Origin of the sequence: Acinetobacter amyesii (assembly GCF_002018365.1) — a bacterium.
GTDB classification, from domain to species: Bacteria; Pseudomonadota; Gammaproteobacteria; order Pseudomonadales; family Moraxellaceae; genus Acinetobacter; species Acinetobacter amyesii.
Genome location: NZ_MVKX01000001.1, coordinates 115,344 through 173,014, shown reverse-complemented (window position 1 = coordinate 173,014; position 57,671 = coordinate 115,344). Strand labels below are relative to the sequence as shown.

The window sequence follows — 57,671 nt, the reverse complement described above, 5'->3', positions numbered from 1 at the left end:
CTTCAGCTTCACGATAGAGCCGAATGCCAATGCCGGGAATATTAGTATTGTAAATAGAGTTGCCAGATGGACTGAGTGTAAAGCCCTGACTTAACACCGCATTGATTGTAGATGCAGTACCGCTATCACATCGGATGGTAGATCCATTTGAAGAAATTGGAAAAGTGGCTTTTCTTAATATTGTACCCACCGCATCACTTGGACGAACAACAACTCGACCGACAGACATACTAACGTCTTGCGATCTGAATCCAGATTGTGGTGTACACGCAGCATAAGCTTCAGACAGACCAGCCGTTCCAGCGAGCAGCAATAAGGTATTAACAATTTTCATTTTCATTGGCATACACCTTCTGTCGTGATCATGGTGAGATTTTTATCTTCTGCTTGTTTTGTCACATCGTATTGAATGCGGCATTGCTCAGTAGCGTCATCGCCCCATTTGATGGTGACAGTATCCGCTGTTTGGTTGGTACGCAAATAAACCATGCTACCTTGTGCAACCATGCCGACATTTTCACCTTGAGAGCTATATGCTTCAGCCGCAAATGGCAGGGTTTGACTTTCTGAGGTTAAACCATGAATATAAATGGCTTTACCGGATTTTGTTGCAAAGCTAACTTGTGAAATTGCACCAGCATACGGCGCGATGCGCTGGCTAGTTTCTTCTAATTCTACATTGGTCGACATATTTTGTGGATCAAGCGTAATGTCATTTAAACGGTATGGTGTTACATATGGAATAACTGCATAGCCTGATTTATTGATACTTAATCCTGTAGCATTATTTACTTTAGCACCTGCTGCTTCAGGTGCGTAAACCAAGACCATGGTTTGTCCTTGGTCTGGGCCAAACAGTACACCTTTGGAATGTGCAACTACATTGCCGCGTGCAGAAAGCATCGCTTGCTGATACTGATCAGAAACACTGTATGAACCACCCACAGTGGCAAAGTTAGTGCGGTACTGAGCGTTGACGTTCATGCTCGGATTACTACCATAAGTATCAGAAACAGAAGTGCCGTAATTGAATCTGTCACCGACCGTACCGCTCATGCCAAAAGTTGTGCTGTCTTGGGTGGTAATTGAATTGAAATTGACAGAATTTTTCTTAAATGTCCAAGGCAAGGACAGCGTCAACATATACTCTGTATCATTGGTGGTGCGCTTGGTTGCTGTATCTTCGACCACACGTTTAATCGCAGATAAGCCATAAGTTAAACTGCTATAAGTATTGCTGTAGCCAATTTGGTATTGGCGAGTTGTTTCCTGACGGTTCCAATAGTCTACCCAAGAGCCAGTGGCATAAACGTTGCCCCATTTGTCTGGCAAGCCTTGGTTTAAAGTAATTTGAAATTCACTTCGCTGCTTACCAACATGGCTTGAACTGATGCCTTTATCGTCCAAATCTTGGATCATTAAAGCATCGCGCAATTTATAAAAGTTTTCAGTCGAGTAGCGGTAAGCGGCTAAAGTTAAATTGGTATTCGTTGGCGTAATCAGTTTACTGTAACTTAAACGGTAACTTTGCCCACTTTCGCTATCACGTTTTTTGAAATCTGCTTGAGAATGGGTCACGTCCAGTGATATTGCACCAACAGGTGTAGCAAAGGCACTGCCCAAGGTCACAGCAGTATAGTCTTCTGCACTTTGTACACCAGTAAATGCCGTAATGTAGTTGTTTAAACCACGCTGATATTTTGCCTGCACAATCCAAGGATCAAGATCAATGTCTTTATCACGGAATTGACCCGCAGTGATCGAATAACGGCTCATGCCCGGGCGCAGCATTTGTACAACAGATGCATAAGGAACGTTAAAACGCTGAATTTCACCGCTAGCTTCCAAGATAGCGACTTCAAGTTCACCGCCAAAACCTGTCGGGTAGAGGTCATTAATTTCAAAGTTGCCCGGCGCTACAGTTGTTTGGTAAATCAACTGACCTTGTTGGCGTACTTCCACTTTTGCATTGGTTTTTGCATTGCCTCGAATACGAGGTGCATAGCCAATCATGCTGTTTGGCAGCATACGGTCATCACTGGAGATATCTACACCGCGATAACCGAATGAATCGAAAATTTCGCCATCAGTATAGCTGTCACCTAAAGTCAGTACGGCTCTATATTTAGGAAATGCGCGTTGTACATAAGTACTGACAGCATCATAACTGCTTTGGCTTTCGGATGGATTTTCGTTGTTACTTTGGTCGCCATCCTGCCATTGCCATTGTCCGTTATGTCGAAATTGCCACCCAGCAAGATTGGCGCCCGCATTTATAGAGGTAAACGCATTTGTGCGTTCTTGACGGCCTTGCATACGGTCAAATGTTTTGTAAGCGCTGGCATTGTATGAAAGAAAAGCAGCATTGATTCCACGATCCCATACACTTGGATCTACATAACCTTGCGCATTTTTTTGCATGGCAATTTGTGGAATTGAAATATCAATACGCAGGCGGGAACTGTCATATTCATAATAGGCATCATCAATCCATTGCTCAATTTTTTGACATGGCGCTACATTCGGAAGTGCATCAGCTTGTTTTTTTAAAGCATCAGGCTTTACGCCATATTGAATCAGGCTATTTTCAGAGAAACAGGTAAAGGCATTTTCTTTATTATCTAAGGCTTTAAAAACGATACGATGCTTGCCAAACCAGTTTCCATTGACATAGACATCAAGATTATATTCGCCGGGCAAAATAGGATTGCCAAATTTAAAACGGTCAACATCGATTTTTTTTGCGTCGCCAATTAAAAAAGCTGAGTCAAACTCTGCTTCTTCAGCAACAGTTGGCTTTTCTTCGGTTTCAGCTGCATGAACAAGAGCAGGCATGCTGAGTGTAATAACGCCGCAAGCAATATAATAGCTGATGTGACGTTTAACCCATTTTAGACTTTGTTGTTTTTTTTGCATGAAACTGTCCGCCTATTCATTGGAAATAGGTGCTTTTAAATGAATTCACTTTTGTTTATTTGAAGCTATTGCACTTTAATTGGTAATTCCACACGTCCACCGTAGTCATTAATACTGGTGAAAACCATTTTTGAAGTATTCGCTGTTTTTAGTGCTACATGGTCTTCAGAAAAAGGTTTAAGCATCAAGCCTTCATTAATTAAATCAATACGTTTACCTGCATTGTCCTGATTAATTGAGGTCAGCGTAATATGAAATGGTGTCGGATTTTTCACATTTAGCTGATTACCTTGTACAGACCATTGAAGCTTAGATGGCGCAGTGCTTACATCATCTTTTAGCTCACTCGGACGGTAAAAGAACTTGATACGTGAACGGATTGCCAGTTGTAAAAAGTTTTCTGGTACATCATTTACATTTTTTGCAGTCGGTTTTGGTGGAATATCTAAAATATTCAACCAATATAAAGTTTCTTGGGTTTTACTTAAGCTGCTTGCTTTAGGTAAGGCAGAAATACGTAAAGTTTGGCCTTTTTGACTATCTACCCGTGAAATAGGTGGAGTAATCATAAAAGGAGCTTGTGATTGGTCAGGCGTACTTGAAGCATTTCCTTCATCAATCCAAGCCTGTACTAGCGAGGGTTTGTTGCCATTGTTACTCACTTGCAAAGTAATTTCACGCGCATCTGAAGGGTAAATGACACGTGTGCCGTGAATAATAATTTCGGCATTTGCAGCAGTAAAAGGGAACAGCCCAGCTAAAAGTGCAGTTTTGAAAAGGGACGGCTTAAAGCGCATAACTTATTCTCACAAAGGGTATTTAATGAGTGAGCTGATGCAGCGAACTGCATCGGCTCTCAGTTGCAATAACGATTATTGGTAAATAATAGTGTATTGAACAGAAGTTGTTACTTTACCAGCAGTAGAAGCGTCAGTTGCGTAGTATTCTGCATAGTAGTTCAAGTCAGCAGAACCTTGGTCAGCAACGTCAACCCATTGTGAGTTTGTTTGCGCGCCATTAGCACCAGCTGCAAGAACTGGAACGAATAGGTTGTTTGAACCTAAAAGTTGTACTTGAACGTTTTTCGCGCCAGCAGCATCTTGGTTGTTTAAGCGACCTGAAGCAAAATCAACAGTTGCACCTGGTTCAAAATACGTTGCAACTTTACCTTCTGAACAGTTTGCTAAGTTGATTGTGAACGGAGTACGGCCAGCAACATCGCCTGCTTTAGCAAGAGTTTGCTTAGACACAGTAGGTAAAGTTACAGTGAAATCTTTACCTTGAGGGGTAACGATGTCACAAGTTTTATCTGTAACTAAACCATTGATAGTGATAGTGCCATCAGCAGCATTTGCAGCGCTGATACCTAGAATTGTTGTAGCAGCAATTAGAACGATCTTTTTCATTTTACTTTTCCCGAAAAAATAGGCTTTGTTTGTCATTGGTGGTGTACCGCTTTGGTAACAGAAGATTAACCGCTGATTTTAAAAATGTAAACCACGTCACATTAAATTTAATTTATGTGTTTTTATTGTTGAATTAAACTACAGTTGTATAGTTAGTTAATTTATAATTTATTATTATTTAAAATAAATGCTTATGAAGCCTTTTAATAAAAATTAAGAGTTTAATTAAGTGAAAAGTAATTTAAAATATTTTTGTAAATTTACAGAGTGAATGGTCAAATCAACAAATTGATGACAGATTTATTAAAGTTTTAATTAATTAAAGTGTTATCGAGAATATGGTTGAATCAAATCTACTTATATGAATGGTGTTCATCATGAGTCGTTACCAAACTTAATTTTCTTTAATAGACTCATAGGGATTGAGTCGTAAAATCATCGTGAGATGGAATAGGGTGTAAATGCATCAAAGTACATGTACAGAAATGTGGATACTGGTTGTTATAAGTTATTAAGCCAAACGTCTTTTATGCATATATCTGCATTTATGATTACATTGTAGTGCTTGATACAATGTGTGCGATAGCGGATTGTTTGAAACAAAAAAGCCGCATTTTATGCGGCTTTTAATTGAGCAAATATATTATGCAGCTTCAGCTTCTAAAATTTCGAAGTCATGGGTAATTTCAACACCACCGTCCATCAGCATTTTACTAGCAGAACAGTATTTTTCAGCAGAAAGTTCAACCGCTTTTGCAACTTGCTTTTCCTTCACGCCATGACCAGTGACTACAAAGTGCAAATGAATTTTAGTGAATACAGCAGGAATAGTGTCGGCACGTTCTGCATTTAATTCACAACGAACATCGGTAATGTCTTGGCGTGCTTTCTTTAAAATCGTCACAATATCGAAAGATGCACAACCACCAAGTCCTGTTAAAATCAGTTCCATTGGGCGCGGACCACGGTTTTCACCGCCATATTCTTGTGATCCATCCATCATAACAGTGTGACCACTTTGAGTTTTTGCTTCAAAAGCAACATTCTCTAGCCAATGAACACTAGTTTGCATTGCAAGTCCCTAAAAAAAGCTATAAATTTACGCAGTACCTGTACACTAACATAAATTGAGTTGATAAGGAATTTCAACTCTTACGTGTGACAAGTTCACTTTAGGTCTTGTGCGATCTATAAATTATCCATATTCGGAAACTGTTAGCATGACTTCAAACTTTTCACAACTTAGCACAGATGCGCTATCTCCGGGGCAGTTACCTGAGTCGGTGAAGGCATTATTAAAACGTGCATATATTAATCGTTACCCAAAACGTACAACAATCGTTGATGCGGGCTCAGAATCTAAATCTTTGTATTTAATTCTTAAGGGTTCAGTATCTATCATTTTACGCGAAGATGATGAGCGTGAAATTGTGGTTGCGTACTTAAATGCGGGTGACTTTTTTGGGGAAATGGGTCTATTCGAAGCAAATGCACAGCGTACTGCAGAAGTGCGTACGCGTGATGTATGTGAAATTGCTGAGATTACCTATGAAAACTTTCATGAATTAAGCAAACAATACCCAGACTTAAGTTATGCGGTATTTGCACAGCTTGTACGCCGTCTTAAAAATACGACGCGTAAAGTAACCGACCTTGCGTTTATTGACGTATCAGGTCGTATTGCACGTTGCTTAATTGATTTATCTTCACAACCAGAAGCAATGATTTTGCCGAATGGTCGTCAGATTCGTATTACTCGTCAAGAGATTGGTCGTATCGTGGGGTGTTCCCGTGAAATGGTTGGTCGTGTTCTAAAAACACTTGAAGAGCAAGGCATGATCGAAACTGATGGTAAAGCGATTCTAATTTTTGATGCATCGCTTGAAGAGAAAAGCCAATTGGCTTCAGATGATTTCGACGACGAAGAATAATCAATCTTCCGAATCTAAAAAAGCAAACTCAGGGGTTTGCTTTTTTTATGTCTATTCATTTCTCACCATTATAGCTGAACAAGCCTTTCTCACATTTTTTGACAAATAAACAGAAAATTATGATTTAAACAAAGCCGATATCTTAGGTAAGCTACTTCGTGACTTATATATTGATATTTAAAATAAAGAGGGAATTAGCGGCATGCAATTTAAACCATTGGCACATACAGGCATATTAGTTCCAGAAATCTGTTTAGGCACCATGACGTTTGGTGAACAAAACACCCAAGCAGAAGCTTTCGAGCAATTGGATTATGCTTTAGAGCGTGGTCTTAACTTTTGGGATACTGCAGAAATGTATCCTGTCCCACCGAAACCTGAATCCCAAGGTTCAACTGAAACTATTATTGGTAACTGGATTGCAGCTCGCGGTGGACGCGATAAATTAATCTTAGCTTCAAAAATTGCAGGTCCGTCACAAGGTGGCAGTCATATTCGAGATGGACAAACCAAATTTATTGCTTCAGAAATTGAGTCTGCATTAGATCAATCTCTTCAGCGCTTACAAACTGATTATCTTGACTTATACCAGCTGCATTGGCCGCAACGTCCTACCAACTTTTTTGGTAAATTGGGTTATGGCAATGCCGAAGCGAACAGTACGCAAACTATTACGGATTTAGAAGAAACATTGGTTGCTTTAAGTCAGGAAGTGAAAAAAGGCCGAATTCGCTCAATTGGACTCTCCAATGAAACGCCATGGGGAACTTTAAAATTCCTACAACTTGCAGAAAAGCATGGTTTAGAAAAAATTGTCAGTGTGCAAAATCCGTATAGTTTATTGAACCGTACATATGAAATTGGTTTATCTGAAATTGCACACTATGAAGGCGTGGGATTATTGGCATATTCACCTTTAGCATTTGGTTATCTAACAGGTAAATTCCGTCATGGTGCTCGTCCTGCCAATGCTCGAGTGACACTATTTTCACGCTTTAGCCGCTATTCAAATGCGGAGAGTGAATGGGCAACAGAACAATATGCACAATTGGCTGAACAGCATGGTTTAACGTTGACACAGTTAGCACTTGCATTTATTAAGCAGCAATTCTTTGTCACCAGTACAATTATTGGTGCGACGAATTTAGACCAACTGAAAGAAAATATTGATGCTTTTGAGGTGAATTTATCAGAAGACATTCTAAAAGGGATTGAAGATATTCATCGCCAACAGCCAAATCCTGCACCTTAAGCTGAACTTTTCAGTGGATTAAGCAAAAGCCTGCATGTAAATGTGGGCTTTTTTGACATTTACGTGATTTAAGCTAGTGGAAAATCATTGAATTTTATTGTCAGAAAGTCAGTTGAGTTGACAAGAAAATCGCCTAAAAATACATTTGTATTTAAATAACATAATAAAGTACTAAATTCTTCAATAAATGACTTGAAAAGTATTCAATTTATACCAATATTATAATTGAGAATTATCTATATCTTAAAATTAACTCATTGAAAAATATTTAAAAAATGTATTTGAAATTTTAAATATGACTCCCATATATGCTTCAAGTACAGAATTTGTTGTGAGGTATAACAAGAATGCGATTTGAAAAATTCACAAACCGTTTGCAGCAAGCATTATCCGATGCACAATCATTAGCAATGGGGAAAGACCATACAGCCATTGAAGGAATCCATATTCTTTCGACATTGCTTGAAGAGCCTTCGAACCAAAGCTTGTTACAACAGGCAGGTGCTAATCTTCCTGAGTTAAAAACCAAGCTTCAGCAAGCCTTACAGGATACTGCCACCATTGCGACGCCTACAGGGGACATCAACCTAAATCCTGAAGCAGTCAAGGCGCTGAATTTAGCCGACAGTTTTGCTCAAAAAGCTGGAGATGAGTTTCTTTCTACAGATTGGGTGATTCTCGGTTTAGCTGAAACGGGTAAAACCAAAACCTTATTAAATAGTGTAGGCGTAACGACAGATAAATTACGCAAAGCGATTGAACAAATACGAGGCGGTGAACAAGTAATGAGTAATAACCACGAAGATCAACGTGATTCACTCAACAAATATACTTTAGACCTTAATGCACGTGCATTAGAAGGTAAGTTAGATCCGGTCATTGGTCGTGACGAAGAGATTCGCCGTACCATTCAGGTTTTATCACGTCGTAGCAAAAACAACCCAGTACTGATTGGTGAGCCGGGTGTGGGTAAAACTGCGATTGTAGAAGGTTTGGCACAGCGTATTGTCAATGGCGAAGTTCCTGAAAGTCTGAAAGGTAAACGTGTACTTTCACTCGACCTTGGTTCATTGCTTGCAGGCGCAAAATACCGTGGTGAATTCGAAGAGAGACTTAAAGCCGTTCTAAAAGATTTAGCCAAATATGATGGCGAGATCATTCTCTTCATTGACGAATTACATACGCTTGTTGGTGCAGGTAAAGGTGATGGTGCAATGGATGCAGGGAATATGCTTAAACCTGCATTAGCGCGTGGTGAGTTACGCTGTGTAGGTGCAACCACTTTAGATGAGTACCGTCAATATATCGAAAAAGATGCGGCATTAGAACGTCGTTTCCAAAAAGTGATCGTTGATGAACCGAGTGTGGAAGACACCATTGCGATTTTACGTGGTCTAAAAGACAAATATGCAACCCATCATGGTGTGCAAATTTTAGACTCAGCGATTATTGCTGCGGCAAAAATGTCGCACCGTTACATCACAGACCGTCAATTGCCGGACAAAGCCATTGATTTGATTGATGAAGCTGCATCACGAATCAAAATGGAAATTGACTCTAAACCAGAGCCACTTGACCGTTTAGATCGCCGTTTAATTCAGTTAAAAATGCAACTTGAAGCCGTAAAAAAAGATGCGGATTCGGTGTCTAAGGCTGAAGTTGAGCACCTAGAGAAGCAAATTGCTGAAGTTCAAAAAGAATATAGCGATTTGGAAGAAGTGTGGATTGCGGAAAAACGTTTGGTTGACGGCACGAATCAGGCTCAAATCGAGTTAGATAAAGCACGTACAGCCTTTGAAAAAGCACAACGTGAAGGTGATTTAGCCGAAGCTAGCCGCTTGCAATATGGTGTTATTCCTGAGTTGCAAAAACGCTTGAATGAAGAAGAAGTCGCCGAGGTGAACGAAGAACCGAAACTGATTCGTACCAAAGTCACTGAAAATGAAATCGCTGAAGTGGTAAGTGCAGCTACGGGTATTCCTGTTGCGAAAATGCTGCAAGGTGAACGTGAAAAACTCTTACACATGGAAGAGTTCTTACATAACCGTGTAGTGGGTCAAGATGAAGCGGTCGTCGCAGTGTCGAATGCGGTGCGTCGTTCTCGTGCGGGATTATCCGATCCAAACCGCCCAAGTGGTTCATTCTTATTCCTTGGGCCAACAGGTGTAGGTAAAACTGAGTTAACTAAAGCACTAGGTAACTTCTTATTTGATAGTGATGATGCGATTATTCGTATCGACATGTCAGAGTTTATGGAAAAGCATTCGGTGAGCCGTTTAGTGGGTGCGCCTCCGGGCTATGTGGGTTATGAAGAAGGCGGTGTATTAACCGAGGCTGTACGTCGTAAACCATATAGTGTGGTGTTGTTTGACGAGGTTGAAAAAGCTCATCCAGACGTTTTTAACATCTTGCTTCAAGTGTTGGATGATGGTCGATTAACAGACTCACAAGGTCGTGTGATTGATTTCAAAAACACCGTGATCGTGATGACTTCGAACTTAGGTTCAACCGATGTTCGTGAATTAGGTGAAAACCCGTCGAAAGACGAAGTTCGTGCTGTAGTTATGGCTGCTGTCTCTGAACATTTCCGTCCTGAATTTGTGAACCGTATTGATGAGCTAGTGGTTTTCCACTCTTTACAAAAAGCGCAAATTCGTGGCATTGCGGATATTCAGTTGGATCGCTTACGTTCACGTTTGGCAGACAAAGACATGAGTTTGGCGGTTGAAGATAGTGCTTTTGAGTTGCTTATCGATGCGGGCTTTGACCCTGTGTATGGTGCACGTCCTCTGAAACGTGCTATCCAACAACAAGTTGAAAATACACTGGCACAGAAAATCTTGTCAGGTGCATTCCAACCGGGCGATACGATTGTCGTTCAAGCGGAAGGAGATCACCTAAGTTTTGACAAGATGAAACTCAACTAATAAACACAAATCTGCTACATCCAGTTGTAAAAACAGAAACCCGGTTTAGGCCGGGTTTTTTTTATTTTACGCTTGTCGTAATTTTCGTTTAAATACGTAAAGTTGATTGCATTTCATCATTTTCACCCACTAATATGACGTCCGCACACATCCAACGAGATGTCTGTGTTCTGTAAAACAAAAACAATATCGCTCGTTCATCATGAATGAATGGCAACAGGGAATTATGATTATGATGGAATTTAAACTGCTTAGGCAGATCAAAAAAGAACCTTATAGTTTATATAAACGTACTGGTGACATCACTGTTCAAGAACTCAAACGCATGTATGGTATTTACCAAAAATATTATGCCAATACCCGTTATGAAATTTTTGAACGCGACTTCTTAGAAAAAACAGGTGTTTTTTTCATTATTGAACCGAAAAATAATCAAATTGTCGGATTCTCGACGGTTATGGAGCGTGACTTTGTTGTTGATGGTAAAGCCCGACATGCTTTTTTTAGTGGTGATACCATTATTGAGAAAGAGTATTGGGGGAATCGTGCATTAACCCGAGCAATGTTCCGTTATATTATTGGTTTTAAATTTCGACATCCAAGAACACCAGTATATTGGATTTTAATCTCTAAAGGCTTTAAAACTTATCTACTCTTAGCCAATAACTACTACAGCTACTATCCACACTATGGTGAGAAAAATGCGCATCTCAAAGACTTTGTCGAATCGTACTGTAAAGAATATTTCTCAGAATACTATAACCATGAAACAGGTCTGCTAAATTTTGGCGAAGACTACCAACCACTCAAAGCAGATGTTGCGCCAATTACCCATGATATGCGCGAAAACAATACCAAGATTGCTTTCTTTGAAGACAAGAACCCAACGTGGGTCGATGGAACAGAACTTCCGTGCATTGGTGAATTACGTTGGAGCGATTTATACCGTTATGTAAATCGATTCTTAACCAAGACCACCAGTGTAAGTAAACATGACAGCAAGTTACGTTATAAGTCACGTACATTGCATATTGCGACAGGTTCTGACTCGAAGGTGGCCTAATGGGATTGCTTCTCACCACAGCACATCAAGTCTTGAATATTGCCTGCCGTAAAGCATTTCAACGCTATACACAGCAGGCAAATCAGCTGGAAAATGTGCAACGTAAAAAATTAAGCCATTTTTTAAAGCAGCACATTTCGCAAAATTTAAGCTATGAGCAATTTGCCAAAAAATATCCGCTTTCGCGTTATAGCAATTGGAAAAGCCAAATTGAACAATCCAGACAAAGTGGCAAAAATTGTTTGGGGCCTGAAAAAATTGTCCGTTTCCAACCGACCAGTGGGTCGAGTGAAGCAATTAAATTCATTCCCTATACTCAGGCTTTTTTAGATGAGCTAGATGAAGCTATTGGGTTATGGCTCACCAATTTATATCGCACTCATCCACAACTGAAAAATTCAACGCATTATTGGTCGGTTTCATGGTTACCTGAAAGCCAGAGAAAGCTTTTAGAAAATAGCAATTTGAATGATGACAGTGCGCTACTTAATGTGTCGAAGCGAGTGCTGAGTAAAATTACCCAATCGGTACCGACTGAAATTGCGATGGCGAATTCAGCCGAAGATGCCATGTTTGCAACCGCGGTGTATCTCGTTGCAGATAAGCATTTAGGCATGATTTCGGTATGGAGTCCTACATTTGCTTTGCAATTGTTGGATATCATTCAAGAACATCAAGCTGAAATTGTGCAGGTCTTAAAAACTGGACAATGGCAACGTGAGGGATTGGGTTTTCTGCAAGTTCCGAAATCTTGTCAACAATGCTATCGACTACAAGACTTGGATTTGACCCAAGCAACGGCGTGGAAAAAACTGTGGCCTAAACTCAGTCTGGTTTCGAGTTGGGATACAGCGAGCGCAGAGCAGTGGGCAGTACAACTCCAGCAACGAATTGCAGGTGTGGCATTTGAAGGTAAAGGTTTATGGGCAACTGAAGGCGTGGTGACGATTCCATTTGCAAACCGTTTTACCTTAAGTTATCAGTCACATTTTTATGAATTTATTTTGCAAGACAGCCAAAAAGTAGTGCCATCGTGGCAACTGAAAAAAGGCGATATCGTTAGTCCTGTGATCACGACAGGTTCAGGATTAATTCGTTATGTGATTGATGATGAATTAGAAGTCACCGACTTTTATCAGCAAGTGCCATGCTTCAAATTTTTAGGTCGCAAAATGACGGTAGATTTGGTCGGAGAAAAGCTCGACCACAATGCTGCAGTTAAAGTCCTTGCAGAGTTTAAACAAGCGGATTATTTGCCGATTAGTATCTTGGGTATCGAACAATGTTCGGTTAAAAAACCGCACTATATATTACTCAGTGAAGGCAATGTAGACAAACAACCATCCGCTCAAGCACTAGACCGTTTGCTTAAACATAATTTTCATTATGAATTGGCACGCGATCTAGGGCAGTTGGATGAACCTGAAGTGGTACATGTACAAGATGCTTGGGACTACTACAAAACATTAGCCATGAACAATGGCATGATTGAAGGGAATATTAAGCCTGAGCCGCTTAAGAAAATGAAAACAAAAATAATTGAGTATTGAGATGGATATCGATGTGTTAGATGCACCGTTCGATGAAACGGCGCTATATCATTCAAAGAATGAGACTAAGTTTGCGGTTCGAAATGCGACGGTAGAAGATGATGAGCAACTAATTAAAATTAGTGCTGAGACTGTGCCAAGTAATGGCATTACCTTATCTTATGAACGTCACCCGAGTTATTTGGCTGCTAGCCATGCACAGTATAATCGACCAGATTTAAAAGTGGTTGTCCCTGTGGATGATCCATCTATTGTGATTGCAATGATGAATTTGGGATGGCGTTATTGTTATATCAATGGTCAGCCTGACCTAATGCGTTATGTTGCCGATTTAAGAATGAATCCAGCGTATCGTGGTGCTAAAGTCATGCGGTTATTAATGGACTATGTCCACGATGAAATCCCACAAGATACGATTTTTGAAAGTGTAGTTTTAAACGCTAATACTGTTGCTGCTAGTATTTTACATCACGAAAGATCAGGTTTTCCGTTGCCATATTTTTATGACGAAATCCGAACCTTTACCGTTTCACAGGCAGTGAAACCAAAAACTTTCAATCAATATCAATTTAAAACGCTGACTGCTGAACGTGTAGATGACGCAAATGATTTCATTTTAAAAATGAAAGACCATTATAATTTTTTACCTAGCTATGATTTTAATGCGTTGGTTGATGGTCAAAATCCATTTTGGGCAGGCTTAAATCTGGACGATTTTTATTTAATTTATGATCAGCACAATCAGTTGGTCGGACTCTACGGATTATGGAATCAAAAGAGTTTTAAACAAACCCGTGTGATCGACTATTCACGTCCATTAAAGTTGATGAAGCCGTTTTATAATGCCTATGCCAGTGTGCGTGGTGTGTTATCACTGCCAAAAATTCAGGGAACTTTTGATTATTTAATGCTGCATAGTCCACTATGTCATCCTGAACATTTGGACGTATTTGCAACTTTGGTTTTTCATGCCAAGCAACAGACCAAGCGACGTGGCAAAGAAACCTATTGCATCACTCTGGCAGAGAAGGACCCGCGTATAGGATGGATGAAAAATACCACCTCTCACGTGTTAAAAGCCAAGCACTATTTTCATAGTTTTAAAGGCAATCCATATGCCGCATTTGATCGTAAACGTATTAGTTATTTTGAAGCTGGGCGTATATAGTTGAAGTGATAGCCATCAAAAAATCAATTAAAACTGCCAAATCAATCATTTAAAATCATTCTAATTGTGTACTTATGTAACTGGGTTCTTCAGTATACTGCGCAAAGAATAATCAGAATGAGAAAGACATGTCAAAATTGATGTGGGGAATTGGCAGTTTAGCGGTGCTTTCAGCAGCTGTGGTGGGAGGAAATTTATATGCAGATAAATCTCTTGCCCAATTTTATACACAGAATAATTGGTCAGCAGCTGTACAAGATGTTGATGTGAAGTACAGCAATTATCAAATGGGTTTGATGGGTGGAACGGTCGATTGGGTATTAACCCTGAAAACAGACCCGTGTAAACCCAAAGAAGTGATCGTGTTGAAGGGTACCGATCAGATTCAACGTGGGTTGATAGGCTATAACATCAACTCGAATTTTAAGATTGTTCAACAACAAAGTACGTCCGAATATGCCAAGCTTTTTGGCACGGGCTTAACGGCAAAAACCTTGGTCAATTGGATTGGTCAAAGTAAAACAGATTTACAGATTCCTGCATTTAAAACGACTGCACAAGGTGCAACAGTACAAGCTGATGCCAGCCAATTGCAAATTCGAATTAATAGTTTACCGGGGCAGGCCACTAAGGTCTCTGAGCTTTCAATCCATTTACCTGTGGTTCGGTTGAGTGAAGGTCCAATGCAAACCATGGTGCAAAATTTTTCGATGAAGACCAATCAAGGTCTAAATCAGAAAAATCTTGAAAATGGTTTTGTTGAAATTCAAGCGGGTTCTATCAAACGTTTAGATCAAAAGTTCTCAGGCGGCATGCGTGGTATGCAATTGCGTTGGGAGACCGAACTAAATAAACATGATGTGGACTTTGAAGGCTACTTAAAAGCTGATGAAATGGATTTCCCTGGTTCACCAGTCACCAAAGATTTCGCACTAAATTTGGCATTGCATAAAGTTAATCTGGATAAAGTTCGTGCATTTAGTGAACTTTTGCATCAGGTGGAAAATTCATGCGATGCAGTGGGAGAATCAAGTGAAGAGATGACTCAAGCTTTCTTAGCAATCGCAAGCCAAGGTTTTGATTTTGAGTCTAAAGATAACTCGATCAGTATTGGTGGAGGTAAGGCCTCTGCAAATGTCGTGGGGAAAGTCATGCCGGGTCACCATGCCTCAATGGAGTCTTTTATTAAAATGGTGCCGAGCTTACTGGATTTTCAAGCAGACTTAAGTTTTGATAAAAATATGATGACTGCAATCATGAATAACTTTTTGCAATTACAGGGCAAAAGTTTGTCAGGACAGGAAGCCGAAGCTATGTTTGCTGGTTTTGAAACATCAGGGCAAGGCAAGCGCGATGGCAATAATATGGTCATGAGTATGCAATATAAGTTCGGTCAAAAGCTTTTTGGTCAAGCTATACAAAAGAAATAAGCAACAAGTCGTTAGTCGTTTAGTTTGAAAAATATAAAACCGTCATAGATTGGTGGTTTTATATTTTTAGCTGCGGAATCATGATTTTCACTTTATCGGAACACAGTGGCCTAGCCATTGTTGAACAGTTGAAAAGTTGCTAGCGTCAATGGGCAACTAGCCAATCAAAACAACAATAGGAAAGACACGATGTCACACGATTATTTTTTTAGACGGAAACTTGTTCAATCATCCATGCCTAAATGTTCTTGGGTAAAACATAGTCTTATTAGTAGCATTTTTCTAATCGCTGTTCAGTCTACAGCTTTTGCGGGTACTTCAATTTCAGATCAACGTTTGTCGAATGAAACGCAAGGTAAAAAACAGTTTAGTGAAGAAACCTTAGATATTATTGAGAGTGAGGCAGCTAAACCCAAAGAAGAGCAGCAGAAAAACTCAAATCATAAATCTAATCGTAATAATAAGATCATTCAAGAGACCCAACTTGAAGGTTCAACCATGAGTGATTATTTGCTTCAAAAGAAAAGGGCAGCGGATCAGGTCGGGTTAATACAATCTCCAGAAGTGGCACCGATTAACCGAATTGTGCTGCAAGAGCGACACGAAAATATTCGAGTAACGTATCCAGATGGCGTCGTGGTTGAAATGAAGCACTGACGTGCTTCATTTCATAGATCAGGAATTTCTAAAGTCAAACCTTAGATTTGTGGATGGGTGATTTTCCATGCACGGTGAATTTTGGTGTTACGTTTAAAGTCTAGGCCAATGGTTTCATTGCTGATTTCTTCAACGTCAAACATTGCCATGATCACATCATCCATCTCAAAACCACGGTAGTTGTTTGAGAAGTAAAGCGTACCGTCAGTGGTTAAACGGTTCATGGCACGTTTAAGCAAAGACATATGGTCGCGTTGAACATCAAACGTACCATAGAATTTTTTAGAGTTTGAGAAGGTTGGTGGGTCAATAAAGATCAGGTCATATTGCTCGTGACCTTCTTTTAACCATTCAAAACAGTCGCTAGAGAAGAACTGATGTTGTTCATCTGCATGATCTACAGTTAAACCATTCAGTACAAAGTTCTCTTTAGACCAGTTTAGGTATGTATTTGACAAATCGACACTGGTCGTACTTGCTGCACCGCCAAGCGCTGCATGTAAGCTCGCTGTAGAGGTGTAGCTGTATAAGTTCAGGAAGTGTTTACCTTTGGCTTCTTTGGCAATCCGTAGACGCATTTGACGATGGTCAAGGAACAGACCTGTATCGAGGTAGTCTGTTAGGTTCACCAAAATCTTTGCTTTGCCTTCTTGCACGATAAAACGTTTAGACGCAGTACTTTGTTTGGTGTACTGATTTTTACCTTCTTGGCGGGCACGTGTTTTAATGAAAATCGCATCACGACCTAAACCTGTCACTGCACGAATCGCTTGCAGTGCTAAGTTAAAGCGTTTTTTGGCTTTTTCAGGGTCAATTTTTTTCGGTGGTGCGTATTCTTGTACGTGTAAACGATCACCATACAAATCGACCGCGACATTAAAGTCGGGCAGATCGGCATCATATAAACGTAGGCAGAAAATATTTTCTTTAACTGCCCATTTTTTAAGATTCTGCATGTTTTTTTGCAGACGGTTGGTAAAGTCTTCTGCACCTTCAATTTTTTCAAATTGTTGAGGTTCCCAATGCTCTAGGAAAGGCTTTTGAACTGCCGCAGGTTTGACAGTACCAAAACGGACGTAAATTGGCAGCTTACCATTCATCAAACGCAAAATTTGCGGATCATTAAAGGCAAGGACATCGGCCTGTTCAACTTGTGCTGCAATAATCGCAGCAGGCTGATTCGGGAAGTTCTTTTGTAATAGTGCCGATAGACCTAAATACAGTGCGCGGTTAGAGGCTTTATCACCTAAACGCTCGCCGTATGGCGGGTTAGTGACAACAAAGCTTTTCTTACCTGTTGCTTGGAAATCTGGCCAGTCTGCAAGTGTACGTTCTTCAATTTTAATTTGATCAAGTACAGATTCGAAACCTGCAGCGATAATATTTTGTTTGGTTGCTTTTACCGCTTCCCAGTCTGCATCAAATGCATAGAATTGTGGGAGAGGGTTTTCAAGTGCAGCTTTATGACGTTCAGCCGCTTCGCCTTTGATCGACATCCAAAGTTCATGGTCATGACCATTCCAACCATTAAAACCAAAACGACGAACAAGGCCTGGCGCGCGGTCAGTCAAAATCATTAAAGATTCAATGATAAATGTCCCTGAACCACACATTGGGTCCAAGATAATATCGGGTTGATGCTGTTTAAGTTTTGCTTTCTGTAGGATGGCAGCCGCTAAGTTTTCTTTAATCGGTGCATCTGTCATGTAGCGACGGTAGCCGCGTTTATGCAAAGAGTCACCTGATAAATCTAAGCAATAAGTATGTTCAGTTTTGCCAGCTAATACATACAACGTAATTTCAGGTTGCTTAATGTCAATGCTAGGACGTTTGCCCACAGCTTCCATAAAGGAATCGACCACACCATCTTTGACACGTAAAGTTGCGAACTGAGAATTGACTTTAATGTCACGTTCGATGTGTAAACGAACAGCAAATGTACTTTGTGGTGCAAAAATAAGTGACCAGTCAAAGTTTATTGCACCTTCATAGAGCTCTTCAGCCACATCACGTGCATCATGCGTGAACTCTAATTCATGTGTATGAATCGGGGTGAGTACACGAGAAGCCAAACGTGACCACATGCAAATACGGTATGCATCTTCAAGTGTGCCTTTGAATACAAGACGACCCGGGAACTGTTCAATATTTTGAACACCTAAACCTTCAATTTCCTCGCGGAGTAAGGTTTCCAGTCCATCTGCACAGGTAACCCAATATGTAGAAAGACGCGGTTTCGAATTCATGTAAATTTCCAAAGGCAAAAAAGCAATCGCATATTTTAACGTATTTTCGGGGATTTGGGCGGACGATATTGCGCTGAAACGGGAGAAATATCGGTAGATTTGAATGACTTTATCAAATTTATTCTGTGTACATTGTGAGAAATATCACTTAATGGTACAAAAATTGCTATAACCCTGATTAAAATTCGATCTTTATAATATTGATATCATTAGGGGTATTTATGACAGGGCTGGCAATCAATAGTCAATCGAACGCATTTTCAATCGCCACTTTAATCTATGCGCGCTTACGTCGTGTATCAGGTCGGGTTATTGACGCATTATATGTGGTTGAAAATGTCGAATATGCACGCTTTGTTTCTAACTTGGCTTTGGAAACGGCTGATCCTGAATTATCTCGTTTAGTTGCACGTTTATATAGTGAGTTGAATTTGCATGAAGTTGCAGTTTCAGCACCAGAAGAATCAATAGTTAGCTCAGTTCAATCTGAAACAGCAGAAATTTTAATGAGCGAACCGACTGCGGAAGATATCTTTAAAGCGCAGGTTGCACATCGTTATATTGGCGCATTGCGTTAATTCAAGCCTGCTGTGAGCAGCGGCATATATTTCCTGCTGCGCGCAGCCTGATGTATCAGCTATCTTTCTATGTTTCAAGAGTTGTTGAACTGCGCAGAAGGCGGCTGTTTATAGCTAGAGTTTATCTGTTTGAAAGGATTCAATTCAATCAAAAATAAAGGTGGATGGAAGTCCTGTTTGAAGGCTTTTTGAAAGGGGAAAGGTGAAGTTTAATTTAAAACGTTTAATTTATCTAATTGAAATGATAGATAGGAATTTGAAAATTCATTTTGAATAACATCATGCGTTTGCATTGAACGTTGAAAACTTCAACTGCCATTTGCCAAGATTCTCTGTATAATGCGTTAACTTAACGATAAGGAATCTCTCATGCACTTGGCGGCATTGCATACACCGAGCCAGATTCAACTCAACCAAGATGGTAACTTAAAACATTTCCTCACCATCGAAGGCCTTTCTAAAGAAACTCTCACAAAAATATTGGACACTGCACAGTCCTTTTTTAATGACCAAAATCAGCTAATTACGAATAACCTTTTAGAAGGTCGTACAGTGATGAACCTGTTTTTTGAAAATTCAACACGTACCCGTACCACTTTTGAAGCGGCAGCAAAACGTCTGTCTGCAAACGTATTGAACATTGATATTGCACGTTCAAGTACATCAAAAGGCGAGACACTGCGTGATACCTTGTGGAATTTAGAAGCGATGGCGACCGACATTTTTGTGGTTCGTCATTCATCGTCAGGCGCGCCGCACTTTATTGCCAAAGATGTTTGTCCGCATGTGGCAATCATCAATGCAGGCGATGGCCGTCATGCGCATCCTACGCAAGCCATGTTGGATATGTTGACGATTCGCCGTGAAACCAAAAAGAATTTTGAAGACATTTCCATTGCCATCATTGGCGATATTAAGCATTCGCGTGTTGCCCGTTCAGATGTCGCTGCATTACAAACATTGGGCTGTAAAGATATTCGTGTCATTGCGCCAAATACTTTGCTGCCTTACGGTTTTGATGATTATGGCGAAGGCATTCGTCTGTTCAACAACATGGAAGCCGGCATTCAAGACTGCGACGTGATTATTACTTTACGTATTCAAAATGAACGTATTGATTCTCCTGCGCTGTCTTCTCAAGCTGAATTTTACAAAATGTATGGTTTGAATAAAGAGCGCTTGGCTTTGGCAAAACCTGACTGCATCGTGATGCATCCGGGACCAATGAACCGTGGTGTTGAAATTGACTCGAGTATTGCCGATGGTGCTCAGTCGGTGATTTTACATCAGGTGACTAACGGTATTGCGGTACGTATGGCGGTACTGGCTTTGGCGATGCAAGGTCAGTTGCAAGAAAAAGGTTTAATTGAAGCGATTGCGGTTTAAGGGATAGTCATGAGTATTGTTAAAGTTGAAAATGTACGTGTCTTAGATCCAATCAATCAAACTGACAGCGTACAGACGGTTTATATTGAAAATGGCCGATTGGTTGCCGAAAGCAATGCCGCTGAAACCATCAATGGTCAAGGCAAATGGCTGATGCCAAGTATGGTTGACCTTTGCGCGCGTTTACGAGAGCCGGGTCAGCAGCAGCACGGCACTTTAAAGTCAGAAGGTAAGGCTGCGCGTGCGAATGGTATTTTGCATGTGTTTACGCCGCCAGACTCTAAACCAATTGTGCAGGACAATGGCGCATTGATTCATGGCCTGGTGGAAAAAGCCATGCTGGACGGCGGTATTTATCTGCAGGTGATTGGCGCGCAAACTCAAGGCTTGTTAGGCAAGCAGCCGGCGAATATGGCAGGTTTGAAAAAAGGCGGCTGTACTGCAGTATCAAATGCTAATGCGCCATTTATGGACGATGATGTGGTGATTCGTACCTTGGAATATGCTGCGGGTCTGAACATGACCGTAGTGTTCTATGCCGAAGAACCGCAAATTGCCAAAGATGGCTGTGTGCATGAAGGCTTTGTCGCATCTCGTCAAGGTTTGCCGATGATTCCTGCATTGGCGGAAACCGTAGCCATTGCAAAATATTTACTGATGATTGAAGCCACTAAAGTGCGTGCGCATTTTGGTCTGTTGTCATCAGGCGCATCTGTTGAATTGATTAAACATGCTAAAGCGAAAGGCTTACCGGTGACTTGCGATGTAGCCATGCACCAATTGCATTTAACTGATCAGTTGATCGACGGCTTTAATTCACTTGCGCATGTGCGTCCGCCGCTGCGTTCTGAGCAAGATAAAGACTTGCTCCGCCAAGCGATAAAAGACGGTGTGATTGACGCGATCTGTACGCATCATGAGCCATTAAGCAGCTCTGCGAAAATGGCGCCATTTGCTGAAACACAACCTGGTTTTACCGCATTTGATACCTATGTACCTTTTGGTATTCAATTGATTCAAGAAGGCCTATTAAGCCCTTTAGAATGGGTTGAGAAAGTCACACTCGCACCGGCAAAAGTGGCCAATATGCAGCAGCGCTGGGCAGATGAAGCGGGCTGGGTACTGGTCGACCCAGAGCTGGAGTGGACCATTAATAAAGACACGATTGTGTCAAATGGTAAGAACACACCATTAATTCAGCACACAGTCAAAGGCAAAGTGCTTCAAGCTTTTTATGCCGTTTAAGCTGAAGCTCGACATGGAAAGATATTGAGTCTTAGTATTTTAATAAGACATCCAAAAGTCAGCTTCGGCTGGCTTTTTTAGTGAAGATTGAAATTAATAGATTGAAAATAAAAGAAGAAATTAACGCGTTGACAAGTCCGAACAAATTATTACATTTGATCAAAAAATAAGCATATAAACTGAAGTACACATGAAAATAATGACAACTGCATGGAGTACAAATATGAGTATAGATTTATTAGCGCTTATTAAGCAGCACGTCTCCTCGATTGTGCTGGACGGTGATACACAACACTTAACTGAAAAAAATTCAGCCATTAGCCAGTTTGTTCCAGTCCTGTTGAATATTTTTCGATCCAAACCTGAGTTTATTGATACCTTTCAAAAACAGTTAAATCCACGAATTAGTGATATTTTCTCGGCGAATCCCACATTAAAAGATCAATTTCTGCAACATCTGGGTGGCGGTGCAGCACCAGCGTCAGAAATAGAGCAGACCTTGAATCATTCGATCGCCCCAACTTTAGGGGTACTTGAAAATGAAGCGGGTTCATCTGATCCCGTCGCAATCACGCATTTACTCGATAATCATGCAGATAGCATTTTGGCTGCACTGCCACAATGGGCAGTACCTTTACTCGCAGGTTTAGGGATCAATACAGCAGCCGGCCGTACATTACACCAAGCGCCTGCCGTTGAACCAACACCTGTTATCGTTGAAGAAAAACGCTCGAATTGGTTATTGCCGATTATTGCGCTGCTTATATTATTAGGCCTGATCGCATTTTGGTTTAAGTCTTGTACCAATAAACAAGAACCAACCACCTCTGCAACAACGGTTGCACAGCCTGCGGCATCTCAGCCAGCGCATATGCAATTTAGTACTGGTGCAGATGGGCAGTTAACCAACTGTCAAATTCAAACAGGCGATTCAAACTATCTTGAAATTTTGCAGCAACAAGTCAAACAGATCTTTAACTTTAATACGGGCTGTGGTGCTTCATCTGATGCCAGTTACCATACTCAATTTATTGATCAAGATACCATTCCAACTGTTCTGCAAAAACTCAAAGGTGTCCCCAATACCACTTTAACCTGGACTGAAAATCAGTTATCGATTTTGTCGCAAAATCCTGCGGATGCTCAAAACCTTGCCAATCAAATTAAGCCTCTAGCAAAAAATATGACAGTATTGGTTCAAGAAGGTGTGAGTGAACAAACTGCAGTAGATAACAGTATTACTGATGCACAAAAAGCATTAGCGAGTATTAACCCTGAACAAGTTCGTGCTCTAGATGTTGCGACTGCGCTGAACTTACAAATTATTAATTTTGCGACAGGTTCATCTGATATTCCTGACGTGAATAAATCGATTTTGGATCAGGCGGCAGCGTTAATGCAGCGTGCAACACAGGTGCATCTGACTGTACAAGGTCATACCGATGCTGTGGGTAATGCAGAAGCGAATAAAACTTTATCGCAAGAGCGTGCGCAATCTGTAGTGGATTATTTGGTGTCTAAAGGCGTTGATCCAGCACAGCTTCAAGCGGTGGGCTATGGTCAAGAAAAACCCGTAGCGGATAACAGCACCAAAGAAGGTCAATTCAAAAACCGTCGTATTGAGTTTGAAGTTTTAAATACTGAGAATGGCAAAGTACGAGATGTCACCAGTGAAGGCGTGACTGAAAAGACCAATTAAAACCATACTAAATTAAATGAGAAGTAAAAAATCCCTGCACATGCGGGGATTTTTCTCGTCAAAGCGCTGTAATTTTGAGTAAAATACGCGCGAAGAATAAAATCATAATGGTACTTATACAATGAAAAAAATAGTCATCACGAGTCTCATGTTGTCTGCGGCATTGATATCCGGCTGTGATAATTTTAAAAATAAAAAAGATGCTGAAGCCAAAACGGAAGCGCCTGCTTTGGAGGATTGGAGTTGTACTGCACAAGCCAATATTGACCAATTGCAAGATCATTTAAAAAACGAATATCTCAAAGAATTAAACAAAGAAATACGTCAGTCCGATTATGAAGCCGATCAGCAACTCATGGATCTGATTGTAAAAAATCTAAAATTTAAAATTCAAAATGTCACGACCTTAACTGAAGACCCTAATAAAGCCAAAACATTGGAATGTAGCAGTCAACTGTTGGTGGTTTTTCCGAAAGGATTACAAAAGCGTGCTGAAAACGCCTTTGCTGAACGACCATGTGACGAAGGCTGTGAAGAACGTAGTAATTATACTTTGAATGATTCACTCGAAGATGGTGAGTCAGGCTTAAGCATGGACAATGATCAGCTTAAAGGGAACTTTAGCTATAGCATCACTAAAACCGACAAAGATGGTTTAAGTTTAAGTGTCCCGAGTCAAAATGACGTAATTGATAGCGTTGTAACAGTGACACGTCATGCGGTGTTATATGCGGCATATAGTGCTCAAAATAAGCGAGATGAAGAATCCTATCAGCAAGGGATGGAGAGCCAATCTCAACAAATGAGCCTTGCACAAAAGGCGATGGATATTCGTAAGAAAGAGCTAGATCAGGATAATGCCAAAGTGGTGGATCGTCTCAATCAGACTTGGGATCATTTTAGTGATGAACAAAAGGTGCAGTTACAGCAAGATCAAGCAGACTGGTTTGAAAAGCGTGATATCGATTGTAAAGTGCTTGCACAAAAAAGTGTTTATTCATTAAATGAAAGTGAAAAAGAGACTTATCAAAAGCATTCGCAATACTGGGATGAGGCGATGAATACGCAAAATCAAGAGTTGCAATATACCAAATGCTTTAATCAGAAAACTACAGAACGAATTGTATATTTAAACAACGTTTTTAATTGATCTAAAAGAAGAAAAGCCCTCAATTGAGGGCTTTTTTATGAATCTTAGTTTATTGCTTGATGATCAAAACAGGAATTGGGCACTGCGTTAAAATATTTTGTGCTACGCTGCCCAGCATGGCTTTTTTCAAACCTGTGCGTCCATGCGAACCCATGATGATTAAATCCGCAGAGATTTCATCAGCCACTTGTAAAATCCCTTCGGTTGGCGATACACCATGAATCAAACGGGTTTTAACCTCGATACCATCGCGTACAAAGGTTTGTTTGATATCTTCTAAACGCAGCTGAGCACTTTTTTCAGCTTGCATAAAATATTCAGTGATTGCAGGTGCAACAGCATAGAAATCGACACCAACAAATGGATCAACAGCAACAACACTGACAATGGTCACTTGTGCATTTTGACTTTTAGCCAAGCTGAGGGCATGTTCAACAGCAGAATATGAAATTGGAGATTCATCCACAGGGACTAAAATTTGTTGATATTGACTCATATCTGCTTCCTTAATATTTTAAATGTTATCAATCTAATCTTGCGCTATTCACGATATTGTATGAATTAGACAAAAGGGTAAGCTTATTGGTGAAGGGTGTGCTGAATACAAAAAAGCCCACATGATGTGGGCTTGGTCATCTTAAGCTTTTACAACCAACACGGGTAATTCAGTATTGCTGAGTACATCTTGTGCGAAACTACCAAGCAGCATTTTCTTAAATCCTTTGCGACCATGTGAACCCATCACAATTAAATCAGCTTTGACTTCATTGGCTGCTTCTACGACACCTTCAGCAGAAACTTGACCTTTAATAATCTTACTTTGTGCATCTATACCAACTTCAGTCGTGATTTGCACAGCTTCTTTTAATGCAGATTCTGCATTTGCGTAAGCTTGTACGAAATATTCTTTCATGATTGATGAAGAATAATAGAAGTCTGCATCGGTAAATGGGTCTTCAGCAACAAGGCTGATTAAAGTGAGTTGGCTGTTAAACGCCTTGGCAATAATTGCAGCTTTTTTAACTGCAGAAAACGAGATTTCTGAACCATCGACAGGTACTAAAATGTTTTGATATGACATGGAACAATCTCCTGTAATTTTGCTTTTAAACCCTATAGATTATTGATAACACATTGTCGTGCATGGTTCAATTTATTAATCTAAAAAATATTGTAAATTCATAAAATTACATAAATTAATGTCGATAAGTCGTCAAATAAATCTGAGTGGAAAACTCGGACTTTGCTCAAAAAATATTAAAATAAAATCGACTAATTTTCTCGGATTTTGAGCCTAAAAGATCAATTTGAACTTTATAAAAATAAGCCTAAACTATATACAGTTTTAAATCTAAGATTTATAACAGAATTGATGCGATTGGATAGTTAGATATGTCATATAAAGTAGGGTTGGTTATACTCAGCGTGTGTTCAGTGTTGCATTTGTCTGGTTGTCAAAACACGCAAAGCAGTACCAAAGTCATTGCAGGCGCATTTAACTTATCGACACAAGTCCAAAAGACCTTTATCAACCTACATGCACCTGACAATGTCATTGTGCAATCGAATATTCAATATCTACAAAATCCAAATTTAAATCTGGATATCTATCAACCTGAAACAAGTACGGTTATTGCACCAAGACCAACGATTGTTTGGATCCACGGGGGCGGTTGGGTCTCTGGCTCAAAAGAACATGCAGGTGGATATTTTAAACGGCTCGCAGCCCAAGGCTATAATGTGGTTTCTGTTCAATATCAGTTTGCACCTGAAGCCATTTATCCCACACAGCTCAACCAAATAGATGCAGCACTGACGTTTTTGAATCTACATGCGGCACAATATGGCATTGATTCGCAAAATATGTATTTGGCAGGCGATTCTGCAGGTGCAAATATGGCCAGTCATTATGCCGCCTTGGTTACGAATCCCGATTTTGCGCAAGCGTCAAAGATTCAACCTGTATTAAAGCCTTCACAGCTTAAAGGGCTGATTTTGCATTGTGGTATTTATGATTTAAACAGCTTTGTAAATACTGCACCCGACGAGATTGGATTGATCGAGTGGGGCGTCTATAACTTGGTTCAGGCGTATACCGGAGACAAAAAAGATGATGCCGAGTTTTTAACGCGTATTTCAACGGCCTCAAATATTAATGCAAATTATCCGCCTGTATTTATCAGTGGTGGCAATAAAGATTTTTTAACCAAAACGCAATCTGAGCCTTTTGTAGAAAAATTGCTGGCAAATAATGTACCTGTGACAGCGGTTTTTTATCCAGATTCGAAAGAATTTTTGGTACATGAATATCAATTTATGATGAGTAAAAAGGCCAGTCAGCAGACCTTTGATCGTACTTTAGAATTTTTGCAACAACACACACTGACCGTTAAAAATTAAAAACAGACATAAAAGGCTTGCAGAATAATCTTTAACTTAATAACATACCTACCAGTTGGTATGTTTATTTTGGAATGATTAATGAATTCGGTAACATTAGCCTATGGCTTACTGTCATTGGCGATTATCTCAGAAGTAATTGGTTCGACATTTTTGGTGAAGTCAGAAGGGTTTACCAAACTTGCGCCTTCATTGGCTGTCGCAGTTTTATTCTGTTTAGCATTTTATTTATTGTCTCAGGTGATTAAAGTCATACCACTTGGTATTGCTTATGCCATTTGGGCGGGTGTTGGTATTGTTTTAACTGCACTAATTGGCTACTTTATCTTTCGTCAAAGTTTAGACCTCCCAGCCATGTTAGGGATAGGCCTGATTGTTTCAGGTGTGGTCGTGATCAACCTGTTTTCAACTTCAGCTGGACATTAATATGGATAATCCGCATCAGCGTAAGAAAGAGCCTCAACTGATACGCCAAAGTATTTTGCAGCACGCAATCCGTCTTGCTGCAGATAAAGGTGTCAATGGGGTGTCGATTCAAGCCGTTGCGGATTTAGTTGGGGTCACAAAAGGTGGTGTATTTCATCATTTTTCAAATAAGCAAAAGCTCTTAGAGTCCATGATCGTCATGCTTTTAGCTCAATTAGACGAGGTCGTTGACCGTTTAATTGAGGAAGACCCTGAGCCATACGGTCGTTTTACCCGAGCCTATATTGAAATTACCTTAGAAAAACAAATCATGGGTTTGCAACAGTCTTGGTCCGCGATTTCGATGACCATGCTGACCGATAAAACTTTTAATGAATATTGGATCGAATGGATGAACTCACGTTTAGAGCGACATCATCAGACCGATTCAGATATAGAACTGAAAATTGTTCGTTATGCAGCTGATGGTATTTGGCTCACCGCTTTTACAGAAGTGGAAGACGAAAGCGAAACCCAATTATTAAAACAAGAACTGATCGCCCGAACGTATCGAGCGAAATAGACTAAAGAACGCTGTTTGTAAATGTGCACTTAATTTCTTTTATATTTGAAAATAGCATGTACGACTAAACCAAAGACCAAACCCCAAAATGCAGAGCCAATACCAAAAAACTGTACGCCGGATGCACTAAACAAGAAGGTGAGTAAAGCAGCTTCACGTTCACTGGCTTCTTGGAAAGCAATGACGATGTTGTGTCCAATGGTGCCGAGTAGGGCAATGCCTGCTAAAGCGGTAATAAATACCAGTGGGAAAGCGGTTAAGAAACTCACCAAAGTGGCTGCAAACAGGCCCATCACAATATAAAAGAAGCCACAGGTCATACCTGCGATATAACGTTTTTTCTCATCGGGGTGGGCTTGGTCATCTAGACTGATTGCGGCACTAATCGCAGCAATATTGACACTAAAACATCCAAATGGCGCGAGTAGCGTTTGGGCTGTCCCAGTCCAACCGATCAGTTGATTGACGTTGGGTTGATAACCATAACTTTTAATCATGGCTAAACCCGGTAAATACTGAGAGGCCATATTGATTACAAAGAGTGGTAGCGCCAAACCCAGTATTGCTGAGATCGAAAATTCAGGTGTGACCCAAACCGGCTGTGCGAGTTCTAAATTAAGCGCCGGTAATTGAAAGCCAAGTAATAATGGACACAGCATGATGCCAATGATCACCGTAATGACAATACTATAACGTGGTACCAGTCGTTTACTGAGGACATAAACCACGAGTAAACCAAGAACGAATGTCCATTCATTTTGTAAACTGACAAATAACTCAATACCAAATTTTAGAAGTACGCCCGCCAACATTGCACTGGTTAGACTTTGCGGGATATAGCGCAGTATTTTTTCAAAAATTCCTAAAAATCCGAGTACTGCTGTCAATAGGCCACAGACTAAGAAAGCACCTAGGGCGGCATTCATGCTGTAACCATTTGCAGTCGCTAAAATCAGTGCTAGTCCTGCAGTGGACCATGAAGTCGCAACGGGATATTTAAATTTCCAAGACAGAATCAGCCCGCTTAAACCGATACCCAAACCTAGAGCCCAAAACCAAGAGGTTATTTCTGCAGTGTTGGCACCGAGCAGTTGTGCAGATTGGATCACCAAAACAGCCGAGACACTGATCCCGACTAAGAACGTAATAAAACCTGCAAAAGCAGCTGGAATGGAAAAGTCTTGGAGTAGTTTTTGCATAATGATCGAGCTATGAGTATTGTTGGCGCAGATTTAAGATGACATTTTTCAGGATGATACGCTCAAGTCCTGTACAGTAAAAGTGCTCATCGAGATATTATGGAAATACTTTATTTATTCACTGATGTTACGCAGTAACATCAGAAGAGCCATTTGATTCAAATAAAAGAACGATACGCGGCAATGTCATCCGCAAGTGTTTGAGACAGGACTACTTCTATTCAAAAATGTTTTTGCGATACTTTTGAATAATTAGATGCTAGTGAACAAGTTTTGCGGATGACAATGGTTTTGGGTACTTTTGCCGAAACAAAAGTACCTCCAGCCGAAGGCTAATCCCTTTATTTAAATCCTAGATGTAAGACTCCGTCGAATAGACTTAAAAAGCATTTTAAAAATGCGAAATTACTTTTACGTGCGTAACATCAGTTATTAACAAACGGCACTTTAATAGGACGAATCGACAACCCGCCTTGTGGATGTTTCATCCATTCAAAACTTTAAAGGGATATGGATTTTCCTAAGAAAAAAACAGTACTACTTTGCCCATGTCAGTTACATGGTAGATGTCGCAAGCTTTAGACCAAATCCACAAAATAGAAGACCAACCGCTGCTACACAGCATGCTGTAAATTTATAACGATGGCTAAAATAAGTGGCCAGTTTTGCACCCGAAAAGATCAAAATCGTTAAATAGCTCATACTGATAATTTGCAGTACGATCGCGAGTGCGGTGAATGTAATCGCTGGATATGGATAAGCAGGATTGACGAATTGCACAAAGAACGATAAGTAAAAAAGAATGGCTTTAGGGTTTAAAATACTGATGGTTAATGCGGTCTTAAACGGTTTCAGTTCGCTCAAACTCAGTTGTTTAGTGTCGAGTTGTTCTGGCGTTTGAACGGCATTCCATGTTTGGTAGGCAGCCTTGAAAAGTTTGATACCTAAATAACTTAAATACAGCGCACCGACAATTTTTAATAATAAGAATAACCAAGGGAAGGCATGAAGTAAGGATGCAGCACCGAGAGCAGTGAGTAAGATTAAGATCAAATCGCCAGTATAAACGCCAAAAGCGCCTAAATAGCCGACCTTAATGCCATAGCGAGAGGCAACAGACATGACATAAAGTGAATTTGGACCGGGTAAAATCACAATTAATATCGTACCAATAATAAAGGTCGTTAAGTCTGTGATTCCAAACACTGAAGACACTCAAATAAAAAACCGAAGCTGTAGTATACAACTTCGGTTCTGGATGAAACTGAAAATTTCTAATTTAAGCTTTAATTTCAGCATCTAAGCCAAAAGATTGACGCAGTAGGCTACTCAGCTGCTCACGTGCTTTAATAAAACCATCAATACCGCCTTGTAATAGTTGGAAAGACATTAAGTCTTTTTCAACTTCAGCTTTGAAAGTTTGTTTGTCGAGCACTTGTACGTCGTGTTGACAGTGTGCATGCGCATGATGATTAGACAGTTGCACTTCAACGGTACGCTGATCTTTTTCAAGTTCTGCCAATAAATTCGGTGAAACCGTCAATAAATCACAACCTGCTAAGCCAAGCACTTGATCGATACTACGGAAGCTAGCACCCATAATTTCAGTTTTGATGTCATGTTGTTTGTAGTAGTGGTAAATCTGCTTAACTGATAACACGCCTGGATCTTTCTCAATCGGGTAGCTATCCACATTTTCAGCTTTTTTGTACCAATCTAAAATACGGCCGACAAATGGTGAAATTAGTGTGACTTGAGCATCTGCACAGGCTTGAGCTTGATGTAAGCCAAACAATAGCGTCAGATTACAGTGAATGCCTTCGGCTTCAAGGGCTTTAGCGGCTTGAATGCCTTCCCACGTTGAAGCAATTTTAATTAAGATACGGTTTTGATCGATACCATACTGTGCATATAAAGCCAGTAACTCTTTAGCTTTTGCAACGGTGGCATCGGTATCATAAGACAAGGCTGCATCCACTTCTGTAGATACACGTCCTTCGATCAATTTTAAAATTTCTACACCAAATTTGACCGTAAGAATGTCGATGGTGCGCTCAACCAGCTCATCGTTTAGATAACCTTCTTTACGCGCTTGTTCAAAAGCACTTTCAATCAGTTCTTTATTTTCAGGTTGATTTGCCGCTGCTGTAATTAAAGATGGATTTGTGGTCGCATCCAATGGACGGAATGTATTAATCGCAGCTAAATCACTGCTGTCAGCAACAATCGTTGTTAGGCTTTTTAATTGGTTTAACGCATTTTGAGTCATTTGAAATCTAGTTCTTAATGTTCTTGGTGTACATACTTTTATAACACAATCTGTTTAGAACCCAACCAATAACCGCCCAATTAGGCGGTTTAAATCGTAGTTTTTCGTGAATTTCGGATGTGATTAATCAAAAAATGAGCAGCCGAGCCGAGTGGTTTTTCACGGTTCCAGACCAAATCGACGAAATATTCAAATTTGGGTGTGAAATCTTGAAAGCTTAAGATTTTGAGTTGATCTTTGAGCGTAGGATTTTCATTAAACATCTCGAGGGGAAGCACACCCCAACCTAGACCTTGGATAATCATCGAACAAGCAGAGTGGTGGTTATCTGTACGCCAACTGTGTTTGGAAAATAACAACTCTGGTTTGATGCTTTTATCACGACTTGCGACCACGATTTGCCGACTTTGCAAAATTTGCTCAAAACTGACTTGCTTAAATTTCGACAGGGCATGTTTTGTCGCAGCAACAGGAACCAATGCTTCACGCTTCAATTCGACAAATTGTTCATAACTCTCAAGCTGTTCACGTTCAAACATTAGAGCAAGCTGTGCTTGACCCTGTAATAACATCTTTTGGGCATCTTCTTGCGGCGCAGAAAAAATATTGATTTGCAAAGATGGAAAATGAGTTTCTAGCAAAGAGATATAGTCGGTCCACTGCGTATGTAGCAGCTCTGATACCACCACGATATTCAGTGAAGACTCTAAACCATGACTCAGCGCAATTGCATGCTGTTTCCACTGATTGATTTCTATCAATAATTGTTCAGTTTTTTCATACAGGTTAATCGCTTGAGCGGTGGGCACAGGTTCACGACCAACGCGCTCAAACAGTTTAAGGTTGAGATCAATTTCGAAATTGGCAATGGACATGCTGACCGCCGAAGGCACTTTGCCGAGTTGCCGAGCTGCTGCGGAAAAGGATCCTGTTTCCATGACTGTTTTAAAAATCATGAGTTGTTCTTGATTAATATTCATGTGCATATAGAAAAATAAAGGAATACAACCTTTCAATAATATTGAAAGAACCTAACTCGATTAATCAATAATATAAAAATAAAATAAGTTTTTTACAAATGATAGAGTGTTTCAAAATGACGATTTCCAAGAGAAGGATTATTCATGCGCTAAGCTATGAGATCATCCTATTGGTGATCATTGCTATTGCGTTAAGTTTTATTTTTAAAGTTCCGATGGAGGTGACAGGTACGCTAGGTATTGCGATGGCGGTCACTTCTGTGATTTGGAACATGATTTTTAATCATTATTTTGAAAAATTTGAAGCAAAAAGAAAGTTAAAAAGAACCTTTGGTATACGTGTTTTACATGCGATTGGATTTGAGGGCGGCTTAATGCTTGCAACCATCCCAATGGTGGCTTATGCCATGCATATGACCTTATGGCAGGCAATTTTGCTCGATTTTAGTATGACCATGTGTATTTTAGTCTACACATTTATTTTCCAATGGTGCTATGACCAGATCGAGGCGCACTTGGGTTACCAACCACAATATCGTTAAATTTCAACAAGAAAATCACATTGGCCTGTATTGATAAGTACAGGCCTTTTTTGCATCAAAATAGTGCAAAGGTTTACAAATAACAATATATAAAAACATAATATAACTATAAAAAATTATACTAATTACATAACTTTTAAATATAAGAACAAAGAATGTTTTTATAAGTTGATTAAAAAAATATGCAAGACAAGGAGTTAGCATATGAAATTGATAAAAATTGTCACACCTGTTGTTTTACTTGGGCTTACACAATTTACATTTGCAGATGGTAACTTTAAACGTTTTTCTGTATCTGCGGGTTGGATGCATGTGATGCCGCAAGGAAAGGCAAATCCATTTAATATTAATACTGCGGTAGCAAATGGCACACAGGCTGAAGTAGGCACAATTAGTACTGAAGGTTTTCTAAAAGCGATTGATCCGAATGCAATTTATAATGAAGGGAGTAATTCTGCGAATCTTAAGGACACTTTAACCGATCTTGTGAATGGCCCTTTGGGAGGATTAATTAAAGATAAAGATGGCAATATCAAGTCAGAGATTGCAGGGATTGCAACAATCAATGGACTAGATCATTGGTCAGCTGAAGGGACGGGGCTTGAAGCAGAAGATGTCGATACATTAGGTTTAACATTTAACTACCATATTAATGATAATGTTTCTTTGCAAGTGATTGGCGGCATCCCACCTGAGGTAGATATTAAAGGTAAGGGTATGATTACCGCGCCATTATCTGGTCTTGCAGAGCCAGGCGGTCTGGGCGGTCTGTTATTCCCGGATGGTTTGCCACTAGATTACGCAGTACCCATTACGGATCTATCATCTTATGGTAAAGCGGCGAGTGCAAGAGCTTGGACGCCGGTATTTCAGGCACAGTACCAATTTGGTCAGTCGGGTGTAAATAAGTTTAGACCTTATGTGGGTGCAGGGATCATGTATGCTTATTTTAATGATATTGAACTCAATAAAGGAATTGAATCTGACTTAATTGCTGCAGGACATATGATTCAAAACATTAAAGATAATAATGCGGGTGCAGCACTCGACGGTAAAGAGTCATCAGGAAAAATGGTGGTCGATGTCGATGCGGATGATGCAATTGCACCTATCGTCACCGTAGGTTTTACTTATGACTTTAGCCCAAATTGGTTTACGGCAGCTTCGGTGTCTTATGCAAAGTTAAATAATAAGACCAAGATCGATGTGATTAACCAAACGACGGGTGAACAATTAATTCATGCAACGACCAAGATCGATATTGATCCCATCATTACTTATTTAGGTGTCGGTTATCGTTTCTAAAGCAATTTAAGCCCAAAGTCATTATTAACAAAAAACTGCTCATAAGAGCGGTTTTTTTAAGCGTTTATTATTTAATCATCATTGTTCGACCTTGATCATCAGCAATACAAATCAAGACGTGTACGCGGCCAGAACCTTTTATAAGTTGTACTTTGGACTGGGGTACAGCAACGTACGTCAGATAACTTAAATAAACTTTTAGTCTTTGTTTTTCTGTGGATGTATTACTTCTATTGATGAATTGTTTATATTTAAAATTAATTATCGGAAAAACAAATAGTATTTTTACTTATAAAAAATGTATTACATGACCATCTCTGCGTTGTTAATGTGAAAAATATACTAATAACATCACGCTATATTGATGCTGATCCCAGTTTAATGATTAGGTAAATATCGTTTTTTAAATTATAAGGTATTGATTATTTGTATTTTATTTTTTTTAGCGGTGTTTGGATGAAATTACGTGCATTAGCAGTAGTGGTTGCACTCATAATGACGGGGTGTGGTGGAGGTGGTGGTGAGTCTGGACAATCAACTGCTCCAACAGAATCTACACAGAATCAAGGTCAAATTAATTTAGCTAACGGCATACGTTTAGCTGATGTGGCTTCAGAGTTAAATGCTTCAACATTTTCTTTAGCATCATGGAATCCAACAGCCATTCAGCGCAGCGGCGACATTTTATATATTGCAAACAATCAGCCGACAGTAGAAATTCTGCGTTATGATTTAAAAAATAAGACAGTTCTCAGTTCAATTTCCGCAGCAAACGCTTTCGGCAATACAGGAAAAGCATGGACGGATATCAGCGATTTATACATCGCAGGCAATCGTCTTTATGTATCGTCATCAGGCAGTCACCGCGCAGATATTTTTGATATTTCCGGAACTACGCCAGTTTATTTCTGGTCTGTAGGTACAGGGTCTACAAGCGGTGGTCAGCCATTTTATGCAATGACTTATCCAAGTGCAGTCATCGCAAATGATCAATATGTTTTTGTCGCGGATAACTTAAACCGTATCAATGTCTGGACTCAGGAGACGGTGAATGGCAAATCCAGTGCTTCTTTAAGAAAGTTTAGCCGCCTTGCATTGCCAAGCTGTGGCTCTGGTTGTGTACCGCGTCTAGAAATTATTGGTGATCAGTTATATGCCACAACAACGAATGGTCACACCTATGTCTATAACGTTAAAAATATTCATGAAGCCCTAGATACAGAATCACTTGTTCAGCCAGATAAAATGCAAAACTCGGTCGCAACCGTGGTACACAGTGCAACGGACAACTTGCTCTATGCAGCGCAGCCGAGTGGAAAAATTGTCAGCTATTCAAAAAATAATTTAGCAAACCTGACGACTGCGTTGCCAAGTAGCGCAGTAGATACTGTACAGCAGTTCCGTTTGGCAGGACAGAATGCTCAGACTTTGCCTAAGTCTTTAGATTTAACGGTATATGGCGATGTGATTTATACGCTGTCTAATCAAAAGATAATTGCATTGCCGCTACGTAAAATTAAGCAAGTGATCTCAGATACACCAGTCTCTCCAACTGGCTTGCTCGAGTCGAAAGCGACTGAACAAACCCGTATGCTGCAAGATGGCGAAAGCTGGGCAACATTAACCAATACGACTTTGCGTAATATCCCTGTCAATAAAATATTATCGGCTTCATTTACAGGTAGCGGTATTCATTTGCAAAGCTACAGTGCTGCAGAAGTGAATAATTTAAAAATTGTAGGAAAGCTGCGTCAGAGTGAGCAATGGGTTGAAATTGCGACACTGGATCGTTTGACACCGTTCTCTACAAGCAAGCTCAATTTGACCATTGATAAAAATGCTGGATTTAATTTGGTTAATAAAATTGGTTCGGCCCGTATTGAAGGTCTAAGCAATTTTAGTGAAGTGCCTGTTGAACTCTTTGAAGAAGTGAAAATCACCTCAGATTCAGATACGCACGTTCAGAAGCTAAATACGATTAAAGCGCAGTGGAAACTGACCTTTGGTACCTACAATCCTGAAAGCGATTCGAAATGGTGCCGTATTACCCCGTTGTATGCGCGTGAATGGGTCATCATGATGACAAACTTTGCCTATATGATCAGTACGCCAGAGTTTGAAACACTGTGGTTTAATCATAAGGCTGCAATGGGGCACGACTTTTTTGGTAATGCAGGGCGTGTAGAGGGGACTAATGGTTTCTTCAAAGCTGAAGATTATAAAAATATTTATAATAGTATTTTAAACCGTGGGCAGATTAGCCTCGGTGTTACCAACATGGGTGGTGGGCTTGGCGGTGGTCAGGTACTTGGTGTAGATGGATGGATTTACTACGGTCATTATAGACAATCTGGCTATCGAATTGTTGCACATGAATTCGGGCATCATTGGGGTGGACATAACAGCGCTTGGGCAATGGAAGGTTGGGGCTTTGAAGCAATGATGGATAACCTAAATTTCTATTTCCAGCGTCAGCCAGATTCGTTACCGTATATGGATCCGAATTTAAACAGCTTCCATACACGTCCAGATTCAGAGTTATGCCAAGGGATTAGCCAAAACATTTTGAATGGTGTGGCTTCAAAAACACCTTGGAATAAAGTGGATGAATACTTTAAAAATAATCCATTACCGAAATAATTTTTAGCATTCAAGTATTAAAAAAGCACCTCAATGGAGGTGCTTTTTTTAAATCTGAAAAATTATTTTTCAATAATTGCTGTTACGCCTTGACCACCCGCAGCACAGATCGATACAAGTACACGGCCTGAACCTTTTTGGTTCAATAGTTTTGCAGCAGTTGCGATAATACGACCGCCAGTTGCAGCAAATGGGTGACCTGCAGCAAGAGATGAGCCTTTCACGTTCAATTTAGAACGATCAATTGAACCCAATGGTGCATCTAAGCCTAAACGTTCTTTACAGAATTTAGGATCTTCCCACGCTTTAAGTGTAGACAATACTTGAGATGCAAATGCTTCATGAATTTCATAGTAATCGAAGTCTTGTAGCGTAATACCTGCACGTTCAAGCATACGAGGCACTGCATAAGCAGGCGCCATCAATAAGCCTTCTTTTTTCTCTACAAAGTCAACTGCAGCAGTTTCTTGGAAAGTTAAATAAGCAAGCACTTCGTGACCGTTTGCTTTCGCCCATTCTTCTGACGCAAGAAGGACACATGACGCACCATCAGTCAGTGGAGTCGAGTTACCCGCAGTCATCGTACGCGCATCGCCTTTACCAAACGCTGGTTTTAACTTCGCAAGTTTTTCTACTGATGAGTCTGCACGTAAGTTGTTGTCACGCTCTAAACCAAGGAATGGCGTAATAAGGTCATCGAAGAAACCTTCTTCATATGCTGCTGCCATTTTTTGATGTGAAGATGCAGCAAGTTCATCTTGCGCTTCACGAGAGATACCCCATTCAAGCGTTGTAATTGCTTGATGATCACCCATAGAAAGACCTGTACGTGGTTCACCGTTCTTCGGTGCATCCATCAAATCTTTAACATTAATTTTAGTTAATGCTTTTAGGCGGTCTTTACCCGTTTTTGCAATGTTTAACTCAAGTAAAGCTTTACGTAAACCATCACCAAAAGCGATCGGTGCATCAGAGGTTGTATCTACACCACCAGCAACACCCACTTCGATTTGACCCAAAGCAATTTTATTAGCAACCAAGAAAGCTGCTTGTAAACCTGTACCACATGCTTGTTGAATATCGTAAGCAGGTGTTTCAGGAGCAAGTTCGGTATTGAGTACACACTCACGGGTCATGTTAAAGTCACGACTATGTTTTAACACAGCACCAGCAACAACTTCACCAAGGCGTTGACCTTGAAGATTGAAGCGTTCAACAAGACCATTTAATGCAGCTGTGAACATATCGCTGTTCGATGCAGTGAAGTAAGCGCCGTTAGAACGAGCGAAAGGAATACGATTACCACCGATAATAGCAACGCGGCGAACTGTGTTTTGACTCATGGTATTATCCTGTTGAACAGACGTTTGAGTTGTTGATTTTGAAGCTGTTTTAGGGTTTGAAGCGGGTGTCTTAGTACGCGTAGATGCACGACGAGGACGGCTCGTTTTAGCGGCATCACTTGTAGACTTGGTTGCTGTGCCCGTACTTTTAGCGGTACGTGGCGTACTCTTTGATGTATTTGACACAGTTTCCGTAGTCGGACTTTCGACTGCTGGATTTTCTTGAGTTGTTTTGCTCATAAGGCTTTTCCAAGCATGTTGATGATCTTCTTGACGGCTACATTAGCATATTCACCAAAGGGGTAAATTGACTAAAATGACATTCGCTAAAGCATTCAGGTCAAGCCATCTGCGGTTTAACTCAAGTATGATTCCATGGAAACTGATGGAACTATTGAAATATAAGTATCTGACATCATCTTGAAGTTAAAGGGATATCTTCAGATCCATCAAAAATTAATCTGTATGAGAGATAATAAACATGACTGATCAATACCAAACATTTGCAAAATCTCCTATTGGTAAATTTGTCATCAAAAATTTAGGTTTACCATCACCGACTTTTTTAGAGCGTTTTGAGTCTGCAACACCTGTCGTTAAAGGTGCGGTTTTATTCGGTGCAGCGCCAGCTTCAACATTGTCTGGTGCTATTGCACAAGTCTTGGCAAATATTCATGCAAATAGCTATGCAGGCAATAATGCTGAATTACAACAAGCTGCGGCAAAATCAGGTCTGAACTTAAGCGCATTTAACGAAGGCGATAAAGAGTCTAAGTTTAAAGTTGTGGTATTTGATGCTTCAGGTATTCAAAACTCAGAACAACTGCATGCCTTATATGCATTTTTTAACCCAATCGCACGTCAAATTCAGGCGTCTGGTCGCGTTGTCGTTGTTGGTACAACACCAGAGACTGCGAAAACTGTGAAACAAGCCATTGCACAACGTGCATTAGAAGGTTTTGTAAAATCAGTGGGTAAAGAGTTTAAGAAAGGAATTGCAGCACAATTAGTTTATGTGGACGAAGGTGCTGAAGCAAACTTAGAATCTGCATTACGTTTTGTAATTTCACCACGTTCAGCTTATGTATCGGGTCAAGTGATTCGTGTATCTAAAGCAGATGTGGTTGATGTTGACTGGAATAAGCCGCTTGCAGGCAAAACAGCTGTTGTAACAGGTGCAAGCCGTGGTATTGGTGAAGCAATCGCACATGTATTGTCACGTGATGGCGCGCATGTGATTTGTTTAGACGTTCCACAGCAGCAAGCTGACCTTGACCGTGTTGCAGGTGAAATAGGCGGTTCTACGCTCGCGATTGATATTACTGCAAACGATGCCGGTGAAAAAATTAAAGCGGCTGCAGCTGCTCAAGGTGGTTTGGATATCATCGTGCACAATGCCGGAATTACCCGTGACAAAACTTTGGCTAATATGAAGCCTGAGCTTTGGGACTTGGTGATTAACATTAATTTGTCTGCGATTGAGCGTGTAAATGATTACCTTCTTGAAAATGATGGCTTCAATACAAATGGTCGTATTGTTTGCGTATCTTCTATTTCAGGTATTGCAGGTAACTTAGGTCAAACCAACTATGCTGCTTCTAAAGCTGGTGTAATTGGTGTGGTTAAATTTACTGCTCCATTATTGAAAAATGGCGTAACCATTAATGCTGTTGCTCCAGGCTTCATTGAAACGCAAATGACTGCTGCGATTCCATTTGCAATCCGTGAAGCAGGTCGTCGTATGAACTCGATGAGTCAAGGTGGTTTACCTGTGGATGTTGCTGAAACGATTGCGATGTTTGCTTCCACTGCGTCGACTGGCTTGAACGGTAACGTGGTACGTGTGTGTGGTCAAAGCTTGTTAGGGGCTTAAATTAATCCCTATTAAAATTCCCTCTCCTTTTAGGAGAGGGTTAGGGAGAGGTAAAAATTTGCTATAAATGGAATGGGGCTAACCCTCATTCTAGCCTTCTCCTCGAGCCATATATGGCGCAAGAGTAGAGGCTTTTAAAACATTGAAATAAAAACTTCCAAAGGTTTAGTATGAATACTCGCCATTTTAGTCAACTTCCAAAACCTTATTTAGCCTATCCAAAAGTGATTCAAGGCTTGATTTTTAAAAAGCCTAAAGCTGAAAAAGTGCTGCCGCAAGTTGAATATGTGGTGGATTCATTTAAGGTCGATCAAAAACATTTAAAAGCTTATAACGAAGTGTGTGGCTTTAAAAACAATGGTTATATCCCAGCGATTTATTTGGCTGTGCTTTCTCAAAGTTTGCAAATGCATATGATGACTACGGAAGCTTTTCCATTTGCGATCTTAGGTTTGGTACATATTCGTAACCAAGTGAAGCAATATCGCAAAGTTGGTGTGAATGAAACACTGTCATTGTCATGCAAATTTGGTGAATTACAGCCACATGATAAAGGCGTGCAATTTGACTTTATTACCACTGCAAAAGTGGGCGATGAAGTGGTTGTAGAATCATTAACCACGTATTTAGCACGTCAAAAAACAGAGAACAAAGCTGCGGCAAAATCTACCGAAACAAAGTCAGCTGAGTTGCAAGTTCAAGCTGAATGGAATGTTTCTGAAAATACTGGTCGCCGTTATGCATTGACTTCTGGTGACTTTAACTTGATTCATATTCATGCTGTGACAGCAAAAGCGTTTGGTTTTAAACAAGCCATTGCACATGGTATGTGGAGTAAAGCCAAAGCTTTGTCGAGCTTAACTTTGCCAGATGCCTATGAAGCAGATGTATGGTTTAAATTACCCATGTATTTGCCTTCTCAAGTTGAGTTCCTAACTGCGCAAACAGGTAAAGATACAGAGTTTGCCATTCGAAATAGTAAGAACAAAAAACCGCATGTCGCGGGAAGTGTAAAGGCACTTTAAGACTTAAGCCTAAATCGATATCGGTTTAGGCTTTTTTGTTTTAATCTCAAGCGATTCATATTCAAAGGAATGATGATGCAGGCGCTCAAAGAATATTTATTTGCACAGAAGAATAATTATCAAGGTACAGTTGAAGAGGCATTTCAAGATTTGGCGGCGCAATTTAGCCGGATGCAGGATGCTCGAACCCACTTAGGCGGAGCAGCCTTAGTGGTGTATTTTAAAGGTCAAAAAGTCGTGGATATTTGGACTGGTAAAAAGTCAGCCGAAGAAGCTTGGCAGTCCAATACGCCCTCGGTCTGTTATTCCACGGGTAAAGGTGTACTTGCAACGCTTGCACATATTTTAGTGAGCGAAGGCTTTCTAGATTACGATACACCCGTTGCCGCATATTGGCCGGAGTTTGCTCAATATGGCAAGTCGGATATCACATTAAGGCACATGCTGAGTCACCGAAGTGGTTTATACGATATCCGTAATATCATTGAAACGGCATCCGAAATGGCAGATTGGCCGCATATGCTCAACGTCATTGCACAGGCCAAACCACGTTTTGAACCGACAACTGATGCGGCATATCAACCATTAACCTTCGGTTGGCAAGTCGGTGGTGTAATTGAAAAGGCCACAGGTCGACCGCTTGCTGAACTGATGCAACACTATTTGGTTGAACCTTTAGCATTGGACCATGCTTTTTTTGGCGTACCAGAGCATCAACTTAGTGAGGTTGCTCGCTTGATTCCGAAAAAGAAACAAGTAGAACGGGCTGTAGATACATCTGCACAAGAAAATAGTCAAATACAAGCAACGAAAAAAAGAACAGAGACACGAAATCCATCAATCTTTGATCGACTTTTGCAACTTTCTGGACAAAATTTGCAAGACTTTCAAGATGGTATGATTCCTAAAGGAATGCGCAAGTTTTCATTTTTTAGTGATGACGTTTTACAAGCCATTATACCTGCGGCTACTGGTGTATTTAGTGCCAATAGTTTAGCGAAAATCTATGCCATGCTTGCCAACCAAGGCCAGTGGCAAGGACAGACCTTAATCACACCACAAGTTTTTGAATCTTTAAGTAAAATTCAATATAAAAAGCGTGATCGTATTATGCCTTTACCGATGAATTGGCGTTTGGGATATCATCGAATTTTAACTTTAGGCAAATCTAGTCAAGGTTTTGGACATATAGGTTTTAATGGTTCTGGGGCCTGGTGTGATCCGCAGCGTGATTTAAGTTTTGCATATACACATAACTTTGCGACGGGTTCAATCACTGGCGATTATCGCTTATGGGGCTTAACTCAAGAAACGCTACGTTGTGCAGACAAAGCACTTAAAGGACGTAAGGGCTGGCTTTAAGATACTTAGGTATGTACAGAAATTGGGGAAATGTGAAAAATATGCTATTTTCCCACGCAGTTTTAAGCCGCTGTGATATCCCTATGAAAAAAGTTGTTTTGATTCCCTTAGTAGCAACGTCGGCAATGTTGGGTTGTCAGGATTCAACTCAAACGAAAGCAAAAGAGATAGAAGCGATTACTGTCGAAAAACAGCAAGCTGCATGGGTCGGTGATTTTAAAGGTACCACGCCGTGTATGGGCTGTCTTTCTCGTTGTGAAGATTGTCCTGGCATGGCTGTGGCTCTAGAGCTACATGAAGACCAAACTTATACACTCACTCGTGAAAGTCTAAGTGCTCATAACGAAGTAGAAGTACTAAAAGGTGTAATTCGTTTTAAAGATGAATCAAAGCAGCAGCTAGAACTTATGAATGTGCAAACGCGCAATCTTTTGTATGTAGATTTGGATCAGCAATTGCTAGAAATTCGTGAAGATCAGACGGCGAAACGCTATCAAATGCAAAGTGATTTCCTTTTAAATAAAGCAGTTTAAGCATTCGTAATTTATATTAAATTTACTCGATGCTTGGGATAGGACTAGATCGGATTTTTATTGTCCAAACTCTGCCATTTATTTCACTATTAGACAAAAAAACAGTATGCTTACACCTGTAAAAAGGAGCATACATGTATCAAGTACTTGCACGAAAATACCGTCCACGAAATTTCATTGAACTCGTGGGGCAAAACCATGTGTCACGCGCACTTACTAGTGCCTTAGAACGTGGTCGGTTACATCATGCGTATTTATTTACAGGTACTCGAGGTGTGGGTAAAACCACCATTGCCCGTATTTTGGCAAAATGTCTGAACTGTGAAACGGGTGTAACATCAACGCCGTGTGAAGTCTGCCCAACGTGTAAAGCAGTAAATGAAGGTCGTTTTATTGATTTAATTGAAATCGATGCGGCATCACGGACCAAAGTTGAAGATACCCGAGAGCTTCTCGACAACGTTCCTTATGCTCCAACGCAAGGTCGCTTCAAGGTTTATCTAATCGATGAAGTGCATATGCTCTCTACGCATTCATTTAATGCGTTATTAAAGACTCTCGAAGAACCGCCAGAGCATGTGAAGTTCTTATTTGCAACCACAGATCCACAAAAATTACCAATTACTGTCATTTCACGTTGCTTGCAATTTACTTTGCGTCCTTTAGCCGTGGATGAAATCACCTCGCATCTGACCGATATTTTACATAAAGAACAAATTCAAGCGGAGCAAGATGCGATTTGGCAAATTGCTGAATCGGCTCAAGGCTCTCTGCGTGATGCTTTGTCACTGACCGATCAGGCCATTGCCTATGGTCAGGGTTCAATTCAGCACCAAGATGTTAAAGACATGTTGGGCCTAATTGACCGTACGATTATTTATGATTTGATTTTAGCCATTCATCAAAATCAGCGTGAACGCGTGAGTGCTTTACTCATGCAATTCCGTCAACAAGCACTGGATGTTTCACTGGTATTGGATCAGTTAATTTCGACTTTGCATGAACTGGCATTATTACAATACTTACCAGACTTGGCGTTGAAATATAGTGCTGAGATCAATCAAAAAATTATGCAATTGTCGCAGTTGATTTCAGCTCAAGACTTGCAGTTGTATTATCAAGTTGCATGCAAAGGTCGGGCAGACTTGCAGTTGGCAGTGACACAAGAGCAAGGTTTTGAGATGTGTGTGCTACGTCTATTAGCATTCCGTCCATTACAGCCGAATGAAATGTTGGTTTCTGCTGTACAGCAAGAATCAGCCGCACAGCCACCGCTTGCTCAAAATCAGGCCGAAACAGTTCAGCGGACTCAAGCACAGTCTTTGCAGCAACCCAATACAGTTGTTGAGGCTGCTTCTCAGGTTGTCGCTGGTGATCAACCTGAAGCTGTGCCCGCTGTAGACACATCGCCAGCTTTCGATGATTTTGATGATTCACATTATGATGACGATGATGGCTATGTTTCTGCACCTGCAGTCGATGAACCTTCATCTGATGATTTTTTAGATGATCCTGAACAGGATGTGATTAGCCAAACTTCTTTAGCATCTACATCAAATGGCAGATTAGATACGCAAGTAGTTGTATCGGTTGAATCTGTAGTGACACAGCAAAATGACACACTTGTTATGGATGCCGTGGCAGAAGATACATTATTCGATTTAGATCCGACGCCGAGCACTGAAACTACGGAAGTTGATGTAAGCGCTATAAATTTTGAAGATATTGCACCTTTAGAATCAACAGCTTTAGAGCCAACAAGTACACAGACTGAAACGACTCAGCCAAATTTGACAGATGCAGTTGAACCAAAGCATGTGGTGAATGAATCAGTTTCGGGGGCTCAAGACCACAATGGTTTTGATCTAGCATCACCACAAGTTACGCTAAGTTCAGTTTCTTCGGATGCTGTTCAAACGGGTTCATCTTCTACCTTGATGCCACAAGATATTTTGACTTTACAGCCTCAAAATCTTGAAGGTGAGTGGACGGTCGAAAAGTGGGAGTATTGGTTCCGAAATAGTCAACTTTCACCTGCGGTACAAGAGTTGGCGCAGCATGGCATTATGCGCGGTACGATTGACGGTGAATCGACTTTCCATATTCCAAAGCGATACGAAGCTTTAGTGACTCAATTACAGCATGTATTGGAACAAGCCATTCATGCACAATGGTCAAAATGTCGTTTACATATCAGCTTTGAAGATGTCGAAGAAACCACACCGTATGCTTTACAACATGTCCGCAAGGAAAAGGCCTTTGCACGTGCAAATGAGTTATTACATGCTGAGCCTGTTGTGAAAGACTTACTCATAAGCTTTGATGGTGAGTTGCAAAATATCCAGCTCAAATGAGTTTCAAGCTGGATATAAAAATTAAAGTAAAAATTGAGTTAAAGCATCTCGCATATCTTCGGGTATCGAGATGCTTTTTCGTGTTTGGCGGTCGACAAATACATGCACGAAATGTCCTTGAGCTGCAGCCTCAAGTTGTCCGTGTTTAAAAATAGCCAAGTCATAGCGCAGTGAAGAATTACCAATTTTTTCAATCGCAACCCCAACTTCAATGATTTCAGGATAGGACAGTTCTTGTAAAAAGCTGCAGGCTGAATCGACCACTAAACCGATGATCGGGGTATTTTGCAAATCAAAACCGGCATGTTGAATCAAGAGTGCATTTGCAGCGGTATCAAAATAGCTGTAATAGGTGACATTATTGACATGACCATACATATCGTTGTCTGCCCAACGCGTTTGGATTGGAAATAAAAATCGATAGTTTTGGCGGCGTTTAGTTTCAGGTTTCATCGTTGGTATTTTCTTTATTTTAAAAATGGGTGAACTTTAGGCATAAATAGATTGGTAAATCTGGCGAGCGTCTTCAAACTGTAGTTCTCGCGGATTATTTTGTAATAGTCGCGTTTGTAATAATGCGTCTTCTGCTAAACGATCGAGCATATTTTCAGGCACATTCAGTTGACTGAGTTTAAGAACCAAACCACTCTGATCTAAATGATTTTGCATATGATCAATAAATAAATCACATAAACCATCAGTACAGCCCGTACTATAAGGATCTAGCCAACTCATGAGTTCTGCATAATGCTGCTTGGCCTGAGGTGCATTAAACTTTAACACTTCAGCGAGAACCAGTGCATTGGTATGACCATGCGAGAGGTGAAAGTGTCCACCGAGTGGATAAGCGAGTGCATGTACCGCTGCAACTGGCGCATTAGCAAAGGCCTGACCTGCGAGCATTGAACCGACCAGCATGTGCTGACGCGCTTCGAGGTTATGTCCATCTTGTAAAACCAGCGCTAAATTTTTATTTAATAAACGCAAAGCTTGTTTGGCGAGCATATCCGCATACGGATTTTTTTTAATTTTTGACGTATAGGCTTCAATGGCATGCACCATGGCATCGATACCTGTCGCTGCGGTAATATGTGCGGGAAGATTTAAAGTAAAGTTCGCATCGAGGATACAGACATCGGCATACAATACTGGAGAGACGATACCTGTTTTGGTGGTTTCACCTGTAGTGACGATAGAGATTGGTGTGACTTCAGAACCGGTCCCTGCCGTTGTCGGAATCAAGATGAGCGGCAAGCGTGGTCGTTTGGCATTACCGACACCATACAAATCACTGATCTGCTGTATTTGCTTAGGATGAGCCAAGATCGCAATAATTTTAGCCACATCCATTGAACTGCCACCACCAAAGCCAATAATCAAATCCACTTTTTCATTCTTGGCAAATTGAACTGCATCCAAAACTATATGTTCTGCAGGGTCAGCTTGAATACTGGAATAAATCACATAATCTTGATGGATACTTTCTAAAATATCCAAAATGGGTAAATCTAATTGTTGTTGTAACATACCGGGGTCGGTCACAAGCATGACACGCTTGGCTTGAAAGTCACCTAGGACCTCTCTCAGTTGGGAAATAGAGCCTAAGCCTGAAATAATATTGCTGACGGTTTGAAACTGAAATTGACTCATTGGCTTATCCCTAATTTTTTATATCCAAATAAACATTATTCTTGAGTGTTGATATAGGATTCATCCTGTAAATAACTTAACATAAGACGCTTGAAATAAAAGTAGTCTTGAGGTTGTTATGTCATCCAGCACGCCATATAAGGTGTTGTGTGTTTGTTTAGGAAATATTTGCCGTTCACCTACGGCTGAAGTGGTTCTCAGACATTTTTGTGATGAAGCGCAACTCAATATTCACGTCGATTCTGCGGGTACGAGCAATTATCATCCGGGCAAAGCGCCTGATCTACGTGGCCAACAGCATGCAAAATTACGTGGCTATAACTTATCTGCATTACGTGCACGTCAGTTAACAGTTCATGATTTTATTGAATTTGATTTAATCTTGGCCATGGACTACGAAAATTTAGACAATATTCAAAACCTCATGCAAAAAGCGCAGCAACAATTGGGTCAGCTACGTGCCCAAGTGTCTTTGATGAGTCAACATGATCACCAATATCCGCAACAAGAAGTACCAGATCCGTACTATGGTGGTGATGCAGGGTTTGAACATGTATTAGATCAATGCGAATCTAGCAGTCAGGCTTGGGTCAATTATTTAAAAACTCAGTTACAAGCACAGCAAAAAAATTAAGGTTTAAGAATGCAAATTCAAACACAGGTTCAGCTTAAGCCATTTAATACATTAAGCCTCGATGCTGTTGCATCTCATTATGTACGTGTTCAATCGGTAGAAGATATTCAAACGGCGCTCGACTTTGCCAAAGCTGAGCAATTAAATGTATTGGTGCTTTCAGGGGGCAGTAATATGCTGTTGCCTGAGCAAATACATGCTTTAGTAATGCACATGGATATTCAAGGGATTGAATATATACAAGACGATGCCGCAACTCAGACTTTAAAAGTGGGTGCAGGGCAAGTGTGGCATGACTTTGTGCTTTGGACGACGGCACACCAGTTTTATGGTTTACAAAATTTAGCATTGATACCCGGTTTAGTCGGTGCTTCACCTGTGCAAAATATTGGGGCTTATGGTGTTGAAGCGGGTGAATTTATTGAATCTGTACAGGTCTATGATCGTGTAACAGAACAGCAAAGTAGTATTAGCGCTGCCGATTGCCATTTTTCATATCGTCATAGTATTTTTAAAGATGAGCCAGAGCGTTTTATTATTACGCATGTCACGTTTAAACTTTTAAAACATGCCGATTTAAAATTAAATTATGGTGATTTAAAGCAGGCGGTAGGCGAAGACTTAAGTGCAGAAAACCTACAACAACAAGTCATTCATATCCGTCAAACCAAACTCCCAGATCCCAAAGAATTTCCAAATGTCGGAAGTTTCTTTAAAAATCCTGTGATTAGCCAGCACGCTTTTGACCAAATTGCACTGCAATTTCCAAATTTACCCCATTACCCACAGCCGAATAATGCGGTAAAACTGGCAGCGGGCTGGTTGATTGACCAAGCGGGTTGGAAAGGGAAATCTGTGGGTTCAGTGGGTATGTTCCATAAGCAAGCTTTGGTGTTGGTCAATTACCAAGACGCCACGCTGCAAGATGTACGTACAACATACAAAGCTGTACAACATGATGTTTTTGAAAAATTTAATATTGAACTACATCCTGAGCCTGTATTATTTGATACAAATGGCTTGATTCGATCTCACGCAGATCAATGACAACACTTAGGTTTTAGATTTATGCATAAAACACATTGGATGGTTCGCTTAGTACAAATTGCAGCAGTGCTATTTGTACTTTTGGGCTGTCTGATGATTTTTATCTATACGCCGTTTTATTCTAAATTGATCGTTAAAAGTTTGAATTATTTCGTTCCTGTAGAAGTCAATCAGCTCGCAGCGCAAAGTCAAAAACTCGGCGCTTTGAGTGATGATGATAACTATGAGCCGGGTTCTGACTTATGGATAGCACGCCAAGCATATTTAAAACTCATGGAGCAAGCCATCCAGTCCGATGAACCTCAAGACTTAACCCTTATACAAGCACGTTATAAGGCGTTACAGCAGCTCATTGAAGAAGAGCACGAAAAAGAAAAGAATGATAGTCAAAAGGACATACCAAAAGTACCTTTGCTGAATCCTTCTGCGTCCGAGGCGGCATCCTCTGAAGCATTGGCGGAAAATCCTGCTCAAAAAATGAAAGAGCTGCTTGAGCTCAATAGTGCGGAAAATAAAGGACTGATGACTCAATATACCGAGTTCTTAAAAACCCATGAAATTGAGCAAGCGGCTTCAGAAGCGGAACCGATCGATGATGAAACTTATCTTGATCTTGCCAAAATGAAAGATAAAACCTTGAAGCAGCCAACCGCAGAGCCGTATGCGATCGTGGTGTTAGGTGGTGGTTTAACCTTAGATAAAAATGATAAAGATATCGTAGTGAATGACTACACACGACTTCGACTGGAAAAAACACTCGATGTTGAACGTGCCAATAAGTTACCGATTGTACTGAGTGGTGTAGAAGCACCATATATGCAAGCATGGTTAAAGCAATATGATGTCGATGCGAAATTGCTTGAAGATCGCAGTATGAATACTTGCGAAAATTCGCGTTTTAGTTCGTTACTTTTACAGAAAAAAGGCGGTGCACCGACGGTTATTTTAATCACCGACCAATATCATATGCCTCGAACACGTCGTTTATTTGCATTAAATGGTATCGAAACCATTCCTGTTGTTGCACCTATGCCAACAACATTAACCACATGGCGACCAAGTGAAAAAAATTATGACCATAGTCGTCGTGCCAATTATGAATTATTAGCCACCTTACGTGATGTTTGGTTTGGCTCAAGTGACTGTCGGGAGGTCCCATAATGTCAGATATCCCATTTCTTAATCCTTCGATTCTTAAACAATTAGATCTTCCAGTTCCAAGTCGAGAATTAACCCCACAATTATTAGAACCTTTAAATTTAAATCGACTGTTTGAGCCTAGTGTTGAAATACAGTCATATCGACGACTATATGGTTTAGATGCCTTGAACTGTGAACATTGGCAAGGCTATGTGGAAATGCCTTTGTTCAAATTACATGTACAAGTGTTTCAACCGAAACTTAAGGCTGAAACGGATGTCATTAAAGGAACTGTATTTTTATTGCATGGTTATTTAGAGCATAGTGGAATTTATCAGCCGATTATTCGTGAGCTCTTAGATCAAGGTTTTAGTGTTTTGACCTATGATTTACCGGGGCATGGTCTAAGTAATGGCTCGCCAGCCAGTATTCAAAACTTTGATCATTACCAACAAGTTTTGGAAGCGGTATATCGTTATGTTAAACATGCGGCGCAACTACCAACACCTTGGTTAGGGATTGGGCAGAGCACGGGTGGTGCGATTTGGCTGCATCATCTGTTAGATTTTGCTGAACATCGCAAAAACCCTTATGTCGAACGGGTTTTATTATTATCTCCGTTGATTCGCCCTGCAAAAACTGCATGGTGGCATAACTCGGTTGGATTAGGCATTATTCGTCGTATTAAACGTGAAGTGCCACGTCATTTTAGACGGAATAATCACAACCCTGAGTTTTTACGTTTTGTGCGTTTAAAAGATCCTCTACAACCTCGAATGATGGGGATGGACTGGATTTTGGCCATGTCAAAATGGATGCAGGAAATGGAAGAGCGCCCAGCGTGCCGTATTCCAGTGTGGTTAGCGCAAGGGGCACAGGATCAAACGGTGGATTGGCGTTATAACATTGAGTTTATACGGCGTAAATTCCGTTTACAGACGCTTCTCATGCTTGAAGAAGGTTCACATCAGCTAATTAATGAACGTGCCGATATTCGTGCTGCATTAACAGGTTTGATCCCGGCATTCCTGCATGCTCAATCCAATAGTAAGTCTTATTACTAACTGATGTTACGCACGTAAAAGTAATTACGCATTTTTAAAATGATTTTTAATTTTATTCGACGGAGTCTTACATCTAGAGATTAAATAAAAGGATTAGCCTTCGGCTGGAGGTACTCTTACGAAACAATGTTTCTCATTAGGCAAAATGAGAAGCAAAGCTTCGCAAGGAAACCATCTTGCGGTGCAATGCACCTCACCGACAAAACTCGTTCACTAGCGTCTACTTATTCAAACTATCGCAAAAACTTTTTTGATTAAATGTCGTCCTGTCTCAAACACTTGCGGATAACGTTGCCGCGTATCGTTCTTTTATTTGAATCAAATTGCGCTTCTGGTGTTACTGCGTAACATTAGATAACAAATCAGGACGTTTATAAATGAATCAGTGTGATGGAACTAGACGAAAAAAAGAGGCGTAGTCGCCTCTTTTTTATGCGGTAGGGATTAGAACTTTTCTAGATGGGCCATATTCCACATACGGAAATAGAAGTTTTCTTCATCTTTATTTTCACAACTGAGCAGCTCACCGTCTTTTAACCAAAAGTGTAGTTGTGCATAGTTTTTAATTTCACGGTTGTTAATCCGCTGCGCTAGATGGTGCGCACGGATATCTGATGGATGTTGTAAACCTGCTGAGGCAATAAGTTCAGATAAGCCATGCAAGGTATTTTTGTGGAAATTAAAAACACGTTCTGCTTTGGTCGGAACATGAATGGCTTTTTGACGGTCTTTGTCTTGTGTCGCCACGCCAACTGGACATTGGTTGGTATGACAGCTTTGAGCTTGAATACAGCCGACTGCAAACATAAAGCCACGAGCTGAGTTGACCCAATCTGCACCAATTGCCATGGTACTGGCAATATCAAAAGCACTAATAATTTTACCACTGGCACCGACTTTAATTTTTGAACGTAAGCCTGCACCAATCAGGGTGTTATTGACAAAGAGTAGGCCTTCACGCAGGGGGGTGCCCATATTATCAATCAATTCAATCGGCGCTGCGCCAGTCCCACCTTCAGAACCATCTACCACGATAAAATCAGGTGTAATCCCTGTATGTAACATGGCTTTTACGATACTCATAAATTGCCATGGTTGCCCGATACACAGTTTAAAACCCACAGGTTTTCCTTCTGACAGTTCGCGCAATTGCTGAATAAATTGCATCATTTCAATAGGGGTGCTAAAGGCAGGATGGCTAGATGGCGAGATACAGTCATGTTCACGGCTGACACCACGGATTTGAGCAATCTCTTCGGAAATTTTGTCTTTAGGTAAAATGCCACCATGGCCTGGTTTTGCACCTTGAGATAATTTGATCTCAATCATTTTGACTTGAGGGTGCTTGGCTTGTTCAGCAAAACGTACAGGGTCGAATTGACCATCAATGGTACGGCAGCCAAAGTAACCACTACCGAGTTCCCAAACAATATCGCCACCATTTTCCAAATGATACGGACTAATACTGCCTTCACCAGTGTCATGGTAGAAATTACCCATTTTTGCGCCTAAGTTCAAGGCACGAATGGCATTGGCACTTAAGCTACCAAAGCTCATCGCAGAGATGTTTAATATCGATGCGCTATACGGTTGCTTACACTGTTCATTGCCGATGTTAATACGGAAAGTTTCAGGAATGGCAGGAATACAAGGCGACAAGGAGTGATTAATAAAGCGGTAATCATTTTGGTAAACATCAACAATTGAACCAAATGGTTTATCTGCATTTTGGTTTTTTGCACGTTGATAGACCAAGCTACGTTGCATACGAGAAAAGGGCAGTGCATCTTGGTCAGATTCAATAAAATATTGGCGAATCTCAGGTCGAAATTCTTCAAATAGAAAACGAAAGTGCCCCATGATGGGGTAATTTTTTAAGATCGAATGTTTGTTTTGTATGACGTCATACAAACCCAATAAACTCAAAAGCCCAGTAATGACCCAGATACTATTCAATAAGGTTTGTGGAATAAAATATTGAATATAACGAGGGGAATAACCTAAATGAAAACTCGAAATGAGTAGGAAGATAAAAATACAAGCAAACCAAATGGAATGCCGAGAAAAAAAAGTATTCAGTAGCTTGTGGCGAATAGTTTGCGCTGGACTGGCCATATTTTGAAAAATCTTATTCAGCTCATTTGCTCATAATTTGCCGAGTTTATGCACAATGCTCAAGCTTTAATTTGTTGATTCAGTGTAGCATTTATAAAAAACAGCACTGAAGTTGGATTAAATTTTCATTTAAAGCCAAATGAGATAAGAAAAGCAGGAATGTTCTTTAAGAAAATTTGTGAAAAGTAGCGTGGTTCTTGTTATTTCACAGTGTACAAAATGGAGGTTAAAGTAATTTTACTTTCTAAACACGAGGTGCTGAATATGACTATGAAATCTATTCGTTATAATAATGCCGACCTAGCCTGCCTATGTCAGTAATTGATTATAGCCATGAGAAGTTAGCGCTACGGCATAAGGTATTCAGCAGATACTTATGCTGTAGTTCCTTTGACCTAAACGACTAAAATTACAAAAATATTCTAAGAAATTATCCAGTCCCAGCGTTGGGACTTTTTTATGTGTTGATATCTTAAGGTTTAAATCATAGCCTAAATTATGTGCTAAATATTCATTATGAAATAAAAGTTGCCACCTCAAATTTAATATTTCAGGTAGCAGAAAGTCTTAGATAGGTTTAGTCATTGCGTTGTTGTACAACGACAGCGACTTCTTCTGGTTCGATTTTCTGAATCTTTTTCCCAAAGCTACGTAGCCACCAAGTTAACTGAGAAGTAAATGGTACTGTTGCACTAACTTCAACCGAGCCATCTTCGGTTTTTTGTATCACTTGATCTTTACTTAGCTGACTTTCTTCAAAATAAACTGCCTCTGCTTCAGACATGGTTAATTTGAGCTGAATCATTTCAGTCGGCTTATTGAAGTCCACACGGAAGCCAAGCGCTCCAGAGTCAATATAGGCATCAATATCAAAATCGACAGGGTGTAATGCACGTGAATTTAAGACTGTAGCTGATTTAAAACGATGTAAAGCAAAGGTTTGGATGTCTGTTTTGTCATGACGTGTGCACACCAAATAAATAATTGCACCTTTTTGGACCAACGCCAGTGGATTTAAAATATAGGTCTTTTCTTCGCTTTGTTGTCCACGACCTTGATATAGACATTCAAGTTGTTTGTCTTGAAGTAAGCCTTCATAAATCGATTGCTGCGCAGCTTTTTCAACCACAGGAGGAATCAATGGCTGAGTAGCTGGCACGATTCGCACGCGGTTAATCCACTGACGGACATTATTTTGCGACGACAGACTTCGACGTGCGAGGTCAAACCAAGGATTCATTTCTTCAATTAAGCTCGGCGGAAGCAAATGTTTTAGGTGCTCCTCAACCATCATAAAGGTGACCGCTTGTGAGCTGGTCATATGAGGCAAGCTTTGAATCGGTGCATCAGAACGCCAACGCCACCCTTGTGGGGTTGTTTTACTGCTCTCAATTGGGAAACGAAGAGAAATTTGGTTTAAGTCACGCTGAATAGTGCGTAGGCTGATATCAATACCTTCACGGTTCAGTATTTCTTGTAATTCACGCGTACCCATCCACTTACCTGTGGACAGTCGTGAAAGAATTTGCCACTGACGATAGAGGCTGTTCGACGTTTCTTTTTCTTGTGAAGACATAATCTAGTGCTTGAACTTGGACTTAAATGAATAAAATGATGCTGTGGGACACAATAAGAAATCTTCCTGCGTTAAGCAAGTATTCATCTGAAAAAACTAAGATGATTTTAATAACGTAATTTGACACAACTTGAGCAGTTACATGCTGTACCACTTTGCAAAAATGATGCATAAATAATCAAAGAGAAGCAGCATATGTATTGATGGCATATATATTGCTTTATCTGATTTACAAAACATGACAAAAACATGGAGTTGCTATGCTGAAAGAAAATCGTAATACAACTTCAAATGGAATTGAGGGTTATGAGGCAAAGTTGGTTAATACTTCTGTCTCTACATTAAAAACTTTACCACTTGCTCGAGGACATGCGCTGTTTAATCAATTCAATTCGGATTTTTTTAATGAAATGCGCGACAGCAAAACGGTAGCTAAAGAATCATGCCAACGGATAGAGCAGTGGTTATCACAGCATACGCTTGATGAATTGAAGCAACTAAATCAGGTTGCAAAACAACATTTTCTCTATGAAGGCATTACCTTTACAGTGTATGGCGAAGATGAGGGCATTGAACGCACCATACCTTATGATCTTATTCCTCGTGTGATTGCACGAAAGGAATGGAATAATTTATCTCTAGGCTGCGCACAGCGCGTGAAAGCACTCAATCTGTTTTTACATGATGTTTATCATCAGCAAGATATTTTAAAAGCAGGAATTATTCCTGAACTGCAAGTCTTAACCCATGAAGCCTATTTGCCACAAATGTATATGCATGGGCTAAAAGGTAAAATTTATAGCCAAATCAGTGGCATTGATATCATCCGTGATCAATCAGGTGAATTTTACGTCCTTGAGGATAATCTTAGAACACCGTCGGGTGTGTCATATATGTTGGAAAGCCGTAAGATCAGTCAAAAGCTCATGCCTGAACTTTGCCAGCAAAGTAACATTATGGGGATTGAGCAGTATCCGCAGCTTTTACGTGAAATCCTTGCAGAAAATGCCTATGTCGATAACCCATTTATTGTGGTCTTAACCCCTGGGCGTTTTAACAGTGCTTATTATGAACATGCCTTTTTGGCAAGGGAGATGGATGTACCCTTAGTGACATCGCGTGACCTTTATGTAGAAAACGATAAGGTTTATGTGAAAACCATTAAAGGCCGACAACAGGTTGATGTAATTTATCGTCGTGTGGATGATGCTTTTCTCGATCCATTATGTTTCAAACCTGACAGTACTTTGGGCGTAGCAGGGCTTATGTCAGCGTATATGCAACATAATGTGGTTATTGCAAATGCACCGGGAACGGGCGTAGCAGATGATAAATCGATTTATCCTTATGTGGATAAAATGATTCATTTCTATTTAGGTGAACAAGCGATCCTGAAAAATGTGCCGACCTATCAATGTCGTGAGCAGAACGACTTGGACTATGTGCTGTCGAATATCGAAAAATTGGTGGTCAAAGAAGCGCAGGGTTCAGGTGGATACGGTATGCTGATCGGTCCACAAGCATCTTTACAAGAATTAAATAGCTTTAAAGATAAAGTGGCCGCAGCACCACATTTATATATTGCACAGCCGACTTTAAATTTATCTGTCAGCCCAACCTTAAGTGAGGCCGGTGTTTCGGAACGCCATATCGATTTGCGTCCATTTGTACTGAGTTCTCCATATCGAACTGAAATTGTACCGGGTGGCTTAACTCGTGTCGCGATGCAAGCAGGTTCATTGGTAGTGAATTCTTCGCAAGGCGGCGGTATTAAAGATACGTGGGTAGTAGACGATTTACGCTCATAGCACTCCAGTGAAGGAGCAAAACATGATTTTATTAAACAGTAATGCAGAACATATTTTTTGGTTGGGACGTTATTTAGCACGCACTCAATATTTATGCAGTATTTTTCCATTTCAAGATGTCGATACGGCATTGAACTATGCACATGCTTTTTGTTTGCCAGCATTTGATGCCGACTCAATGAATGAATTGGTTTTAAATGTCGAGCAACCGGCATCATTTTCGAGCCAATTTCAATATGCACAAAGTAATATTCAAGATTTAAGGGGGGTGCTTTCAGCAAAAAGTTATGCAGAACTCAGCCGTTTAATTCGCAATGCGAGTGATAACCCAGGTTATATCTGTGACGTGGTAACAGATTGCCAAGAGGTTTTAGAGTCCGAATCTGAAGATGTATTTTTATTTTTTAGTTTAGGACAAGCCATAGAGCAGCTTGATCGCCAGTTACGCATGCAGCAGGACATTCAACACACCCTAGCGAAGATTGAACATATTGTCATGGCTTTGGTTCAGTTTGGATGGGAAAGCGTGCAAGAGGCATGGCAGGCACTTAAACAGCAGCCGAATAGCCAAAACTTCTACCATTTCAGTGATCATATCCAAAATATGTTTGAGGTGGCTGTATGAGGCTTATGATCAACCATCAGACCCATTATGTTTACACTGATGTGGTAAACAGGAGCATTCAATATATCAAAATGACCCCGTCCACCAATGCACACCAACAGGTACAAAATTGGGATGTGAGTGTACCGGGGCAGCGTGATATGCAATTGGATACTTTTGGTAATGTGTGGTTGACCACAACGCAGCGCGAACCTTATTTGCAAATGACCATTATGGCGCAGGGCATCGTAGAGATGAATTTGAGCAGAACAGATTCAAATGCAGATGATTTAAACCCAAAATTGTTTTTACAGCCAACACCGAGTACGCAGTGCGATATTCACATGAAAAGTTTTGCCGATTGTTATGTCCCTCGTATCAATCGTGCCAATCTGATTCGTTTGGCTGAAGCGATCTTGGCGCATATTCCCTATGTTTCCAATCAAACATCTGTTCATACTTCAGCGATTGATGCTTTTCATCATAAGCAAGGGGTATGTCAGGATCATAGCCATGTCATGATCGCAATGTGTCGCTATTTGGGTATTCCTGCACGTTATATTTCTGGGTATTTATTTGTGCCGAATAGTAGCCACCTTGCCAGTCACGCTTGGGT

General features: G+C 40.4%; 48 protein-coding genes (2 of these 48 cut by a window edge). 31 read left to right on the top strand and 17 right to left on the bottom strand.

Going from position 1 to position 57,671, the window contains the following annotated elements; translation table 11 throughout:
* The 5 genes from B1202_RS00815 to B1202_RS00795 all read right to left on the bottom strand — a co-directional run.
* Window positions 1-340 carry the beginning of a fimbrial protein gene (locus tag B1202_RS00815; RefSeq protein ID WP_078188633.1) on the bottom strand. It extends 683 nt beyond the left edge of the window, so 340 of the gene's 1,023 nt are visible here — the first part of the coding sequence; the start codon lies at window positions 338-340; its stop codon lies off the left edge, out of view.
* Entirely contained in the window at window positions 337-2,916 is a 2,580-nt protein-coding gene (locus B1202_RS00810; protein WP_078188632.1) for a fimbria/pilus outer membrane usher protein, read from the bottom strand. The genes B1202_RS00815 and B1202_RS00810 overlap by 4 nt, the downstream gene beginning before the upstream one ends.
* 65 nt (window positions 2,917-2,981) lie before the next feature.
* Complete coding sequence (locus tag B1202_RS00805) at window positions 2,982-3,713, bottom strand: molecular chaperone (RefSeq protein ID WP_078188631.1); 732 nt, start codon at window positions 3,711-3,713, stop codon at window positions 2,982-2,984.
* A 75-nt stretch (window positions 3,714-3,788) separates the two neighbouring features.
* The gene (locus B1202_RS00800; RefSeq protein WP_078189196.1) at window positions 3,789-4,322 is read right to left on the bottom strand and encodes a fimbrial protein; all 534 of its coding nucleotides are present in this window, start codon (window positions 4,320-4,322) and stop codon (window positions 3,789-3,791) included.
* A 643-nt stretch (window positions 4,323-4,965) separates the two neighbouring features.
* Window positions 4,966-5,394, bottom strand: a complete 429-nt coding sequence (locus tag B1202_RS00795) for an OsmC family protein (protein ID WP_078188630.1) — start codon at window positions 5,392-5,394, stop codon at window positions 4,966-4,968.
* A 148-nt stretch (window positions 5,395-5,542) separates the two neighbouring features.
* On the opposite strand from B1202_RS00795, the gene crp reads away from it, so the two are divergent.
* The 8 genes from crp to B1202_RS00755 all read left to right on the top strand — a co-directional run bounded on the left by crp (window position 5,543) and on the right by B1202_RS00755 (window position 16,300).
* Window positions 5,543-6,253 carry a cAMP-activated global transcriptional regulator CRP gene (crp, locus tag B1202_RS00790; protein WP_078188629.1) on the top strand — a complete coding sequence of 237 codons (711 nt, stop codon included), beginning with the start codon at window positions 5,543-5,545 and terminating at the stop codon, window positions 6,251-6,253.
* Window positions 6,254-6,455: 202 nt separating this feature from the next.
* Window positions 6,456-7,505, top strand: coding sequence for an NADP(H)-dependent aldo-keto reductase (locus tag B1202_RS00785; RefSeq protein WP_078188628.1), 1,050 nt, complete (start codon window positions 6,456-6,458; stop codon window positions 7,503-7,505).
* Window positions 7,506-7,852: 347 nt separating this feature from the next.
* Window positions 7,853-10,432, top strand: coding sequence for an ATP-dependent chaperone ClpB (clpB, locus tag B1202_RS00780; protein ID WP_078188627.1), 2,580 nt, complete (start codon window positions 7,853-7,855; stop codon window positions 10,430-10,432).
* A 232-nt stretch (window positions 10,433-10,664) separates the two neighbouring features.
* The gene (locus tag B1202_RS00775) at window positions 10,665-11,495 is read left to right on the top strand and encodes a hypothetical protein (RefSeq protein ID WP_078189195.1); all 831 of its coding nucleotides are present in this window, start codon (window positions 10,665-10,667) and stop codon (window positions 11,493-11,495) included.
* Complete coding sequence (locus tag B1202_RS00770) at window positions 11,495-13,045, top strand: GH3 family domain-containing protein (RefSeq protein ID WP_078188626.1); 1,551 nt, start codon at window positions 11,495-11,497, stop codon at window positions 13,043-13,045. The genes B1202_RS00775 and B1202_RS00770 overlap by 1 nt, the downstream gene beginning before the upstream one ends.
* Window position 13,046: 1 nt before the next feature.
* Window positions 13,047-14,213: a GNAT family N-acetyltransferase gene (locus B1202_RS00765; RefSeq protein ID WP_078188625.1), complete on the top strand. Its 1,167-nt coding sequence runs from the start codon at window positions 13,047-13,049 to the stop codon at window positions 14,211-14,213.
* Between the two features lie 128 nt (window positions 14,214-14,341).
* The gene (locus tag B1202_RS00760) at window positions 14,342-15,643 is read left to right on the top strand and encodes a DUF945 family protein (protein ID WP_078188624.1); all 1,302 of its coding nucleotides are present in this window, start codon (window positions 14,342-14,344) and stop codon (window positions 15,641-15,643) included.
* A gap of 189 nt (window positions 15,644-15,832) precedes the next feature.
* Window positions 15,833-16,300, top strand: a complete 468-nt coding sequence (locus B1202_RS00755) for a hypothetical protein (protein ID WP_143221546.1) — start codon at window positions 15,833-15,835, stop codon at window positions 16,298-16,300.
* A gap of 41 nt (window positions 16,301-16,341) precedes the next feature.
* On the opposite strand, the gene rlmKL is transcribed toward B1202_RS00755, so the two are convergent.
* Window positions 16,342-18,546, bottom strand: coding sequence for a bifunctional 23S rRNA (guanine(2069)-N(7))-methyltransferase RlmK/23S rRNA (guanine(2445)-N(2))-methyltransferase RlmL (rlmKL, locus tag B1202_RS00750; RefSeq protein WP_078188622.1), 2,205 nt, complete (start codon window positions 18,544-18,546; stop codon window positions 16,342-16,344).
* Window positions 18,547-18,767: 221 nt separating this feature from the next.
* On the opposite strand from rlmKL, the gene B1202_RS00745 reads away from it, so the two are divergent.
* From B1202_RS00745 to B1202_RS00725, 5 genes are all read left to right on the top strand, one after another.
* The gene (locus B1202_RS00745; RefSeq protein WP_078188621.1) at window positions 18,768-19,124 is read left to right on the top strand and encodes a hypothetical protein; all 357 of its coding nucleotides are present in this window, start codon (window positions 18,768-18,770) and stop codon (window positions 19,122-19,124) included.
* A gap of 369 nt (window positions 19,125-19,493) precedes the next feature.
* On the top strand, window positions 19,494-20,510 hold the full coding sequence (locus tag B1202_RS00740) for an aspartate carbamoyltransferase catalytic subunit (RefSeq protein ID WP_078188620.1): 1,017 nt from the start codon (window positions 19,494-19,496) through the stop codon (window positions 20,508-20,510).
* A 9-nt stretch (window positions 20,511-20,519) separates the two neighbouring features.
* Window positions 20,520-21,755 carry a dihydroorotase gene (locus tag B1202_RS00735; protein ID WP_078188619.1) on the top strand — a complete coding sequence of 412 codons (1,236 nt, stop codon included), beginning with the start codon at window positions 20,520-20,522 and terminating at the stop codon, window positions 21,753-21,755.
* Window positions 21,756-21,978: 223 nt separating this feature from the next.
* Window positions 21,979-23,454 (top strand): OmpA family protein, encoded by a 1,476-nt coding sequence (locus tag B1202_RS00730; protein WP_078188618.1) that lies wholly within the window; start codon window positions 21,979-21,981, stop codon window positions 23,452-23,454.
* 121 nt (window positions 23,455-23,575) lie between these two features.
* Window positions 23,576-24,604, top strand: coding sequence for a hypothetical protein (locus B1202_RS00725; protein WP_078188617.1), 1,029 nt, complete (start codon window positions 23,576-23,578; stop codon window positions 24,602-24,604).
* 49 nt (window positions 24,605-24,653) lie between these two features.
* Here the strand turns inward: B1202_RS00725 and B1202_RS00720 are convergent, their stop codons facing one another.
* Window positions 24,654-25,100: a universal stress protein gene (locus tag B1202_RS00720; protein WP_078188616.1), complete on the bottom strand. Its 447-nt coding sequence runs from the start codon at window positions 25,098-25,100 to the stop codon at window positions 24,654-24,656.
* 141 nt (window positions 25,101-25,241) lie between these two features.
* Window positions 25,242-25,685 (bottom strand): universal stress protein, encoded by a 444-nt coding sequence (locus tag B1202_RS00715; RefSeq protein WP_078188615.1) that lies wholly within the window; start codon window positions 25,683-25,685, stop codon window positions 25,242-25,244.
* Window positions 25,686-25,996: 311 nt separating this feature from the next.
* On the opposite strand from B1202_RS00715, the gene B1202_RS00710 reads away from it, so the two are divergent.
* The 3 genes from B1202_RS00710 (at window position 25,997) to B1202_RS00700 (ending at window position 27,992) form a co-directional block, all read left to right on the top strand.
* Window positions 25,997-27,004, top strand: coding sequence for an alpha/beta hydrolase (locus tag B1202_RS00710; protein ID WP_078188614.1), 1,008 nt, complete (start codon window positions 25,997-25,999; stop codon window positions 27,002-27,004).
* 81 nt (window positions 27,005-27,085) lie between these two features.
* Window positions 27,086-27,430: an SMR family transporter gene (locus tag B1202_RS00705; protein WP_078188613.1), complete on the top strand. Its 345-nt coding sequence runs from the start codon at window positions 27,086-27,088 to the stop codon at window positions 27,428-27,430.
* Window position 27,431: 1 nt separating this feature from the next.
* The gene (locus tag B1202_RS00700) at window positions 27,432-27,992 is read left to right on the top strand and encodes a TetR/AcrR family transcriptional regulator (protein WP_078188612.1); all 561 of its coding nucleotides are present in this window, start codon (window positions 27,432-27,434) and stop codon (window positions 27,990-27,992) included.
* Window positions 27,993-28,021: 29 nt separating this feature from the next.
* Here the strand turns inward: B1202_RS00700 and B1202_RS00695 are convergent, their stop codons facing one another.
* The 4 genes from B1202_RS00695 to B1202_RS00680 all read right to left on the bottom strand — a co-directional run bounded on the left by B1202_RS00695 (window position 28,022) and on the right by B1202_RS00680 (window position 32,440).
* Window positions 28,022-29,191, bottom strand: coding sequence for a benzoate/H(+) symporter BenE family transporter (locus tag B1202_RS00695; protein WP_078188611.1), 1,170 nt, complete (start codon window positions 29,189-29,191; stop codon window positions 28,022-28,024).
* Window positions 29,192-29,746: 555 nt separating this feature from the next.
* On the bottom strand, window positions 29,747-30,397 hold the full coding sequence (gene leuE / locus B1202_RS00690; RefSeq protein WP_078188610.1) for a leucine efflux protein LeuE: 651 nt from the start codon (window positions 30,395-30,397) through the stop codon (window positions 29,747-29,749).
* 73 nt (window positions 30,398-30,470) lie between these two features.
* Window positions 30,471-31,460 carry a transaldolase gene (tal, locus tag B1202_RS00685; protein WP_078188609.1) on the bottom strand — a complete coding sequence of 330 codons (990 nt, stop codon included), beginning with the start codon at window positions 31,458-31,460 and terminating at the stop codon, window positions 30,471-30,473.
* A gap of 89 nt (window positions 31,461-31,549) precedes the next feature.
* Window positions 31,550-32,440, bottom strand: coding sequence for a LysR family transcriptional regulator (locus B1202_RS00680; protein ID WP_078189194.1), 891 nt, complete (start codon window positions 32,438-32,440; stop codon window positions 31,550-31,552).
* A gap of 116 nt (window positions 32,441-32,556) precedes the next feature.
* On the opposite strand from B1202_RS00680, the gene aceI reads away from it, so the two are divergent.
* From aceI to B1202_RS00665, 3 genes are all read left to right on the top strand, one after another.
* Window positions 32,557-32,982, top strand: coding sequence for a chlorhexidine efflux PACE transporter AceI (gene aceI / locus B1202_RS00675; protein WP_078188608.1), 426 nt, complete (start codon window positions 32,557-32,559; stop codon window positions 32,980-32,982).
* A gap of 204 nt (window positions 32,983-33,186) precedes the next feature.
* On the top strand, window positions 33,187-34,287 hold the full coding sequence (locus tag B1202_RS00670; protein ID WP_078188607.1) for an OmpW/AlkL family protein: 1,101 nt from the start codon (window positions 33,187-33,189) through the stop codon (window positions 34,285-34,287).
* A 456-nt stretch (window positions 34,288-34,743) separates the two neighbouring features.
* Window positions 34,744-36,927, top strand: coding sequence for a hypothetical protein (locus tag B1202_RS00665; protein WP_078188606.1), 2,184 nt, complete (start codon window positions 34,744-34,746; stop codon window positions 36,925-36,927).
* Window positions 36,928-36,989: 62 nt separating this feature from the next.
* Here the strand turns inward: B1202_RS00665 and B1202_RS00660 are convergent, their stop codons facing one another.
* Window positions 36,990-38,510, bottom strand: a complete 1,521-nt coding sequence (locus B1202_RS00660; protein ID WP_078188605.1) for an acetyl-CoA C-acetyltransferase — start codon at window positions 38,508-38,510, stop codon at window positions 36,990-36,992.
* A gap of 241 nt (window positions 38,511-38,751) precedes the next feature.
* On the opposite strand from B1202_RS00660, the gene B1202_RS00655 reads away from it, so the two are divergent.
* The 5 genes from B1202_RS00655 (at window position 38,752) to dnaX (ending at window position 45,417) form a co-directional block, all read left to right on the top strand.
* Window positions 38,752-40,143 (top strand): 3-oxoacyl-ACP reductase, encoded by a 1,392-nt coding sequence (locus B1202_RS00655; protein WP_078188604.1) that lies wholly within the window; start codon window positions 38,752-38,754, stop codon window positions 40,141-40,143.
* A 170-nt stretch (window positions 40,144-40,313) separates the two neighbouring features.
* Window positions 40,314-41,168: a MaoC family dehydratase gene (locus B1202_RS00650; RefSeq protein WP_078188603.1), complete on the top strand. Its 855-nt coding sequence runs from the start codon at window positions 40,314-40,316 to the stop codon at window positions 41,166-41,168.
* Window positions 41,169-41,243: 75 nt separating this feature from the next.
* A complete protein-coding gene (locus B1202_RS00645) occupies window positions 41,244-42,530 on the top strand; it encodes a serine hydrolase domain-containing protein (RefSeq protein ID WP_078188602.1) in 1,287 nt (428 codons plus the stop codon).
* A gap of 83 nt (window positions 42,531-42,613) precedes the next feature.
* Window positions 42,614-43,063, top strand: a complete 450-nt coding sequence (locus B1202_RS00640; protein WP_078188601.1) for a copper resistance protein NlpE N-terminal domain-containing protein — start codon at window positions 42,614-42,616, stop codon at window positions 43,061-43,063.
* A 134-nt stretch (window positions 43,064-43,197) separates the two neighbouring features.
* On the top strand, window positions 43,198-45,417 hold the full coding sequence (gene dnaX / locus B1202_RS00635; protein WP_078188600.1) for a DNA polymerase III subunit gamma/tau: 2,220 nt from the start codon (window positions 43,198-43,200) through the stop codon (window positions 45,415-45,417).
* Window positions 45,418-45,438: 21 nt separating this feature from the next.
* Here the strand turns inward: dnaX and B1202_RS00630 are convergent, their stop codons facing one another.
* Both B1202_RS00630 and B1202_RS00625 read right to left on the bottom strand, forming a co-directional pair.
* Complete coding sequence (locus B1202_RS00630; RefSeq protein WP_078188599.1) at window positions 45,439-45,870, bottom strand: acyl-CoA thioesterase; 432 nt, start codon at window positions 45,868-45,870, stop codon at window positions 45,439-45,441.
* 36 nt (window positions 45,871-45,906) lie between these two features.
* Entirely contained in the window at window positions 45,907-47,067 is a 1,161-nt protein-coding gene (locus tag B1202_RS00625) for an iron-containing alcohol dehydrogenase (protein WP_078188598.1), read from the bottom strand.
* A 118-nt stretch (window positions 47,068-47,185) separates the two neighbouring features.
* Here B1202_RS00625 and B1202_RS00620 point away from each other — a divergent pair, with 118 nt between their 5' ends.
* From B1202_RS00620 to B1202_RS00605, 4 genes are read left to right on the top strand one after another with little or no spacing between them, the layout of a single operon-like run.
* Entirely contained in the window at window positions 47,186-47,701 is a 516-nt protein-coding gene (locus B1202_RS00620) for a low molecular weight protein-tyrosine-phosphatase (protein WP_078188597.1), read from the top strand.
* A gap of 9 nt (window positions 47,702-47,710) precedes the next feature.
* On the top strand, window positions 47,711-48,748 hold the full coding sequence (murB, locus tag B1202_RS00615) for a UDP-N-acetylmuramate dehydrogenase (protein ID WP_078188596.1): 1,038 nt from the start codon (window positions 47,711-47,713) through the stop codon (window positions 48,746-48,748).
* A 21-nt stretch (window positions 48,749-48,769) separates the two neighbouring features.
* Window positions 48,770-49,909, top strand: coding sequence for a YdcF family protein (locus tag B1202_RS00610; RefSeq protein WP_078188595.1), 1,140 nt, complete (start codon window positions 48,770-48,772; stop codon window positions 49,907-49,909).
* Window positions 49,909-50,952 (top strand): alpha/beta hydrolase, encoded by a 1,044-nt coding sequence (locus tag B1202_RS00605; protein WP_078188594.1) that lies wholly within the window; start codon window positions 49,909-49,911, stop codon window positions 50,950-50,952. Before B1202_RS00610 ends, B1202_RS00605 begins: the two co-directional genes overlap by 1 nt.
* A 444-nt stretch (window positions 50,953-51,396) precedes the next feature.
* Here the strand turns inward: B1202_RS00605 and B1202_RS00600 are convergent, their stop codons facing one another.
* Window positions 51,397-53,067: an FMN-binding glutamate synthase family protein gene (locus B1202_RS00600; RefSeq protein ID WP_078188593.1), complete on the bottom strand. Its 1,671-nt coding sequence runs from the start codon at window positions 53,065-53,067 to the stop codon at window positions 51,397-51,399.
* Window positions 53,068-53,644: 577 nt separating this feature from the next.
* The gene (locus tag B1202_RS00595) at window positions 53,645-54,643 is read right to left on the bottom strand and encodes a helix-turn-helix transcriptional regulator (RefSeq protein WP_078188592.1); all 999 of its coding nucleotides are present in this window, start codon (window positions 54,641-54,643) and stop codon (window positions 53,645-53,647) included.
* Window positions 54,644-54,903: 260 nt separating this feature from the next.
* Here B1202_RS00595 and B1202_RS00590 point away from each other — a divergent pair, with 260 nt between their 5' ends.
* The 3 genes in view from B1202_RS00590 to B1202_RS00580 are tightly spaced (at most 22 nt apart) and all read left to right on the top strand, a layout consistent with a single transcriptional unit that may run on beyond the window.
* Entirely contained in the window at window positions 54,904-56,451 is a 1,548-nt protein-coding gene (locus B1202_RS00590) for a circularly permuted type 2 ATP-grasp protein (RefSeq protein ID WP_078188591.1), read from the top strand.
* 22 nt (window positions 56,452-56,473) lie between these two features.
* Window positions 56,474-57,076 (top strand): alpha-E domain-containing protein, encoded by a 603-nt coding sequence (locus B1202_RS00585; protein ID WP_078188590.1) that lies wholly within the window; start codon window positions 56,474-56,476, stop codon window positions 57,074-57,076.
* Window positions 57,073-57,671: the 5' portion of a transglutaminase family protein gene (locus B1202_RS00580; RefSeq protein WP_078188589.1), read on the top strand. 181 nt of this gene lie beyond the right edge of the window; the window shows 599 of its 780 coding nt (coding positions 1-599); its start codon is at window positions 57,073-57,075; its stop codon lies off the right edge, out of view. The genes B1202_RS00585 and B1202_RS00580 overlap by 4 nt, the downstream gene beginning before the upstream one ends.

Excerpts from the sequence above, each read along its gene's own strand:
- B1202_RS00810 (WP_078188632.1), bottom strand. The coding sequence starts at position 2,916 with ATGCAAAAAAAACAACAAAGTCTAAAATGGGTTAAACGTCACATCAGC.
- B1202_RS00805 (WP_078188631.1), bottom strand. The coding sequence starts at position 3,713 with ATGCGCTTTAAGCCGTCCCTTTTCAAAACTGCACTTTTAGCTGGGCTG.
- B1202_RS00800 (WP_078189196.1), bottom strand. The coding sequence starts at position 4,322 with ATGAAAAAGATCGTTCTAATTGCTGCTACAACAATTCTAGGTATCAGC.
- B1202_RS00795 (WP_078188630.1), bottom strand. The coding sequence starts at position 5,394 with ATGCAAACTAGTGTTCATTGGCTAGAGAATGTTGCTTTTGAAGCAAAA.
- crp (WP_078188629.1), top strand. The coding sequence starts at position 5,543 with ATGACTTCAAACTTTTCACAACTTAGCACAGATGCGCTATCTCCGGGG.
- B1202_RS00785 (WP_078188628.1), top strand. The coding sequence starts at position 6,456 with ATGCAATTTAAACCATTGGCACATACAGGCATATTAGTTCCAGAAATC.
- clpB (WP_078188627.1), top strand. The coding sequence starts at position 7,853 with ATGCGATTTGAAAAATTCACAAACCGTTTGCAGCAAGCATTATCCGAT.
- B1202_RS00775 (WP_078189195.1), top strand. The coding sequence starts at position 10,665 with ATGATGGAATTTAAACTGCTTAGGCAGATCAAAAAAGAACCTTATAGT.
- B1202_RS00770 (WP_078188626.1), top strand. The coding sequence starts at position 11,495 with ATGGGATTGCTTCTCACCACAGCACATCAAGTCTTGAATATTGCCTGC.
- B1202_RS00765 (WP_078188625.1), top strand. The coding sequence starts at position 13,047 with ATGGATATCGATGTGTTAGATGCACCGTTCGATGAAACGGCGCTATAT.
- B1202_RS00760 (WP_078188624.1), top strand. The coding sequence starts at position 14,342 with ATGTCAAAATTGATGTGGGGAATTGGCAGTTTAGCGGTGCTTTCAGCA.
- B1202_RS00755 (WP_143221546.1), top strand. The coding sequence starts at position 15,833 with ATGTCACACGATTATTTTTTTAGACGGAAACTTGTTCAATCATCCATG.
- rlmKL (WP_078188622.1), bottom strand. The coding sequence starts at position 18,546 with ATGAATTCGAAACCGCGTCTTTCTACATATTGGGTTACCTGTGCAGAT.
- B1202_RS00745 (WP_078188621.1), top strand. The coding sequence starts at position 18,768 with ATGACAGGGCTGGCAATCAATAGTCAATCGAACGCATTTTCAATCGCC.
- B1202_RS00740 (WP_078188620.1), top strand. The coding sequence starts at position 19,494 with ATGCACTTGGCGGCATTGCATACACCGAGCCAGATTCAACTCAACCAA.
- B1202_RS00735 (WP_078188619.1), top strand. The coding sequence starts at position 20,520 with ATGAGTATTGTTAAAGTTGAAAATGTACGTGTCTTAGATCCAATCAAT.
- B1202_RS00730 (WP_078188618.1), top strand. The coding sequence starts at position 21,979 with ATGAGTATAGATTTATTAGCGCTTATTAAGCAGCACGTCTCCTCGATT.
- B1202_RS00725 (WP_078188617.1), top strand. The coding sequence starts at position 23,576 with ATGAAAAAAATAGTCATCACGAGTCTCATGTTGTCTGCGGCATTGATA.
- B1202_RS00720 (WP_078188616.1), bottom strand. The coding sequence starts at position 25,100 with ATGAGTCAATATCAACAAATTTTAGTCCCTGTGGATGAATCTCCAATT.
- B1202_RS00715 (WP_078188615.1), bottom strand. The coding sequence starts at position 25,685 with ATGTCATATCAAAACATTTTAGTACCTGTCGATGGTTCAGAAATCTCG.
- B1202_RS00710 (WP_078188614.1), top strand. The coding sequence starts at position 25,997 with ATGTCATATAAAGTAGGGTTGGTTATACTCAGCGTGTGTTCAGTGTTG.
- B1202_RS00705 (WP_078188613.1), top strand. The coding sequence starts at position 27,086 with ATGAATTCGGTAACATTAGCCTATGGCTTACTGTCATTGGCGATTATC.
- B1202_RS00700 (WP_078188612.1), top strand. The coding sequence starts at position 27,432 with ATGGATAATCCGCATCAGCGTAAGAAAGAGCCTCAACTGATACGCCAA.
- B1202_RS00695 (WP_078188611.1), bottom strand. The coding sequence starts at position 29,191 with ATGCAAAAACTACTCCAAGACTTTTCCATTCCAGCTGCTTTTGCAGGT.
- tal (WP_078188609.1), bottom strand. The coding sequence starts at position 31,460 with ATGACTCAAAATGCGTTAAACCAATTAAAAAGCCTAACAACGATTGTT.
- B1202_RS00680 (WP_078189194.1), bottom strand. The coding sequence starts at position 32,440 with ATGAATATTAATCAAGAACAACTCATGATTTTTAAAACAGTCATGGAA.
- aceI (WP_078188608.1), top strand. The coding sequence starts at position 32,557 with ATGACGATTTCCAAGAGAAGGATTATTCATGCGCTAAGCTATGAGATC.
- B1202_RS00670 (WP_078188607.1), top strand. The coding sequence starts at position 33,187 with ATGAAATTGATAAAAATTGTCACACCTGTTGTTTTACTTGGGCTTACA.
- B1202_RS00665 (WP_078188606.1), top strand. The coding sequence starts at position 34,744 with ATGAAATTACGTGCATTAGCAGTAGTGGTTGCACTCATAATGACGGGG.
- B1202_RS00660 (WP_078188605.1), bottom strand. The coding sequence starts at position 38,510 with ATGAGCAAAACAACTCAAGAAAATCCAGCAGTCGAAAGTCCGACTACG.
- B1202_RS00655 (WP_078188604.1), top strand. The coding sequence starts at position 38,752 with ATGACTGATCAATACCAAACATTTGCAAAATCTCCTATTGGTAAATTT.
- B1202_RS00650 (WP_078188603.1), top strand. The coding sequence starts at position 40,314 with ATGAATACTCGCCATTTTAGTCAACTTCCAAAACCTTATTTAGCCTAT.
- B1202_RS00645 (WP_078188602.1), top strand. The coding sequence starts at position 41,244 with ATGCAGGCGCTCAAAGAATATTTATTTGCACAGAAGAATAATTATCAA.
- B1202_RS00640 (WP_078188601.1), top strand. The coding sequence starts at position 42,614 with ATGAAAAAAGTTGTTTTGATTCCCTTAGTAGCAACGTCGGCAATGTTG.
- dnaX (WP_078188600.1), top strand. The coding sequence starts at position 43,198 with ATGTATCAAGTACTTGCACGAAAATACCGTCCACGAAATTTCATTGAA.
- B1202_RS00630 (WP_078188599.1), bottom strand. The coding sequence starts at position 45,870 with ATGAAACCTGAAACTAAACGCCGCCAAAACTATCGATTTTTATTTCCA.
- B1202_RS00625 (WP_078188598.1), bottom strand. The coding sequence starts at position 47,067 with ATGAGTCAATTTCAGTTTCAAACCGTCAGCAATATTATTTCAGGCTTA.
- B1202_RS00620 (WP_078188597.1), top strand. The coding sequence starts at position 47,186 with ATGTCATCCAGCACGCCATATAAGGTGTTGTGTGTTTGTTTAGGAAAT.
- murB (WP_078188596.1), top strand. The coding sequence starts at position 47,711 with ATGCAAATTCAAACACAGGTTCAGCTTAAGCCATTTAATACATTAAGC.
- B1202_RS00610 (WP_078188595.1), top strand. The coding sequence starts at position 48,770 with ATGCATAAAACACATTGGATGGTTCGCTTAGTACAAATTGCAGCAGTG.
- B1202_RS00605 (WP_078188594.1), top strand. The coding sequence starts at position 49,909 with ATGTCAGATATCCCATTTCTTAATCCTTCGATTCTTAAACAATTAGAT.
- B1202_RS00600 (WP_078188593.1), bottom strand. The coding sequence starts at position 53,067 with ATGGCCAGTCCAGCGCAAACTATTCGCCACAAGCTACTGAATACTTTT.
- B1202_RS00595 (WP_078188592.1), bottom strand. The coding sequence starts at position 54,643 with ATGTCTTCACAAGAAAAAGAAACGTCGAACAGCCTCTATCGTCAGTGG.
- B1202_RS00590 (WP_078188591.1), top strand. The coding sequence starts at position 54,904 with ATGCTGAAAGAAAATCGTAATACAACTTCAAATGGAATTGAGGGTTAT.
- B1202_RS00585 (WP_078188590.1), top strand. The coding sequence starts at position 56,474 with ATGATTTTATTAAACAGTAATGCAGAACATATTTTTTGGTTGGGACGT.